At 57.5% G+C, this 57,671-nt stretch carries 43 protein-coding genes and 1 pseudogene (2 of these 44 cut by a window edge); 17 read left to right on the top strand and 27 right to left on the bottom strand.

Translation table 11 applies throughout. From position 1 onward, the window contains the following. Nucleotides 1-343: the 5' portion of a permease gene (locus tag C442_RS14705; RefSeq protein WP_008311779.1), read on the bottom strand. The gene continues 1,043 nt to the left of window position 1, outside the view; only the first 343 of its 1,386 coding nucleotides appear in the window; it begins with the start codon at nucleotides 341-343; its stop codon lies beyond the left edge, outside the window. Between the two features lie 179 nt (nucleotides 344-522). Between C442_RS14705 and C442_RS14700 the strand changes: the two genes are divergently transcribed. Beyond that, nucleotides 523-897 (top strand): SHOCT domain-containing protein, encoded by a 375-nt coding sequence (locus tag C442_RS14700; RefSeq protein WP_008311777.1) that lies wholly within the window; start codon nucleotides 523-525, stop codon nucleotides 895-897. A gap of 61 nt (nucleotides 898-958) precedes the next feature. Here C442_RS14700 and C442_RS14695 read toward each other — a convergent pair whose 3' ends face one another. Next, nucleotides 959-2,068, bottom strand: coding sequence for a guanosine monophosphate reductase (locus tag C442_RS14695; protein ID WP_008311776.1), 1,110 nt, complete (start codon nucleotides 2,066-2,068; stop codon nucleotides 959-961). Between the two features lie 160 nt (nucleotides 2,069-2,228). Between C442_RS14695 and C442_RS14690 the strand changes: the two genes are divergently transcribed. After that, nucleotides 2,229-3,491 carry an ABC transporter substrate-binding protein gene (locus C442_RS14690; RefSeq protein WP_152418472.1) on the top strand — a complete coding sequence of 421 codons (1,263 nt, stop codon included), beginning with the start codon at nucleotides 2,229-2,231 and terminating at the stop codon, nucleotides 3,489-3,491. Nucleotides 3,492-5,173: 1,682 nt separating this feature from the next. On the opposite strand, the gene C442_RS14685 is transcribed toward C442_RS14690, so the two are convergent. From C442_RS14685 to C442_RS21030, 3 genes and pseudogenes are all read right to left on the bottom strand, one after another. Beyond that, the gene (locus tag C442_RS14685; protein WP_239642309.1) at nucleotides 5,174-6,229 is read right to left on the bottom strand and encodes a two-component system sensor histidine kinase NtrB; all 1,056 of its coding nucleotides are present in this window, start codon (nucleotides 6,227-6,229) and stop codon (nucleotides 5,174-5,176) included. 6 nt (nucleotides 6,230-6,235) lie between these two features. Continuing rightward, nucleotides 6,236-6,589 (bottom strand): annotated as a pseudogene (locus tag C442_RS22655) (GAF domain-containing protein); the annotation flags it as partial. 201 nt (nucleotides 6,590-6,790) lie between these two features. Then, complete coding sequence (locus C442_RS21030; RefSeq protein WP_080504320.1) at nucleotides 6,791-7,354, bottom strand: response regulator; 564 nt, start codon at nucleotides 7,352-7,354, stop codon at nucleotides 6,791-6,793. Between the two features lie 243 nt (nucleotides 7,355-7,597). Between C442_RS21030 and C442_RS14680 the strand changes: the two genes are divergently transcribed. After that, nucleotides 7,598-11,503, top strand: a complete 3,906-nt coding sequence (locus tag C442_RS14680) for a PAS domain-containing protein (protein ID WP_008311771.1) — start codon at nucleotides 7,598-7,600, stop codon at nucleotides 11,501-11,503. Between the two features lie 70 nt (nucleotides 11,504-11,573). On the opposite strand, the gene gdhB is transcribed toward C442_RS14680, so the two are convergent. The 3 genes from gdhB to C442_RS14670 all read right to left on the bottom strand — a co-directional run bounded on the left by gdhB (nucleotide 11,574) and on the right by C442_RS14670 (nucleotide 16,009). Continuing rightward, on the bottom strand, nucleotides 11,574-12,869 hold the full coding sequence (gene gdhB, locus C442_RS14675; protein WP_008311769.1) for a glutamate dehydrogenase GdhB: 1,296 nt from the start codon (nucleotides 12,867-12,869) through the stop codon (nucleotides 11,574-11,576). Between the two features lie 2 nt (nucleotides 12,870-12,871). Beyond that, nucleotides 12,872-13,015, bottom strand: coding sequence for a rubrerythrin-like domain-containing protein (locus tag C442_RS21575; protein ID WP_005533309.1), 144 nt, complete (start codon nucleotides 13,013-13,015; stop codon nucleotides 12,872-12,874). Nucleotides 13,016-13,141: 126 nt separating this feature from the next. Further along, entirely contained in the window at nucleotides 13,142-16,009 is a 2,868-nt protein-coding gene (locus C442_RS14670) for a bacterio-opsin activator domain-containing protein (RefSeq protein WP_008311762.1), read from the bottom strand. Between the two features lie 397 nt (nucleotides 16,010-16,406). Between C442_RS14670 and C442_RS14665 the strand changes: the two genes are divergently transcribed. The 6 genes from C442_RS14665 to C442_RS14640 all read left to right on the top strand — a co-directional run bounded on the left by C442_RS14665 (nucleotide 16,407) and on the right by C442_RS14640 (nucleotide 23,673). Further along, nucleotides 16,407-16,646 carry a hypothetical protein gene (locus C442_RS14665; protein ID WP_008311760.1) on the top strand — a complete coding sequence of 80 codons (240 nt, stop codon included), beginning with the start codon at nucleotides 16,407-16,409 and terminating at the stop codon, nucleotides 16,644-16,646. Between the two features lie 120 nt (nucleotides 16,647-16,766). After that, nucleotides 16,767-18,020 (top strand): Glu/Leu/Phe/Val family dehydrogenase, encoded by a 1,254-nt coding sequence (locus tag C442_RS14660; RefSeq protein ID WP_049943018.1) that lies wholly within the window; start codon nucleotides 16,767-16,769, stop codon nucleotides 18,018-18,020. A 97-nt stretch (nucleotides 18,021-18,117) separates the two neighbouring features. Then, nucleotides 18,118-18,663 (top strand): ribbon-helix-helix protein, CopG family, encoded by a 546-nt coding sequence (locus C442_RS14655; RefSeq protein ID WP_008311757.1) that lies wholly within the window; start codon nucleotides 18,118-18,120, stop codon nucleotides 18,661-18,663. A gap of 181 nt (nucleotides 18,664-18,844) precedes the next feature. Next, the gene (locus tag C442_RS14650; RefSeq protein WP_008311755.1) at nucleotides 18,845-20,053 is read left to right on the top strand and encodes an Nramp family divalent metal transporter; all 1,209 of its coding nucleotides are present in this window, start codon (nucleotides 18,845-18,847) and stop codon (nucleotides 20,051-20,053) included. Next, a complete protein-coding gene (locus C442_RS14645; protein WP_008311753.1) occupies nucleotides 20,054-22,048 on the top strand; it encodes a hydantoinase/oxoprolinase family protein in 1,995 nt (664 codons plus the stop codon). After that, complete coding sequence (locus C442_RS14640; protein ID WP_008311752.1) at nucleotides 22,045-23,673, top strand: hydantoinase B/oxoprolinase family protein; 1,629 nt, start codon at nucleotides 22,045-22,047, stop codon at nucleotides 23,671-23,673. Before C442_RS14645 ends, C442_RS14640 begins: the two co-directional genes overlap by 4 nt. Nucleotides 23,674-23,829: 156 nt before the next feature. Here the strand turns inward: C442_RS14640 and C442_RS14635 are convergent, their stop codons facing one another. Then, on the bottom strand, nucleotides 23,830-24,390 hold the full coding sequence (locus tag C442_RS14635; protein WP_008311751.1) for a PAS domain-containing protein: 561 nt from the start codon (nucleotides 24,388-24,390) through the stop codon (nucleotides 23,830-23,832). A gap of 129 nt (nucleotides 24,391-24,519) precedes the next feature. Between C442_RS14635 and C442_RS14630 the strand changes: the two genes are divergently transcribed. Continuing rightward, nucleotides 24,520-24,924, top strand: a complete 405-nt coding sequence (locus C442_RS14630; RefSeq protein ID WP_008311749.1) for a DUF4864 domain-containing protein — start codon at nucleotides 24,520-24,522, stop codon at nucleotides 24,922-24,924. A gap of 419 nt (nucleotides 24,925-25,343) precedes the next feature. Here C442_RS14630 and arcD read toward each other — a convergent pair whose 3' ends face one another. Next, nucleotides 25,344-26,810: an arginine/ornithine antiporter ArcD gene (arcD, locus tag C442_RS14625; protein ID WP_008311748.1), complete on the bottom strand. Its 1,467-nt coding sequence runs from the start codon at nucleotides 26,808-26,810 to the stop codon at nucleotides 25,344-25,346. Between the two features lie 361 nt (nucleotides 26,811-27,171). Here arcD and C442_RS14620 point away from each other — a divergent pair, with 361 nt between their 5' ends. Next, nucleotides 27,172-27,972 (top strand): IclR family transcriptional regulator, encoded by an 801-nt coding sequence (locus C442_RS14620; protein ID WP_008311746.1) that lies wholly within the window; start codon nucleotides 27,172-27,174, stop codon nucleotides 27,970-27,972. Between the two features lie 1,990 nt (nucleotides 27,973-29,962). Here the strand turns inward: C442_RS14620 and C442_RS14610 are convergent. The 7 genes from C442_RS14610 to C442_RS14575 all read right to left on the bottom strand — a co-directional run bounded on the left by C442_RS14610 (nucleotide 29,963) and on the right by C442_RS14575 (nucleotide 37,770). Next, nucleotides 29,963-30,346: a hypothetical protein gene (locus tag C442_RS14610; RefSeq protein WP_008311743.1), complete on the bottom strand. Its 384-nt coding sequence runs from the start codon at nucleotides 30,344-30,346 to the stop codon at nucleotides 29,963-29,965. Then, entirely contained in the window at nucleotides 30,343-31,188 is an 846-nt protein-coding gene (locus tag C442_RS14605; protein ID WP_049943017.1) for a ParA family protein, read from the bottom strand. Before C442_RS14605 ends, C442_RS14610 begins: the two co-directional genes overlap by 4 nt. Nucleotides 31,189-31,288: 100 nt before the next feature. Beyond that, entirely contained in the window at nucleotides 31,289-32,524 is a 1,236-nt protein-coding gene (locus C442_RS14600; RefSeq protein WP_049943016.1) for a tyrosine-type recombinase/integrase, read from the bottom strand. Between the two features lie 546 nt (nucleotides 32,525-33,070). Continuing rightward, nucleotides 33,071-33,508 (bottom strand): chromosome partition protein, encoded by a 438-nt coding sequence (locus C442_RS14595; RefSeq protein WP_023842983.1) that lies wholly within the window; start codon nucleotides 33,506-33,508, stop codon nucleotides 33,071-33,073. Between the two features lie 282 nt (nucleotides 33,509-33,790). Further along, nucleotides 33,791-34,489, bottom strand: a complete 699-nt coding sequence (locus C442_RS14590; RefSeq protein ID WP_008311735.1) for a DUF2270 domain-containing protein — start codon at nucleotides 34,487-34,489, stop codon at nucleotides 33,791-33,793. A gap of 522 nt (nucleotides 34,490-35,011) precedes the next feature. Beyond that, nucleotides 35,012-36,661 (bottom strand): histidine kinase N-terminal 7TM domain-containing protein, encoded by a 1,650-nt coding sequence (locus C442_RS14580; RefSeq protein ID WP_239642308.1) that lies wholly within the window; start codon nucleotides 36,659-36,661, stop codon nucleotides 35,012-35,014. 167 nt (nucleotides 36,662-36,828) lie between these two features. Further along, nucleotides 36,829-37,770, bottom strand: coding sequence for a UbiA family prenyltransferase (locus tag C442_RS14575; RefSeq protein ID WP_008311732.1), 942 nt, complete (start codon nucleotides 37,768-37,770; stop codon nucleotides 36,829-36,831). A gap of 465 nt (nucleotides 37,771-38,235) precedes the next feature. Between C442_RS14575 and C442_RS14570 the strand changes: the two genes are divergently transcribed. Continuing rightward, a complete protein-coding gene (locus tag C442_RS14570; protein ID WP_008311731.1) occupies nucleotides 38,236-39,192 on the top strand; it encodes a bile acid:sodium symporter family protein in 957 nt (318 codons plus the stop codon). A gap of 216 nt (nucleotides 39,193-39,408) precedes the next feature. Here the strand turns inward: C442_RS14570 and C442_RS14565 are convergent, their stop codons facing one another. From C442_RS14565 to C442_RS14555, 3 genes are read right to left on the bottom strand one after another with little or no spacing between them, the layout of a single operon-like run. Beyond that, nucleotides 39,409-40,368, bottom strand: coding sequence for an ABC transporter ATP-binding protein (locus tag C442_RS14565; protein WP_008311730.1), 960 nt, complete (start codon nucleotides 40,366-40,368; stop codon nucleotides 39,409-39,411). Further along, complete coding sequence (locus C442_RS14560) at nucleotides 40,368-41,480, bottom strand: FecCD family ABC transporter permease (RefSeq protein WP_008311729.1); 1,113 nt, start codon at nucleotides 41,478-41,480, stop codon at nucleotides 40,368-40,370. Before C442_RS14560 ends, C442_RS14565 begins: the two co-directional genes overlap by 1 nt. 4 nt (nucleotides 41,481-41,484) lie before the next feature. Then, nucleotides 41,485-42,696 carry an ABC transporter substrate-binding protein gene (locus C442_RS14555; protein ID WP_049943015.1) on the bottom strand — a complete coding sequence of 404 codons (1,212 nt, stop codon included), beginning with the start codon at nucleotides 42,694-42,696 and terminating at the stop codon, nucleotides 41,485-41,487. A 547-nt stretch (nucleotides 42,697-43,243) separates the two neighbouring features. On the opposite strand from C442_RS14555, the gene C442_RS14550 reads away from it, so the two are divergent. After that, entirely contained in the window at nucleotides 43,244-43,900 is a 657-nt protein-coding gene (locus C442_RS14550) for a lactate utilization protein (protein WP_008311726.1), read from the top strand. A gap of 184 nt (nucleotides 43,901-44,084) precedes the next feature. On the opposite strand, the gene C442_RS14545 is transcribed toward C442_RS14550, so the two are convergent. From C442_RS14545 to C442_RS14535, 3 genes are all read right to left on the bottom strand, one after another. Further along, entirely contained in the window at nucleotides 44,085-44,681 is a 597-nt protein-coding gene (locus C442_RS14545) for a TetR/AcrR family transcriptional regulator (RefSeq protein WP_008311725.1), read from the bottom strand. 145 nt (nucleotides 44,682-44,826) lie between these two features. Further along, the gene (locus tag C442_RS14540; protein ID WP_008311723.1) at nucleotides 44,827-47,319 is read right to left on the bottom strand and encodes an efflux RND transporter permease subunit; all 2,493 of its coding nucleotides are present in this window, start codon (nucleotides 47,317-47,319) and stop codon (nucleotides 44,827-44,829) included. A gap of 27 nt (nucleotides 47,320-47,346) precedes the next feature. Beyond that, nucleotides 47,347-49,281: a COG1361 S-layer family protein gene (locus C442_RS14535; protein ID WP_049943014.1), complete on the bottom strand. Its 1,935-nt coding sequence runs from the start codon at nucleotides 49,279-49,281 to the stop codon at nucleotides 47,347-47,349. Nucleotides 49,282-49,765: 484 nt separating this feature from the next. Between C442_RS14535 and C442_RS14530 the strand changes: the two genes are divergently transcribed. Next, nucleotides 49,766-50,365 carry a TetR/AcrR family transcriptional regulator gene (locus C442_RS14530; protein ID WP_008311719.1) on the top strand — a complete coding sequence of 200 codons (600 nt, stop codon included), beginning with the start codon at nucleotides 49,766-49,768 and terminating at the stop codon, nucleotides 50,363-50,365. 28 nt (nucleotides 50,366-50,393) lie between these two features. Here the strand turns inward: C442_RS14530 and C442_RS14525 are convergent, their stop codons facing one another. Next, on the bottom strand, nucleotides 50,394-50,864 hold the full coding sequence (locus tag C442_RS14525; protein ID WP_008311717.1) for a hypothetical protein: 471 nt from the start codon (nucleotides 50,862-50,864) through the stop codon (nucleotides 50,394-50,396). Between the two features lie 496 nt (nucleotides 50,865-51,360). Here C442_RS14525 and C442_RS14520 point away from each other — a divergent pair, with 496 nt between their 5' ends. Beyond that, nucleotides 51,361-51,717 (top strand): HalOD1 output domain-containing protein, encoded by a 357-nt coding sequence (locus C442_RS14520; protein WP_008311715.1) that lies wholly within the window; start codon nucleotides 51,361-51,363, stop codon nucleotides 51,715-51,717. Between the two features lie 537 nt (nucleotides 51,718-52,254). On the opposite strand, the gene C442_RS14515 is transcribed toward C442_RS14520, so the two are convergent. Then, nucleotides 52,255-53,499, bottom strand: coding sequence for a Cdc6/Cdc18 family protein (locus C442_RS14515; RefSeq protein WP_004594978.1), 1,245 nt, complete (start codon nucleotides 53,497-53,499; stop codon nucleotides 52,255-52,257). Between the two features lie 1,103 nt (nucleotides 53,500-54,602). After that, a complete protein-coding gene (locus tag C442_RS14510) occupies nucleotides 54,603-55,208 on the bottom strand; it encodes a helix-turn-helix domain-containing protein (protein WP_442905024.1) in 606 nt (201 codons plus the stop codon). Between the two features lie 140 nt (nucleotides 55,209-55,348). Here C442_RS14510 and C442_RS14505 point away from each other — a divergent pair, with 140 nt between their 5' ends. Further along, nucleotides 55,349-56,038, top strand: a complete 690-nt coding sequence (locus C442_RS14505) for an NADH-quinone oxidoreductase subunit B (protein WP_049943012.1) — start codon at nucleotides 55,349-55,351, stop codon at nucleotides 56,036-56,038. A gap of 136 nt (nucleotides 56,039-56,174) precedes the next feature. Here C442_RS14505 and C442_RS14500 read toward each other — a convergent pair whose 3' ends face one another. Continuing rightward, a complete protein-coding gene (locus C442_RS14500) occupies nucleotides 56,175-57,140 on the bottom strand; it encodes a hypothetical protein (RefSeq protein ID WP_239642307.1) in 966 nt (321 codons plus the stop codon). Nucleotides 57,141-57,474: 334 nt separating this feature from the next. Here C442_RS14500 and C442_RS14495 point away from each other — a divergent pair, with 334 nt between their 5' ends. Next, nucleotides 57,475-57,671, top strand: partial view of a hypothetical protein gene (locus C442_RS14495; protein WP_008311702.1) — the beginning only. The gene runs 460 nt beyond the window's last position; 197 of the gene's 657 nt are visible here — the first part of the coding sequence; the start codon lies at nucleotides 57,475-57,477; its stop codon lies beyond the right edge, outside the window.

Here is a 57,671-nt window from a genome sequence, read left to right as displayed (position 1 = left end):
CCAGCAGAATCAGTATCATCAACCCGAGTTCGACGATGAGGTTCGTCGACGCGAACATGAACGCCAGGAAGTTCACCGCGTGAGCACCTTTCTTGAACAACCCCTTCCCGATGGCGACGGCCCCGAAACTGCACCCACTGCTCGCTGCCCCGAACGCGGTCGCTTTGGTGAGGCCGGCCAGATCACCGTCGCCCAGCACGTCTGCCATTCGCTCTTTCGAGACGTAGACCTGAACGAGACTCGTAATCGTGAGGCCCATGATGATCGCCCACGCGGCTGTCCAGAGGAATCCGACACCGATACGGAGGGCTTCAACCACCCCGTCGATCATCGTGGCCTGCATAACGGTACTATCGTAGGGGTCGTCTTTTGCAGTTTCCCTTAAGATATCGTTCCTATAGCCGGCTTCAGCTGTGGAAACAAAAAATATAGGGGTGCGAATTCATATGAATCTAAGGCGCAACCGCATTGAACTATGACCACGTACGTAACAGTAGAGGCGAACCCACGGAGTGAACATATATGCCTGAAACTACGGACGACACACGGCTGGTCACGATCCTGCTCCTCATCATTGGTGCCTTTGTCATCGTTCCGATGGTCTTCATGGGCTTCGGGATGATGGGGTTCGGGCCGATGATGGGCGGTATGTGGGGCAGTGGAATGTGGGGCGGCGGAACGATGCCGGGCTGGATGTTCGTCGTCGGAATCGTGATGCGACTCCTGTTCCTAGCCGCCATTATCGGCGGTGGTTACCTCGTTTACAGGGCCGTAGTCGGCAGTGAGAATGACACGGACCAAGCGTTCGAAGAACTCAAGCTCGCCTACGCCCGCGGAGAGCTGACTGACGAGGAATACGAACAGCGACGGGCGACACTCGAACGCGATACGGAGTGATTTACCGTCTCTTTTTGATGCCCTCGATAGGCAGCTAGCCTGTCCAGTCGTTGCTATCAGTTCAGTCGTCGCTGTCGACAGTTGCTTCGGTGCCGGCGTCGCGGACCTGCGTCGCTTCACTCTCCACGTTGACCCCTTCCCAGTCGTGGTCTGTGTGGAACCCCTCGCGTTCTTTCGCGCTCTGGGCGACACGGATGAACTCCGCCTTGTCGCGGGCCGCAGCGATGGTGTGCCCGCCACAGTAGGAGAGCCCGGAACGGATGCCGGCACAGAACTCCTCGGCCACGGCACCGACAGAGCCTTTGTACGGTGTCAGCGCTTCGACTCCTTCGTCGGCGCTGACGTTGTTCTGTTTGTCATCACGGTCCTCGGCCGCGGCGGTGGTCGCCATCCCTCGTGATCGCTTGTACCGCGTGCCATCGACTTCGACGACCGCACCAGGGGCCTCCTCCGTGCCGGCAAAGAGGCTCCCGAGCATCACGGTATCTGCCCCGGCCATCAAAGCCTTCACCGCGTCACCGGACGTGCGAATCCCGCCGTCCGCGCAGATAGTGACGTCGAGGTCCTCGGCGGCTGTGGCACAGTCATCGACGGCGGTTAGCTGGGGGACGCCGGCACCCGCCACTTTCCGGGTGGTGCAGTGTGATCCGGGCCCGATGCCGACTTTGACACAGTCGGCCCCGGCGGCGGCGAGGTCTTCGACGCCCGCGGGCGTCGCGACGTTGCCGGCGATGATGTCGGTGTCGGGGAATTCGTCGGCGAGGGTTTCGACGGCATCGAGCGTCCGGTCGAGGTGACCGTGGGCCACGTCGACGACGAGCGCATCGACACCGGCCCCAATCACGGAAGCGCTCCGTGCGACGTAATCTTCGTTGATGCCGACGGCCGCACCGACCTGTTCGTCCGCTGCTTTCACCTGCTTTACCTGCTCGGCCTGTTCTTCGGGCGTAAGGAACCGGTGCAGGACCCCGAACCCGCCCGAACGCGCGAGTTCGATTGCCAGGTCTGTCTCCGTGACGGTGTCCATCGCGGCGGAGACGAGCGGTGTGTTCAGTTCAACGGTCGGAGTAAGGGGTGTCGAGAGGTCGATGTCGCTCCGACTGTCGACCGGTGACCGCTTCGGGACGAGAAGAACGTCGCCGTAACTCAATCCAGTGCGTAAGTCGTTCATACCCCGCTAATCGAGCCCCTCCTAGCACAAAAGCAACTCGGATTAGAGATGCCCCACCGGGTGCGCGGCCATGACTCGTTCCGCGTGGCTCGGTTGCTGTGGTTTTTAGGCCGGGCTAAAAATCGAAGGCTATTTGTTACTTTAGGCTGGGCTAAAATCCATGGCGAAGACAGATCCGGACGAAACGTGGCCGACGCGGAGAGAGTGCGTAAAGTACGGGGCCACGCTGCTGACCGCTGGCTCGCTCGCGGGTTGTTCTGGGGTTTCGAGTGAGGCCACCGAGTCGGGGGAAACCAAGGCAGGACCCGACCGGTCTTTTTCAGGGACGATGGCACCGGTCGGCGAACTCAGACTCGAGTCGAGCCCGGAAACTATCGTCGGCGGGTGGGGATTCGAGGAGGACATCCTGACTGCACTGGGGGAGGCCGACAAACTCATCGCCGCCGAAGGGAACCAGTTCTGGTTTACCGGGTTTTACGACCAGCTTCCCGGCGTAGACGTACCTGATCCCGACTCACTGGAGTTGGTCCGGACAGACGACTGGTCGCTCCGAACGGAGGTGCTCTACGAACTCGACCCGGACCTGTTCGCTACTGACCCGAACCGGTTCATTTCGTACTACGGTGCTGACGAGGGCGATATCTCCGAAATCAACGATTCGATTGGGCCGTTCTTTGGGAACGCCAGCCGCCGCAAGCGCGGCGACGACTGGCCCACCTGGCCCGGTGGTGAGTCCTATCCCTACTACGATATCCCCGAATTCGTCAGCAGGTACGGGGCACTGCTCGGAAAGTCCGAGACAGCCGCTGCTATCAACACTCTCTACGAGCAGGCCCTACAGGAGATGCGGTCGCGCGTTCCGCCGGTGTCCGACCGTCCGACCGTCGGATTGCTCAACGCACAGATAAACCCCGGCAACGAGGGGTTCTTCCGTGCCTACAACCCCAGAACTGAGATCGACAAGGCATACGGGAAAAAACAGTACAGAGATCTCGGCGTTGTCGACGCGTTCGAGGGCGAGTACGGTGGTCAGTCCGGGATTCAGGTCGACTACGAGGCGCTCCTCGACATCGATCCCGACGTGCTGGTGTTCCACTTCGGCATCAATTACCGCGACTGGAACGGCGAGGATGCGCTGAGAAAGACGGTCGAGGGGATGCGCGACAGTTCGCTAGGGCAGGAACTCACCGCCGTCCAGGAGGACGAACTGTACGTCGGCGGGTCAGCCTATCAGGGCCCGATCATCAATCTCTTCCAGACGGAGATGCTTGGAAAACAGCTCTATCCCGACGAGTTCGGGGAGTGGCCGGGCGAGATCACCGCCGGCGAGCTCCCGGCCATTCCCGAGGGCGAACAGCTGTTCGACCGCGATGAACTCGCCGACATCCTCGCCGAATCGAGCGGAGGTACCGACTCACAGTGACGGAGTAACGTGTTGCACCGTTGCTGTCGCTGCTCAAAAACAGTAATCGTGGGTACGCAACTGACGAGCGGGACGTTCCTGTTGAGGCTGTCACCACCTGCTCAGCGGTGCTGAAACAGTGCGCTGACTGACGCGGCACACGCTTCTGCGAGCAGTTACCTACCATCGGTAGCGGCCACGACAGAGATAGCAGTTTCACGCTTTCGTACGCAAGTACGGCCAAACGGGTTTTGGGCTCCTGCGGGAAAGCTGACGGCGGGTGGCAATGGGCACCTTGTGTGCCACCCACTGCAGTCAGAGGCACGGTGGGTTCTGGACCCGAGGTATGGGTTGGGGGAAGTGGCTCAAAGGAGGAAGGGCCCAAAACGGGGACCAGAACCCGTGTCGGTGTAATGCGCCGTTCAGCATATTTTTGTGGTAACTCCTAACAGAGTGGGAATTCCACGCAATACAGTCGTCCACGGGACGCACAACTCAGTCAATCACACGAAAGAATGGTACGTTGCTATGGGGGTGGGAGAAATGGGGTGCAACGTACCATTGGAAGTCGTCGGTTTCGACAACGGATTCCAGCCCGAAGCAATCGTGTGGGCGAATCCAACGCGATTGGACAGGGCCCAGAACCCACCTAGCACCGATACGAGTGTATATAAAGCGTTTGTGAAATCCCCACGCAGTCTGTTGGTTTTATCGCAAGCCACTCATTTCTCACTAACTATTCAACCACGCGCGAGACACATCTGCGTTCCAGCAGCAAAGGAATGGTGGGCAGCCGGGGGGAGTGGCGTGCAACGGCACCATTTGGAGTCGTCAACCACGACGACGGGTTCTAGACCCGGACCGTTTGACGAACGTGATCGGATTCAATGGGGGAGCGGATGCGGGGACCAGAACCCTATCGAATGGCATGTACTTGGTATAAAAAATCGTTGTGACGTTTTATCCCATTTCATTAGCTCTGCGATGACTGAGCTTCCGCAATCGCGGCATCGAGAGGTGGACGATACCCCACACACAGCCAGGGAGGAGCCGTTACAATCACCGATAGCGACCGGCGGTTGCTGGCTGTGGCGTTGCGGAGGACCACGGCACTGGCCGTGTTAACGGAGATCACACGACGGAAACTACCCACTGCCCATGTGTCGTGGGGTCAAGTACAGATCGGACCCGACAGGTAACCCACTGCTAGTCGGGCTGGCATTCATACTGTCGGCTGTAAGTCTGTGAAGCATTTCGCCACCTCGGGGTGGCGAATATCTTGAAATAGTTACAATCGACAGTATCAGGGACACTCACTGCCATCGACGAGCGAGTTCGTATGCAGCAGTAGTCGGCACTGTGATCGTAAGCACTACGAATATGATTTCCTCGACTGTCGGACCGGATTGAGCGATTGCGCTATAGAACACTAATGCGGCGGTAGCGAGGACACCGACTACGGTCGCGACGTACTCGGGGTGTATCCAGCTTTGTCGGGAGGGACTGGAGGACATATGCGATTGGATACTTGCATCTGTGCTAATTCCTGTGGTTTTCCAGATTCCAAATAACCCGAAGGCAAATCGTCTCAGCATCATTGGGCGTGAAGTAATAAACCAGATCCAGCTTTACCGAGGCAAGAGACATAGTCGATGGGAGTCGTCCAGACTGCAAGGAGCCCGGTGCCGATTCGAAACAGTGAGTCATTCGATGATTTCGAGGCCAGTAATCTCAAATCGTGTCCCACCCATCGAGCTCTCGGTTACGCGAATATCCCAGCCATGTGCGTCAGCGACTCGTCTGACGATGTTGAGGCCCAGACCAGTCCCCGATTCGGAAGTCGAGTAGCCAGCCTCAAACACCTTTTCGCGGTCCTCGACGGGGATTCCGGGGCCGTCGTCTTCGATGTAGAATCCGTTGGTGTCATCGAAGATACCGCCGACAACGACAGTGACATCCAGGCCAGCGTGATTGATCGTATTCCTGAACAGATTTTCCAGCAGGTGCTGGAATTGGTCGGTATCCGCTTTTATCAGTGGCTGGGTATCGGCCTCGCAATCGCAGTGCAGTTCGGCCTCATCTGCCGGATCAGATACAAGCTGCCACGCCGCCTCTGCGGCGGCTTCGATGGCAACAGGTTCCAGTGACCCGATTTCCCGTTGCTCCCGCGCTAGCCAGAGGAGGTCCTCTACAATGCGTTCCATCCGTTCAGTCGCTGTCTCGATCACAGCAAGGTGATCGCTCGAATGCGTTTCCTGAACGAGATCCAGCCGACCTCGGATGACGTTTAGCGGGTTCCGCAGGTCGTGGCTGACAGTAGCGGCAAACTGCTCTAGCTGTTCTTTTTGATCCTGCAGTTCCCGTTCACGCTTTTTCCGTTCGGATATATTTCGACCGGTACCGACAAGCCCTATCAGGTTACCGTCCTGATCAGTCAAGCGGTCACCGGTGAACTCGTGGGGAATACGCTTCCCCGATCCAGTAAGGAAGTCCGCTTCGATGGTTGAGTGCCCCGTTGTGAGCGCCTCCTCGATTGCCTCGGCGACTGCGTCCCGTTCGTCTTCCGGAAAAAGACTGCTCGCGTCGAGATTCGTGATTTGCTCGTCAGTGTGTCCGGACACCGTTGCGAATTGTTCATTACAGCGCTGGATTTTGCCCGCAGAATCGAGCACGTAGAATATGTCGGTAAGTGAATCGAGTGCCTGGTCGATAAAGGTCCGCTCTGCACGCAGTTCGTCTCGAATCTTCAGCGAGTGCATGGCGTGCGAGATGCTATCCCCGAGTTCGTCGAGTAACGCCTGTTCGTCCTCACTAAAGGCAAACGAACGGGACGAATAGACGCACAGGAGACCGTACAGAGTGCTATTGTATTCCAGCGGAACCGCAGCGGTGCTTCGATAGCCGCGGTCGAGTGCCTCCTCTCGCCAGACCTCGAACGCCGGATCATCTTGAATATTCTGTGACGTCGCAATACGTCGTTCTCGAACGGCCGTGCCCGCGGGACCTCGTCCGGTGGGGGAGTCGTCCGCAGTGACAACAATAGTATCGAGGGACTCGTCCTCGACGCCGGCCCAGGCCTGTGGCTCGATTCGGTCTGTGTCAGGATCCCGCTCGCCGATCCATGCGAAACGGTAGGGTCATTTGTCTTTAGATAATACTCATAGTAATACTATCAGACCGTGATTTTCGGTCGAATTTCACTCGTAGACCCCATCAACACGCCGAAAACACAACCTTGCAGCGTTCTGTATCGGCTGATTCCACGAGGCACAGCGTCTCGGCTGACAGATTCGGCCTTGCAAATACTACTAGTTATGATTCTAATTTTGAATATTATCCGTGGTGTTCGCTAAAGACGAATGACGGTAGGGTTCGGAGTCGCTAATGATCTCACAGACACGGGTTTTGATTTCCGATAGCGAACTCGCTCGGATGAGCGCCTGGTCGATGCTACTGACGAGCGCGCGAACCCGCTCAAGTTCAGCAGCACGCTGATTGGTGCGGTACTGTTCGACGGCGTTTTCGATACGGTTTGCGAGGAGTTCGTATCGTTCCGTACCGTGCCCTTTCCGGAGATAATCGGTTGCACCGGCGGCGATGGCGTCGCTAGCGACCGCTTCGCTTCCCTCCCCGGTGAAGAGGATAAACGGGAGATCAGGGAACTCCTCACGGACAGCTTTGAGGAGTTCAATACCGTCTTTCCCGGGCATTCGGTAGTCGCTGATAAGACAGTCAACGCGAGTTGTAGCAAGGCAGTCGAGCGCTTCAGCAGCACTTGCGGCAGTTATAACGTTGAGTTTACTGGATTGCTGTTCGAGTATTTCGGTTGCTACATCTAAAAAATTCGGTTCATCATCGACATGCAGCACAGCAATACTCGACATCTCTGGCACAATATCGAATCTACCTAATTTCGGTTCATAAAGTTGCGGACCCAAATCTCAGAATATATACTCCGATACCGGCGGTGCCCGATTTGTGAGTGCCCGATGAACGAATACATGGCATCTGTGCCACCTAAAATCTGATTGGGATCTGCATCAGAAAGCCGGCTGGATCGGACTCAGGATATCACAGATAAGAACTGGTGCGCTCGATTCTTAAAAGCGCGCTGCGTAGGTGTAATAATGGCTTATACAGGTAGTGAGACGTCCGATTGTATTCACGTTCTGTATGTAAACGACGATAGTGACTTTGCTGAGTTGGCGGAGACGAAACTCGTGAATATCTCATCGGGCTTTGAAGTCACAGCTGTCGGGGCTGTGGAGGCTGCGCTCGACTTGCTTGTGACTTCGACTGTCGATTGTGTAGTCACGTCGTACTCGCTGCCGGACGGGACGGGAATTGATCTCTTAGATCGGCTCCAAGCTGAACAATACGAAATACCGACAATACTATTCACTGGCCGGGGAAGCGAGCGAATCGCGAGCGAGGCAACGCAGGCGGGCGTCTCCGATTACATTCCGATCCATGCGGGCGAGAACAGTTTCGAGTTGCTCGGGCGCCGCATACAGACGCTCGTCGAGGCCGCTCGTAAACAAGCGGTCGCCGAACGACTGTCCGACCGCTTCCAGCGAACGCTGGAACGGGCAACTGACGGGATCTACGCCGTCGGCGACGAGTGGCGTATCGAATACATAAACGAGAAGATGGCCAGGCGTGTCGACCGCGACCCCGATGCTATCATCGGTGCCAGTATCTGGGAAGAGTTCCCCTCGATTGTTGGGACGGAACTCGAAGACAAATACCGAACCGCGATGGAGACCGGGGAACCGGTGTCGTTCGAACAGTACCTTGGCGAGCCGTTCGATTACTGGGTCGAAGTGCGAGTGTTCCCGGACGATGACGGTCTCACCGTCTTTTCACGCGAAACAACGGCCGAGCGGGAGCGAGAGTTGGAACTGGAGCGCAGTGAGACAATCCTCGAAAACATCCACGACGCCGTGTTCGTCCTCGACGATGCGGGGACGATCGAATTCGCGAATGCGGCTTCGAAACGGCTGCTCACCGGGGACCAGTCAACGCAGATCGCAGGGCAGCAGTTGGAGACAGTTGTGGGCAACCGTATTTCTACGTCTGATACAGAGCAGTTTACATCTGCGGTCCGCTCGACGCTCAATGACATAGAAGGCGACGGAGGCGTCACGGGATTGTACGACGCGGACCTGCAACTCGATATCACGACCGGGGGCGACAAGCGGACGTTTGACGTCCGCGTTACGCCGTTCCGGAGCAACGAGAGCCGTCAAGTGCTCGTCGTTGCTCGGGACATCACGGAACAAAGCGACGTCAAGCGACAGTTGGAGCGCGAGCGTGACGCGCTCCGGGAACTCCAGACCGTCATGGCAAAGAGTGATGTCTCGGCCGAGACGCGCCTCCAGGAACTGCTCGAACTGGGGTGTCGAACGCTCGGTCTCGAAATCGGAATCGTCTCACGCGTTCAGGGCGACGATTATACAGTCAAGGCATTGCACGCGCCGGATGCCGAAATCGAATCCGGGGATCAGTTCGATGTCGGATCGACGTACTGCGAGGCAGTTATCGGGACAGACTCGGTCTGTTCGTTCGCAGACGCAGTTGCCGATGGGAGAGAAACCCACCCGGCATATCGTGAGTTCGAGTTAGAGTCGTACATCGGCGTGCCACTCGTCGTCAACGGGACCCGGTACGGGACGGTCAATTTTTCGAGTCCGACGACGCGAGTCGAGCCCTTCGGAGCGCTAGAGCGAACGTTCGTGAAACTGCTCTCAGAGCTCGTGAGTGCCGAGATTTCGCGGGGGCGGGACCACGCCGACCTCCAGCGCCAGGAGTTCCTGTTCGAACACGTGCAGGACATCGCAGACATCGGAGTCTGGGAGTACTTCCCGTCGGCTGGCACCCTCGACTGGTCTGACGGGGTCCGTCGGATTCACGGTGTTGACGACGATTACGACCCGGTGCTCGACGACGCGATCGAGTTCTACCATCCTGACGACAGGGAGACGATTACGCGGGCTGTCGAGCGGGCAATTGCGGACCGAGAACCGTACGATCTCGATCTCCGAATCGTCCGGACTGGCGGTGACGTGCGCGATGTGCGGGCGTGGGGAGAGCGCGTCGACGACACAGAGGACGACGAACCGTTGCTTCGGGGCGTATTTCAGGATATCACGGAGCGAAAAGCCGAGGAGCGCGCACACCGAGAGCTTGCCGAAGAGTACGAGGCACTGCTCAACACCTCCGGTGACGCCATATTCATGCTCGATGTCGATACAGCCGGTGACGAGCTAGCGTTCGAGTTTGCTCGACTCAGTCCCGGCTACGAGTCACAGACCGGACTCACTACCGACGAAGTTCGTGGCCAGACACCACGGGAAGTATTCGGTGCCGAGCGCGGGGCCGAACTCGCAGCGAACTACACTCGCTGTGTCGAACAGCGTGAGCCAATCTCGTATCAGGAAGAGTTGGACATCGCTGACGACGCACGGTTCTGGGATACGAGCCTCGCGCCGGTCATCCTCGAAGACGAAATCGTCCGAATCGTCGGCATCGCCCGCAACGTAACCGAACAGGTCGAGCGGGAACGCGAACTCGAAACGACGAACCAGCGACTCGAATCACTCATCGAGGCGACGCCACTCACCGTCATGGAAATCGACACGGACGGAACTGTCATCCGCTGGAACGACGGGGCCGAGAACATGTTCGGCTGGTCACGGGAGGAGGTGCTCGGCGAGTTCAATCCGATGGTCCCGGACGAGCAGCAGGCTGAATTCGAGTCCCACCGACAGCGCGCACTGAGCGGCGAGCCGATTCGCGGCAAGGAGATACGCCGGGAAACGAAAGGTGGTGAGGTACTGGATCTACTCCTGTCGGTTGCCCCCATCACTGCTCCGGATGGGGAGATAACGAGCATACTGGCCGTTCTGGAGGATATCACTGACCAGAAGCAGTTAGAGTCGAAGCTCCGATCACTGCAGGCGACTGCGCAGCGGCTCAGTGGCGCACAGTCGAGTGCTGAAATCGGCGACATCGCTGTCGAGGCTGCCGTCGATATTCTCGGGTTCGAGCTCACCGGGATCTGGGAGTCTGCCAACCAAGCCGACGAGCTCGTCCCGCTGACGGCGAGTGCGGCCACGAGAGAACTGCTCGGTGAGCTCCCGCGGCTGGAGGCCGGAGAGGCGCTTGCGTGGGAGGCGTTCGAGGCGTCGGAGTTGCGTAAATACGACGATCTCCAGTCCGAAGTAACACTCGGCAAGGCCGACGCACAACTCAGGAGCGGCCTGTTCGTGCCTCTGGGCGAGTTTGGGCTTATCGGCGTCGGAACGACCCAGGAACAGACGTTCTCTGATACAGACGTGGACCTGTTCCAGATACTGGGTGCGACTGTCGAGGCGGCATTCACACGCGCAAGCCGGGAAACCGAACTGCAGCGGCAGAACGAGCGGCTCGACGAATTTGCCAGTGTCGTCGCCCACGACCTCCGGAACCCGCTGTCCATCGCCATCGGGTTTCTCGACATCGTCGAGGAGACAGGCGACCTCAGTTACCTAGAGCGTATCGAGGCGGCACACGACCGCATGGAGCAGTTGATCGACGACCTCCTGACGCTGGCACGCGGCGAGAGCACAGTTACGGACACGAAGCAAATCGATCTCAAAACCGTGACCACGGAGGCGTGGGGATACGTCGACACCGCTGACGCAACGCTGACAGTTGCTGAAGCGGTCCCGACAGTGGCTGGTGACGCCGGCCGGTTGACACAACTGTTCGAGAACCTCTTCAGGAACGCTATCGAGCATGGTGGGGACGCCGTCACCGTCACCGTCACCGTCGGGCAGTTAGACGGCAGTGACGGGTTCTACGTCGCGGACGACGGCGACGGGATTCCGCCGGCAAAGCGTGAGGAAGTACTGGAACACGGCGTGACGTCTACCAAAGGAGGCACTGGCTTCGGACTCTCTATCGTAGAGGACATCGCCAAAGCGCACGGCTGGACCGTCCGTGTGACGGAGAGCACTGCTGGCGGGGCACAGTTCGAGTTCCGCTACTGAGGGAAGCGGTGGTCGTGGTTTCTCGGCATCGACAGTGGTGGAACCCGTGATGGAACCGACAGAACCAGTGCTACGGCCAGAGCCCACGCGCTTCGTGGGCCTCCGCGATACGGGACAGGGCGACGATGTACGCCGCATCGCGCCACGTAATGTCGCGGTTTTCGAACTCCGTCCGGACGGCGTCCCAGGCCGCCCGCATCTCTTCGTCGAGTTCGTCGTTCACGCGCTCGAGTGACCACGACCGACGGTTGATGTCCTGTAGCCACTCGAAGTAGCTCACCGTGACGCCACCGGCGTTCGCCAGGATATCCGGAATCACCATGACATCTCGGTCAGCGAGGATGGAGTCAGCGGTGGACGTGGTCGGGCCGTTTGCCCCTTCCACGACGAAATCCGCGGCGATGTCGTCCGCGTTGGCCTCGGTGATGACGTTCCCGAGTGCGGCCGGGATGAGGACGTCGACGTCCAGCGTCAGCAGCTCGTCGTTGGAAATCACGGTGTCGGCGTACTCGGTGACTGCTTCCGGTTCCTCGTCGTGTGACGGTACTGACGCCGTATCGATTCCGGCGGGGTCGTACATTGCTCCGTTCACGTCGCTGATCGCGACGACAGTCGCGCCCCGTTCGTCGAGTAACCGTGCTGCGTTCGCACCGACACTGCCGTAGCCCTGTACTGCGACCGTGGTCTCTGACAGCGGCTGGTCGTAGTACTCACAGACCAACTGTGTGATAATCGCGACGCTCCGACCGGGCGCGTCTTCACGCCCTTCGCTCCCACCGACAATCGGGGGCTTCCCAGTGACAACACCGGGAATTGTCTCGCCTTCCTGCATGGAGTAGGCGTCCATCAGCCAGGCCATCGTCTGTGGGTCCGTTCCCATGTCCGGGGCGGGAATGTCCAGATTCGGGCCGATGACTTTGCGGAGTTCCTGTGCGAACCGGCGGGTGAGCCGTTCTTTTTCGTCTCGGCTCAGCGTTTTCGGATTGACCGCGATACCGCCTTTCGCGCCGCCGAAGGGGAGGTCCATCACCGCGCATTTCCAGGTCATCCAGATCCCGAGGCCGACGCATTCGTCCCTCGTCACGTCGGGGTGATAGCGAAGCCCGCCTTTGTACGGTCCCCTGACGCTATCGTGCTGGGCTCGATATCCAGTGAACACGTCGACTGTGCCATCGTCGCGCTCAATCGGAACGGTGACTTCGTGGACGTTTCGCGGGTGGTTCAGTCGCTCGACGATGTTCGGGTCGATATCGAGGTGGTCCGCGGCTCGGTGGAGTTGTAGACGGGCTGTTTCGAGCGCTGATTCTGGCTCGGGCGGCGTCGGCGAGTCTTCCGAAGGAGAAGCGGAGCTCAGTTCCGATCCCATCGTTATTCCAGCGGTGTCAGTCGGTTTCGCATTTCACCGCCACAGTCCTGACAGTTCTCCGGTTGGCTCTCTGCAGTGATGACTTTGCCACACGCAAAGCACTCGTACGGTGTCTCCTCGTCGTGGTCTTGCTCTACATCTCTCATGTGTATTCACGAGTGACGGTGTCCGACCGTCAGTACTCGATTAAGGAATAGAAGGACATCAAAGGAATATTCAGAGGTTAAACAAAGAAGCAGGAGTTGATTAGGTTGTTTATTATTGAACCCCGTTCACGACTCCAGACCCGAGACACTCCGGTCTTCGAACAATGTGGTGAACAGCTTCCGCTGGACAGTCCGAACGTGCTGGTAGAACGCCGGCGGAGAGATTTCAAGCATCGTCGCGATGTCCTCGCCGGACTTCGTGCGCGGTGACTCGAAGTAGCCGCTGTAATAGGCGGTCTGAATCACTTCTAGCTGGCGCTCCGTGAGGTCCATGAGGAACTCCGAACTCCGGTCCTGCTCGATACCCCGTTCGAGCGTCTCCTTGCGCTTGAGTTCGACACCGGAGAACGTGCTGTCGACCAACTGCGCGATGTTTCGAACGTCGACGCTCTGTGGCACATCGACGACGAGTGTCGTCCCGTCCGGATCGGCGGTCGCTTCCCGGAAGATAGCACCGTGGTCGGCCAGTTCTAAGGCGAGGAACGGCTGTGACAACTCCAGCCGCAGGACGCCGCGCTCGGTGTCGTCGTCACTGATCTGTGTCACGTCGTCAATCGACGTCATCTCCGCCGCAGCCGCCGCGACCGTTTCCACGTCAGCGTCTTCGACCGTGACGAACACGCTGTTACCAGCCGGCGCGTGCTGGATGCCGCCCTCGTAGGAGAGGGTACACCCCGCCGACCGGGCGAGTCGCGACAGGAGGAACCGCTCGTCATCGATGCCAAACTCGACGCGGGTCACCGACGTCGTGAGCAACGCGTGTTTCCGTTCGATGGCGCTGAGTGCCGAGGCGATCGTCTCGCCGAGTTCGCGCAACACTGTGCGCGTTGTCTCGTCGAACGCGTCTTTCGTGTCCGCGTAGATGGTGAGAATGCCGTGCCTGAGATCGTTGTACACCAGCGGGATGCTCAACACCGAGAGGAAGTCGCGCGTGAGCGCGTCCGACCGCCACGGCGCGTTCCGGAGGTCGGCGGCGACGTTAGGGATCATCGTCACTTCACCGGTCGCAGCCGTCTGGCCGGCGGGCTCGGTCTCGGAGTCCGCGACGGCGATTGATTGACTGTCGAGATACCCCTGTTCGTTGCCGGCCCACGCTCGCGGTTCGACGGTATTACCGCCCGGATCGACGCTCCCGATCCACGCGAACTTGAATCGGTCCGTGTCAGTCAGCCGTTCGCAGACAGTGTGGTTGATCTCTTCCTGAGTTTCGGCGCTGACGATCGTCTGGTCTATCTCCCGAATCGTGTTGTTGATGTGATTCAGGGCGGTCAGTTGCTCGTTTTGCCGCTGGAGTTCGCGGTCCTGTTCCCGGAGCTGAGACTCTCGGACGACCCGGTCGAGGGCAGCCTCGGCGGTCGCTGCGAGCAGGTCGGTGAGTTCCTGTGTGACGTCGTCGAACACCCCGACGGCTGGCGAGCCGCTGACGAACACGCCGTGGTTGCCCAGCGGAATGAACATGACGCTCCGGAGGTCGGTCGCCCGGTTTTCCAGTCGGTCCGACGTGTGGACGTCGTCGAACACGAGTGTCTCATCGTTGACGAAGCTGTGGCTCGGAAGCGTGTCGTCGTTCGTGCGGACGGCCGGCAGCGGCCCGTGGTGGTCGGTCATCGCCTGTGACTGTGTGACAGGCTGGAGTTCGTTCGTCTCGACGTCGTGCAGGTAGATGGCACTCGCGGAGACGTCGAACACACTGAGCACGTCGTCGACGATGTGGTGGGCGATCTCCTGATCGGTCTCCGTGTAGAGGAACTTCCGTGCGGTTTCCTGCAGCGTCGCCAGCGCTTCCTCGCGCTGTTTCCGTTTCGTGATGTCCCGGCAGCTGTACAGCAGTGTCCCGCCCTGAATCGCGACTTCGCGGACGTTGACCAGCAGCGTGTGCTCGTGGCCGGCTTTGTCGGTGACGGTACACTCGATGTTCTTGAGCACACCCTTTTCGGCGAGTTCAGCACGGTCGAACAGGTCCTCGCCGAGGAGCGTGTCGATAGTTTCCTGCTCGCGGATCTCGTCGTCGGTGTAGCCGAAGATGAAGTGGACGTTCGGGCAGACGTAGGTGTACTCCCCGTCCTCGTTCGTCATGAGGACGGTGTCGGTCATGTTGCTGAGCGTGACCCGGTGGAGTTCCTCGGACTGGCGGAGGTCACGGTCGAGGGTGACCTGCTCCGTGATGTCTATCCCTTCGATCACGATCGAGGTGACGTCGCCGAAGTCGTTCTCGACCGGCCGAACCGAAAGCTCGATAACGCGGTCCGTGGCCGTGGTCGGCCGGTGAACGACTGCGTTACCGAACTGCCCGTCGCGTGCGGCCTCCACGAGCTGCCGGATGTCGCGTTCGGTCGCCTCGGACTGTGCCCACCACGGCAGCGTCCAGAACAGATCACCAATGACCCCGTCAACTGCCTCGTCGATCATCGCCCGTCCCGTCTGATTCACACGGGCGAGCGAGCCATCCGGGTCGAGGACCCAGGTGGCCGTCTGTGTGTCGTGAAAGACGGCGTCGAACTGCCGCGCCCGTTCGCGCTGTGTGATCGCTCGCCGAGCGGACTGGAGCGCGTTCCCAGTTCGCTCAACTAACTCGTCTATTCGCAGGCCGTCTGCTCCGGTCAGTGGGACGTAGTCGGAAACGCCGGCCTGGATTGCCTCGCTCGCCAGGGCCTCGCTGCCGTCCGTGGTTCCGAGGACAACCGGGAGGTCCGGAGCCGAATCCCGGAGCTGTCGGACCAGATCAGTGCCACTCCCGTCGTCGAGTGTCTCGCCCGTGACGAGACAGTCGACCGAGCGCTCCCGAACGGTATCCAGGGCGTCCGATGTCGTCGCAACGGTGCGAACAGCGGCCTCGGTGCTGGCGCTGAGAGCCGCTGTGAACGGCTCGGTCCAGGCCGTCGAACCGACAACGAGAACCCGGGCCGTATCGAGGGGCGTCTCGCTGACGCTCATCTGCGTCTCCCGGGCACAAAGCTATCACTGTGACCGGTGGCGCCACGCGTGGCCGCTCGTTCGAGTTGTCGCCACCCGTCGGGAACGGGGTGTTTCGGTTGCCGTGTTCTGTATGGTGGGTTCAATAGTAAACACCTGGTGTCTGGTGGACTTCGTTGCTAAACAATTTAGTATTTGCTTATTCCCGCGGTCGTTCCGATAGAGTGCCATCGGTCGACGGCCGGTACTCGGGGAGACACATGACGGACATCACACAGACGCTGACACGGTCGGTCCCTGCCCGTCGTTCGGGCAGTCGCGAGACAATAGCTCCCGCCGATTCAGCTCAGCTATGATGGATGTACAACGTCGCTTGACGGAGAAGAGAGCTATCAGGCACGTCGAAGCGCCGACGTCGATGCCAGTGTTCCGTTCCGTGACGCGGGTCTGGCACTTCCCCAGCGGAGACGTCCTGCTCGAACGTGCCGAACGTCGTGACTGTCTGATCCCGGACGTCGACCGGGTCGACGTTCCAGTACGTGGAACGGAACAGGTTGCGGATGCTGTGGCACTCGATACGAACACCGCTGTTCGGGTGACGGACAATACAGGAAACGTAGTTGTGTCAGAATTTGATAAGAATGTGAAGATAGGATAAGAGATTCGGATTCAAGCGCGGTTGTAAGCCCCTCTTTTAGTTCCTACTATATCGAATGATATAGTAATTTTCCTGGTAGAAATAGATAGCTTTTGGTATCTCGATGAATCCCGTGGATATATGTCTGATGTAAATCCGTACCAGAGTCTACGGACACAGATAGATGCAGCAGCACAATATTTAGACATTTCAGAGGGACAGCTGGAACGGCTGAAAACTCCCGAGCGGATACTGGAAACGAACCTGTCTGTCGAGATGGACGACGGGTCGGTCGAGGTGTTCCGTGCGTACCGGTCACAGTTCAACGGTGACCGCGGCCCGTACAAGGGCGGAATCCGCTATCACCCGCAGGTGGACCGGGACGAGGTCAAGGCGCTCTCCGGGTGGATGGTCTACAAGACGGCGACGGGCGATATCCCGCTCGGCGGCGGGAAAGGCGGCATCGTCATCGACCCGAGCAACTATTCCGAGAGCGAACTCGAACGGGTCACGCGCTCGTTCGCGAAGGAACTGACGCCACTGATTGGGGCCGACCGCGACGTGCCCGCACCTGACGTCAACACGGGCCAGCGCGAGATGAACTGGATCAAGGACACCTACGAGACACTCGAAAACACGACCGAACCCGGCGTCATCACCGGGAAGGACCTCGCAAGCGGTGGCAGCGAAGGCCGCGTCGAAGCGACCGGGCGTTCGACGGTCGTCGCAGCGCGTGAAGCCTTCGAGTATCTCGACAAGGACCTCGAAGGCGCGACGGTCGCGGTCCAGGGCTACGGGAACGCCGGCTGGATCGCGGCGAAACTCATTCACCAGATGGGTGCCAACGTCGTCGCCGTGTCCGATTCGAGCGGGGCTATCTACAGCGAAGCGTCGTTCGACCCCGTCGCAGTCAAGGACTACAAACGCGAAACCGGGAGCGTCGTCGGCTATCCGGACGCAGCGGAGGAACTCACGAACGAGGAACTGCTCACGCTCGACGTCGACCTGTTGATCCCGGCCGCACTCGAGAACGCCATCGACGAGTCCCTGGCACATGACATCTCCGCCGATGTCATCTCTGAGGCCGCCAACGGCCCGATTACCCCCGCAGCGGACGACGTTCTCAGCGACCGCGAGACGCTGGTCATTCCAGATATCCTCGCGAACGCAGGCGGCGTCATCGTGTCGTACTTCGAGTGGGTCCAGAACCGACAGCGCTTCTACTGGTCCGAAGAGCGCGTGAACGAGGAACTGGATTCGATCATCGTCGAGCAGTTCGGGAACCTCGTCGACGCCTACGAGGAACGGAACCTCCCGTCGCTCCGGACCGCCGCGTACGTCGTCGCACTCCAGCGGGTCATGAACGCCGGCGAGCAGAGCGGCACCTGGCCATAAAGTCTCAGACACGGCCAGTCACGCGTCGCTGACGGGTCCGAGAGCGCTCTGTCACCAAACGACACGATATTAAGGCCGTCCAGCGACGAGGGGCACTATGCCAACCGACCGCGTCACCGTCTCTCTCGACGAGGAGACCAAGGAGACGTTAGAGGGGCTGACCGACCGAACTGGGGAAAGTCAAAGCCAACTGATCCGCGAGGCAATCGCGTTCTACGCGGCGAACTTCGACTCGGCGCACGCGAGCGACAGCGACCACCTCCAGACGTACTACGAGATGCTCTCGACGGGCGAACATGTGCTTCTGGACATCGACTTGCTGCACGCACTCCTGAGCCAGTTTAGTGATCCAGCACAACGTGACGAGGGGGTTCTCGAAATGATCGATCAGGTAGCCCAATACCACGCCCAGGAGTACGCCGAGCGGTTCGATTCGCTCGAAGACGTTCTCGAATGGCTCTCGCTGTGTGGGTTCCTGACCGTTCGACGGGACGAAAAAGGGAGTTTCCACGTTGTTTTCCCATCCGAGTCGGTGCGATGGTTGATGATCCGGTTCATCCGCGGTAGCATCACCGACCTCCCGTTCGAAATCGAAATCGAAGAGAGCGTTTCGAAAGTACTGTTGCGAGAGCGGGAACCGTGAATACCCCCCGCCCGGGACGCAAACCGACTCGAATCCGGTGGTGGAGTGTTGCATACTTGTTCACACATCTAGTGACGCGTACACAGAGTTCATACGACCGATGTTCCGGTCACACACAGGTCTTAACAATGTTTTTGATTACCTGCTGGGACCGTGACAGTGGCTATCAAAACCAACAATCATGAGCATTACAAAACGACTCAAAGCCGTCGGCCCGGGAGCGATGGTCGCCGCCGCGTTCATCGGCCCAGGCACGGTCACGACTGCGAGCGTCACCGGGGCGGAGTTCGGCTACGCGCTTCTGTGGACAATGGTCTTCTCGATCGTTGCGACGATCGTTCTCCAGGAGATGAGTGCCCGACTGGGCCTCGTCTCGGGCGAAGGACTCGGTGAAGCACTCCGGGAGCGGTTCGACAATCAGATCGTCGAATACGTGAGTATGTTCCTCGTTGTCGGCGCGATCGGCGTCGGGACCGCCGCCTACGAGGCCGGAAACATCCTCGGCGGTGCCGCAGGGCTCGCGACAATCACGGGTATCGACTCGACGGTGTGGGGCGTCGTGATGGGACTCGTCGCCGGACTCCTGCTCTACACTGGGCGCTATAAGCTGATCGAACGAGCGCTCATTGGGCTGGTCGCCGTGATGGCGGTCTCGTTCGTGGCGTCGGCGATCCTCATCGGTCCCGATCCCGGTGCGATTGCGATGGGGTTCGTCCCCGGTATCCCCTCGGGGTCGCTGTACCTCATCACCGGCCTCATCGGCACGACCATCGTCGGGTACAACCTGTTCCTGCACGCGAGTAACGTTCAGGAGCGGTGGAGCGGTCCCGAGGATATCGGCCACTCGCGTATCGACACGGTGCTGTCTATCGTCGCAGGCGGCGTCATCACGATTACGATCATGGTGACCGCGGCCGCAGCGTTCGAGCCCGGAACGCAGATCAGCGATATCGGCCGGATGGCCGAACAGCTCCGACCCATCGCCGGGCCGTACGCCGAACTGTTCTTCAGCATCGGCATCTTCGCCGCTGGGTTCACGAGCGCAACGACAGCACCGCTTGCGGGCGCGTGGGCGACCACAGGTGCGTTAGGCTGGGATTCAGATATGCAGAGCACACAGTTCCGTGCCGTCTGGGGGACCATCCTCGGTGTCGGAGTGCTTTCGGTGTTGCTGGGTGGCAGTCCCGTCCAGATCATCGTGTTCGCACAGGTGGTCAACGGGATTTTATTGCCGATCGTCGCGGTGTTCCTGATATACGCGATGAACCAGCGGGACCTCCTCGGTGAGTACACGAACGGGTCGATAGCGAACGCCCTCGGCGCTATCGTGACGCTCATCGTCGTGTGGCTCGGGGTTCGGACGCTGCTCAGCGTCGCGGGGGTACTGTAGATGGGAGATCGGAGAATCGGTGTCGACGTCGGTGGAACCTTCACCGACGTGACGCTGTCGCTCGACGGCACGCTCGTGACCGCGAAAGTCCCGAGCACCGAAGACCAGAGCGAGGGCGTAATCGCCGGGATCGAGAAGGCCTGCGAAGCGGCCGACATCGACCCGGAGAGCGTGACCGAGTTCTCTCACGCGATGACCGTCTCGGTCAACGCACTCCTCGAAGAGGACGGCGCAAAGACCGCGCTCGTCACGACCGAAGGGTTCCGGGACGTGCTGGAAATCGGCCGTCAGGACCGCCCGTCGCTGTACGACCTGTCCGCGGAAAAGCCGACACCGCTGGTTCCCAGACGCCGACGCTTCGAAGTGTCCGAACGGACGACCACCGACGGTATCGAACAGCCCGTCGACGAGGCCGAAGTCCGGGCAATCGCCGCGCAGTTACGCGAGATAGATGTCGAATCCGTCGCCGTCTCGCTGCTGCACGCGTACGCGCACCCCGAAAACGAACAGCACGTCGCAGACATCCTGCGGGACGAACTCGACGTTCCGGTCTCGGCTTCCCACGAAGTCCTCGCCGAGTTCCGCGAGTACGAACGAACCTCGACGACGGCCGTCGACGCGTACGTACGGCCGGCGATCGACCACTACGTCAGTCACCTCACCGACCGTACTCGGGAGCTTGGAGTCCCACAGCCCCGTATCATGCAGGCCAACGGCGGCATCACCGACGCCGATACCGTCAGGCGGAACGCCGTGACGACGGTTCTCTCGGGCCCTGCCGCCGGCGTCGTGGGGGCAGGGTCGATGGCGGCCGACGAACAGGACGGGCTGGTCACGTTCGATATGGGCGGGACCTCTAGCGACGTGAGTCTCGTCCGCGACGGCGAGGCCGAACGGACCACGGAGGGCGTCATCAACGAGCGGCCGATCAAGACGCCGATGGTCGACGTCGAGACAGTCGGCGCAGGTGGCGGGTCCACCGCCTGGGTCGACGCCGGGGGCGCACTCCGCATCGGGCCACGCTCCGCCGGAGCGAACCCCGGCCCGGCCTGCTACGGGAAGGGCGGCACTGAGCCGACCGTCACCGACGCGAACCTCGTGCTGGGCTACATCGGAGAAAGCACCAGTCTGGGTGGCGAACTGTCGCTCGATGCGGATGCGGCGTACAACGCGCTTGCGAACCTCGCCGACGAGGCGGGTCTCGACAGCCCACTGGAAGCCGCCCGTGGCGTCTATCGCGTCGCGAACGCGAACATGACCAGGGCGATCCGCTCTGTGACCGTCGAGCGCGGGTACGACCCGCGGAAGTTCGGGCTCGCTGCGTTCGGGGGTGCCGGGCCGATGCACGCGGCGTCCATCGCGGACAGCCTCGATATCGACCGGGTCGTGATTCCGCGCGCCTCAGGCGTGCTGTCGGCATACGGCCTGCTCGCAGCCGACGAGAAGCGCGACGCGGTGCGGACGTATCAGCGGTCACTCGACGCGGTCGACCCCGACGATGTCGACGCCGTCTACGAAGAATTATCCGAAGAACTGCTGGCTGAAGTCAGCGACCGCGAGGCGGCGACAGTGCGACACTCCGCTGACCTCCGGTACGCCGGCCAGAGCTTCGAACTCACCGTGGACGTCGACCGGCCGTTCGACAACGCAGACGCCCGCGAGCGCTTCGGAGCAGCCCACGAGTCCGCGTACGGCTATCGAGCGGGCGAGTCCGTCGAACTGGTGAACTGTCGCGTGACGACGACCGTCGAACGGAACGCGCCGCCGGTCGAGTACGATGCCGGTGGCGACCCACGGAAGGGGTCCCGCGAGGCGGTGTTCGCCGGCGATGTCCGCGAAACCCCGGTTTACGAGCGAACGAAACTGCCACCACAGGACGAAATCGACGGCCCCGCGATTGTCGAGGGCGATGAGAGCACAATCGTCATCCCACCGGCCTGGAACGTCCGGGTTCGCGATGACGGGACGCTGACAGCAGAGGTGAGCGACGAATGAACGACGAAGCTACCACACCGAGTGACGAACAGGAGGTGATCGACCCCGTAACGCTGGAGATCCTCAGGAACCAACTGGAGAGCGTTGCAACCGAGATGGGACATGTGCTCATCCGCGGGGCGTACTCCCCGAACATCAAGGAGCGACAGGACTGTTCGACGGCGCTCTTTGACGCGTCCGGTCGGATGATCGCACAGGCGGAACACATCCCGGTACACCTCGGTGCGATGCCCGACGCGGTGGATATCGTTCTCCAGAAGGACCCGAAGCCGGGCGACGTCTTCATCGTCAACGACCCGTTCGCCGGTGGGACACACCTCCCGGACATCACGCTGGTCTCGACGATAGCACCCAGCGACGAGGTGATCGGGTACGCCGTCTCGCGAGCCCATCACGCCGACGTGGGCGGGAGTTCACCGGGGAGCATGCCACCGGGCGCACAGGAGATTTACGAGGAAGGCCTCCGATTGCCGGCGGTTCGACTCGTCGACGGCGGCGAGCCCAACGAGGCGGTTCACGACCTCATCCGTGCCAACGTCCGGACGCCGGACGAGCGCGAGGCGGACCTCCGAGCCCAGCGCGCCGCGAACGCCCGGGCCGAGGAACGCATCGGTGAACTACTGGCAGAACACGGGCCGACCCTGCTCGACGCGTTCGATGCCGTCATCGAGTACTCCCGCGAGCGGGTCGAGGCTGAACTCGACGCGCTCCCGGACGGGACGTATCGAGCGCAGGATATCCTCGAAGGCGACGGCGTGACCGACGATGACATCCCGATCGAGGTGGCCGTTACCATCGATGGGGCCTCGATAGCTGTCGACTTCGCCGGGACTGCCGAGCAGGTGACAGGCAACCTGAACGCGCCGCTCTCGGTCGCGAAGAGCGCGGTCTACTTCGTCGTTCGAGCGATCACCGACCCGGAGATTCCGCCGAACCACGGCTGTTACGAGCCGGTGTCCGTGTCCGCACCCGAAGGGTCAGTGCTCAACCCGGACGCGCCAGCGGCGGTCGTCGGTGGCAACGTCGAGACGAGCCAGCGCGTCATGGATGTCACGCTGGCGGCGCTCGCCACGGCCGTCCCCGACAGGGTTCCCGCCGGTGGGCAGGGAACGATGAACAACCTCATCATCGGCGACCGAACCGGCGATTTCACGTATTACGAGACGATCGGCGGCGGGTTCGGTGCCCGGCCCCATAAGGACGGGATGGACGGCGTGCAGGTCGGAATGACGAACACGCTCAACACGCCCGTCGAAGCGATGGAGACCGAGTATCCGCTCCGGGTCGAGCGGTACGCGCTGCGTCCGTCGAGCGGCGGCGACGGCCGATACCGTGGCGGCCTGGGCCTCGAACGAACCGTCACCGTCGAGACAGACGCCACCGTGTCCCTACTGACGGAGCGCCGGCGGACGGCCCCCGCTGGAATCGACGGCGGCGAAGACGGCGCGACAGGGGAGAATCTGGTCGACGGCGAGCCGGTCCCTGCGAAGGCCTCCGTTGACGTCAAGGCTGGGACGACTGTCTCCGTCCGAACGCCTGGTGGCGGCGGGCACGGTGAGCCGGCAGAGCGGGACCCGGAAGCCAGGGACCGTGACCGACGCGACGGAAAGGTAGACGACGAGTGACGCTGGTTCGGTCGCTCCCTACCAGAACGCGACCGACCCGTGAAGTGGGTATTGCGCGTGCCACACTCATATGCGGGCGACACTGGTGTACCTCCCACAGTGCAAGCTGACCGTCCACTCGGTCTGAAACGCGTCGTGAAGGGGTGCCACCGACGGTTAGCTATCTGCCGTGCCGATTGCTTTCTGTACACCGAGCCAGTTCGTGATGGAGCCGTCGGGACCGGTGAGTGGCACTATCGTCACTCGGTTTTTGAAGCGTGTGCCATCCGCCCGGTAGTTCCATAGTTCGACGGTCCGCTGTTCCCAGATGTCGATCCCCTCCTGAAGTGTCGCGACCGACTCTGGGTCCGTTGCCGGCCCTTGCAGGAGGCGGAGATTCTCGCCGCGGAGTGCGGTCAGCGAGTAGCCCGACATTTCTCTGAACGTCTGTGTCGCATATCTGAGCGGATTATCTTGGTATGCAGGCCCGGTGAGTGTCAGGCCCATCGGTGCCGTCCCAAGTCGCACCATTTTCGCGATAATCTCTCGCTCGAAGGGCGTCACAGAGCCGAGCTTGAGCGTATCGAGGTTCTGAAGAATGTCTGCCGGCGACTCGTCGGCAGGGTGTGGATCGACAGTCCGGAGCTGGTGTGTTTCGACAAGGCCCGGAAGCCGCTGGCGAAACCGCTCCTCGTCGAGCAACATGGTTTCGATAAGTACGTCCCTCAGTTCGGCCATGATCGCAGTCGCCAGTTCTAGCTGCCGGGAACACAAACTCCCGTCGATATCCGGGTTTGTAGCCGATCAGCCGTGCCATTCATGCTGGTATAGCCCCTGTTTCAGAGACACACGGCACCTACGATATCAATGTCTGAAGACGAGCATCCGGTGACTGGCCTTCCAACGTCCAGCGAGACATACAGCCCTGGTGATGCTGTTGCCCTCCAGGTCGATGCGCTAAAAACGAACGACGACCCGTTTGAGAACGCGGGTATTATGACGGCGTACAACTTCGCCTCCCCAGCCAACCGCCGCTCGACTGGGCCACTGGACCGATTTATAGCCATGGTCGAGTCACCGCAGTACCGCCCGATAATCGACTTCGGAGAGGCTGTGCGAGGCTCTGTCGAGCGAAACGAAAACTACGCTGAACAGCGGGTGACGATTACGGGGCCGGATGGACGAACGACCACGTACGAGTTCGGTCTATCAGTGCAGTCCGTCGGCGAGTTCCGGGGCTGCTGGCAGACCGACCGTGTGGGAGTGGTCTGAGCTCACCTAACGAGAGGACCTAGCGTTACAGAACATCGTGAACTGCGCTTCAGTGGTTAATCGCCCCCCAATTCCGGGTGTTCAGCCGTTTCGATGTGACAGTCGTACGCCCCCATGCAGGGATTTTCGCATCCATGTCTCCCAGCGTTGGCAAGAGTATGCACCCAGAGTTGGGCTGAATAACCTTGTATCGATGGTTATTTTCTATAGTTTTGTAGTATACGTATATAAATAGCTATTTTTATATTTGTGTCCGGGCTTTTAAAGGTTTTTCCACCTATTTCGGTTTAGATATTCGAGGACGTCGGGCCTTGTCACCAATGAGTGAGTATATCTGGTTCGGTGGACTCGAATGGTGCCTGTGATTCCGAATCACAGTGAGGTCCGGGGTACTTACCCGCTATCGCCGAGCGGTGCGCTCAGTCACTATCTGCCGGCGCAGCCATATTACTCGGTGTCTGGCTGTCAGCCTCGGTTTCGGTATACGTGATTTGCCAGCCGGTAACTCCCATGAGAATGAGGATAAGCGGCGAAAGGAAGCCCAGGAAGTAGTAGGGTGCGTACTGGAACGTACTGACGCCAAGCGTTCCGGCCATGAACACCGCGCCGCTATTCCACGGAATGAGCGCGCTCGTGACGGTGCCAGAGGACTCAATTGCCCGGGAGAGATTTTCGGTCTTGAGGCCCTTCTCTTCGTAGAGGCTCCCGAGCGTCACGCCGGGAACAACGATACTGATATACTGTTCTGCCGCAAGGACATTCATCGAGACTGATGACAGGACCGTGATTCCGGTGAGGCTACCGACGCTGTCACTGAGCTGGCCGAGGTGATGTGCCAGGACAGCGATAATCCCAGTGCATTCGAACAGGCCACCCAGTGCGAGTGCGGCGATGGCAATTGTTACGGCCCATGCACCGCCGACCATCCCACCGCTTGCGAGGAGGCCGTTCACGAGCTCCATCCCTGTTTCCGGGCTTGTTCCGCTCTGTGCGACGGTCCAGACCGATGTGAACGAGTTCCCCTGAAGCACGGCCGATGTAATCGCACCGGCAAAGACACCAGCACCAAGAGCTGGAATCGCGGAGATACCGTATATCGCCAGCCCAAATGTGACGAGAAGCGGGAAGAAAGCGAGCGGAGAGATCGTGAACGAGCCCGTGAGCGCCGTCTGTATCTCGGCGATGCGGTCCACGGGAATCGCTCCTGACGCGCGGATGCCGAGACCGGCGTACAGGACGACGGCAATAGAGAAGGCCAGGAAAGTCCCTGCCCGCATGGCATTGATATGGTCGTACAGGTCAGTGTTTGTCACCGCCGAAGCGAGGTTTGTCGTGTCCGAGAGTGGTGACTGTTTGTCTCCCGTGTATGCACCTGTGAGGATTGCGCCCGCGGTCATCGGTTCAGGGAGTCCGAGTCCCGATCCGATGCCTATGAAGGCAACACCGAGCGTCCCCGCTGCGGTCCATGATGAGCCGATGGCAAACGTTATCGCTGCAGTAATGATCGCCGTGAGCGGCAGGAACACTATCGGGTGCAGCAGGTCAAGCCCGTAGTACATGAGCGTCGGAATCGTTCCGGCCTGTATCCAGGTCGAGATGAGAGCGTAGACGATAAACAGGATAAACACGACCTGAATGCCCATTAGCAGCGTATGTGTAATCCCGGAGTACATCTCGTCCCAGGATATATCGAACCGGTAGTAACTGAACAGCCCAGTGAATGCAATGCCCCAGAGGAGTGGGAACTGCGGGTCAAGTCCATAGATGCCGATACCAATGCCCAGCGCGGTTAGCATCCCGATAATCGGTATCAGCGCCTCTCCCAGAGAGGGTCGGTCTTCGGGATCAATATCGTCGTACAGCTTGATGTCGAATTCGGAGCTCATTCTTATTGGGTCGGTTACTTATTGTCTGTACCGTTTTCTTCCCAGCAGTGGGCGTGTGCATTCAGTTTTCCGACTTGTATGCTTTGAAGCGACTTCTCAGTCGGTATACGGCTAGCTTGGCGACTATGCCGACTTGTCCAACAGCGCATATCGTTTGCTCCATTGACAGCGTCATTAATAAAAGTTCATGTAGAGAGCGGTCGCGAAACTGTTTCTGGGTCAGATTGTGCTGGACTGCGGAGTCCACCTTACTGAGCGATCATACCGGTCGGATCAGTATGTGCTGTCGAAAGCGGTCGCACCGACAAACGGTACGTTCGATATACCAAAATCATATAACCTGATAAACGAGACTCAACATATGACTGAACGCGAACCGCCGACTGCAACTCGACAGATCAAGTCGATTCAGACTGCGAGCGATATCCTGCGCGAGATTCAGTCTCAGTCTGAAGTGACACTTGCGGACCTCTGTGATGACGTAGACGTTGCCAAAAGTACATTGCATACGTATCTACAGACACTTGTTGCAGAGGGTTTTATTGACAAATCAGACGGCGTATATCGGTTGGGACTGCGGTTCGTCCCACTCGGTGAAAGCGTCCGGAATCGGGTTGACCTCTATCAAATCGGAAAGGAGGAAGTAGAACGGTTAGCCGAAGAGACCAGTGAATGGGTCCACCTCACAGTTGCGTACCGGAACAGGGAGGTAACACTGTACGAGCATAATGGAGGAGAAACTGTAGCCATGGATTATCAACGGCGGACCAGAGAGTCCCCACAATATCTCCACTGTACTGCGACGGGAAAAGCGCTGCTGGCACATTTCGATGAAGCCCAAGTCACTGATATACTGGCCAGTGAAGAACTCGTTCAGCAGACAGAAAAAACGATTACTGATCCAGACGAACTGCGCGAGAGACTCGCAGAAATTCGAAGGAAGGGGTACGCGATAAACGATGAGGAGGAAATCCGGGGTATGCGCTCCGTGGGCGCTCCGATACAGGACGTGGACGGAGCAGTTTGTGGTGCGATCAGTGTAACCGCACCGAAAATGCGGCTGTCCGGTGAATACCTCAACAGTGACCTTCCGGAGCTAGTGATGGAGGCAGCAAACATCATCGAGGTCAATTTAGAGTCTGCGGCCGCCCGGAGTAAATAGTGTTCACATATATCGAAGGCTACTATCGCTGCTGCACTACGTTGTGGAGATATGGTTTAGCCTAGAAATGGCACAAAAAGGCCATTAATACGGAACTGTAGTTCAGATGCGCTCTATCTGAATACTCGAGCGGTGACGGGCATCCAGTCCTTCTCAGGGACACCCTGTGATACGCTCCCTTCTGTAGCAATCTGAATGGCTGGATAGCTTGACGCTCGTGTCGAGTTCGCCTATCAGATTCCGTTGTTAGAGTGGCTAATGCATCGGTTTGAGGCCCCTTCGGTCAGCGGTTCATCTCCGCTTGTGAACTATACGCCCAGTTTCAATCGCTGTTGTACCGTCTTGGAGCGTTTTAGTCGGCTTGAATTCCAGTCTTATTTGTTTATTCCGAACTAAGTCTGCTTGCTGACGCCAGAGGCGCTATATCGCCGTCGACAAACTTTGTCTCCTCTGTGTGTACGCTTCGGTCACGCATCAACTAATGCAGCGGGAGAGCAAGGCAACTGAAATCTCATTCGGTATAGTCAAAGTATCGCCAGGGAGGGGCAACCAGATCTGCTGCATGGTCTGTATATTCACTTTCATTCCCAGCCAGCGGGTCAGACGGTCATGACCTGATTGGTCAACCGCTACTCACACGTCGAGATCGTCATCGTTGTCAGCAGTCCCGATCCTACTCATCAACAGCAACACCTCTGACTCAGGATAGCCGATGTATGCGGTCAAATTGATAGATGTGACTGTGATGCGTGGCCAAGCAGTCGGAACGGTCAGAGGTACCCGTTCCTGAAGACAATAACACGGGTACAATCGTTATATATTCTCACGCGACAGGCGGAATTCGATTTGCGGGGTTCGATACCCTTGTTATTAGTTAACACCCATTAACAATATCTTAGATATCCGAACACCAATTCAAGAGTGGATTAGCAGATCGAAGGTCAAAGTTCGCGATTATATAAATACTTTGAAGAGCGTAGAAAGGCTTTTTCAAACTTGATGGAGAGAATTTACTTGAGTATCTAGATCAGCCCTTTTCTATAGATAGAACATCGCTTCTTAAACAATATCTGTTTAATCTGTTTAGAGTAATCGGAAAGACGACGGTGAATCACCAATCTAGAGTCACGTCCGGTCCACATCGTCGGTGATGCTATCGGACTGGCGAACCGCCTGACTGGCTTCGGAATGGTACATGCGGCACGGTCCGGCCGAGCGGCTGTGAGCGCCTTCGTACAGCAGAAGTCGTATAGACGCAGGTCGTTGGGCCAGAACTTCTGGACGAAAGCTGTCACTGGTGTGGTCTCACCTATTCATGACAGCATCGGACTGGAGGGAATAGCCAGTCTATCGAAGGGGGACATCGAGTATCAGGAGAGCTTCGAACCGCACCAGCTCGGAGATATTGTAAGCGCTGTTCGGGCCTTTATTTGGCGTATTGAGCCAGTTATTGGCGCATCTGGGTGGCCACACCTGTTCGATTCGGAAACCGCTAGTGCCGGTTTGACCTATCGGTGGTGACTCTCGAAAGCACTCGACACCCGCCACCGGCAGATCTGTAATCGTCTTCGGGGAGAGGGTGAACCGTCCAACAGGTATCGGCCACAGCGATTGTTGTCGTCGGAACAGTCGAGATATCTCGAAGAGAGAACTATACGTATTAGCTCGTCTCAGCACGTACAGCGGCTAATCGAGCTCGTCAGCTATTCGACCTATCGACACCCCATAGCCATTCCGCATGGCTAATCGAATTGGCCATACTGTATACCCACATAATATGGCTGGTCGGTATAGCTATACGGTATAGCCCATCCACATATTCAAAAGAGATAGTTGGACGAGATAGCTATATGTGGTAGCGGATGAAGGTAGGCAGTTGACACAGTTAACAGTTCCAGTTTCGTTCGGCTAGGTATCGGGAGAGGACTGCAAGCACAAAAAGACAAAACCACGGGCGGATCGCGAGGGCGCGCTCAATACTGTTGTGTACTTAGCGGGACGTGGCCGATTGCTCCCAGTCGTACCCCCACTCACGGAGCTTTTCGGCGACAAGGTCCGGATTGTCCATAGCAACGACGAGAGCGGCTTCCAGCGCGTCGGTCTTGTATACATCCTCACCGACCGCGTCTTCTAGATGACGGAGGAAAGTGGATTCGCGCTCCTCGACCTCGGGGCGTATGAAGATCGGCCGTTGCTTGCGGTCTTGCTTGACTGAGTCACGCCGGAATTTGTATGGGATGTCCGGTTGGGCCGCCGTTTCTACGTCGGCGGGTTCAGTTTCAACATCCATCACCTCATCCTGCTGCTCGTCCGGTTCTGGCTCTGGATCCGAATCGGTCTCCGCAAACGGATCGTCGCCGGAGCCGGATTTCATGCTGTTGCCTCCTGTTCGCGAGTCTGTCGGAGATGCGCAGCTAGCTCTTCGAACTGCTCCAGCGTTTCGATTTCGTAGTCACGTTCCCGACTCCGGTGGTCTTCAATGTATTTGAACGCCGAACACTGTTTGCGCCAACAGCCTTCAAGCAAGGACGTCCGCTCCCGGAACACGACAGGTATATCGTACGACTCCGCACGAAGCCGTTTGAGCATCTCCTCTTGATCGTTGGTCCCCTTGAACCGATTCGGTACAGCAGCTAATACGCCCACATTGATATCTAGCGTGTCTTCAAGCCCGGTCACGAGGTCTGCGAGGCCCTCGACAGACTGTTGGCCTTTGCCGCTGGGTTCAAACGGGATAACGAGGTTCCGCGTCGCGTGCAATGCGTTGTACAGTTTCACGTCCGCGGTCGCAGGCGGGTCGATGATGACAGTGTCGTACTCGGACGGAACGCCCGCGTCCTTTAGCACACGTAGGAGCTGGACGTTCGGGTTCCAGTTCTCACCGAAGTCCGCCGCTTCCTCCTCACGACGCCGCAGATGTTTCGAAAGGACCTCCAGAGAGTTGTGTGCGGGAAGGACATCGACACCCTCTGAGGCCTCAATGAGGTCAGCGAACGGGCCGCGTGGCCGTTCGACGAGGTGTCGTACTAAACTGTCGGCCTCCGAGTCCGTTCGGCGGTCCGCGACGTCGAACAGGAACGAGAGGCTCCCCTCCTGTGGATCCATATCGATAGCCAGTACGTCGTGACCAGCACGGGCGTCGGCGACGGCGAGGTTCGCCGCCATCGTTGTCTTGCCGACACCGCCGGCCTCGCTGTACACGGTGTAGGTCAGCATACCGTATCGCATTCACCGCACAGATATAAAGATTAGTCAGACGGTATAGCTATACGGTATAGCCGGCTGGTATCTCTAAAGCGGTCTTGCAAAACGCGGACTACTCAAAGAACAGCCCTGCGAGCGTCTCGCGCATCTCCGCCCGCCGGTGAGACCGGGCTTCAGACTCCGAGAGGTAGTTATCGAGTACGACTTGTGCAGACGCCGAGCCCTGCTCCGCTGCGACGTCTTCGAACCGTTCCGCAACCCGCCTGACAGCAGCACCGTACGTAGTGTACCAGAATCGACGGCCGGTTTTTGGCGTTGGCGTGTCGCCGTCGACAGTGACATCTGCGGCCTCAGCCACTGATTTGAACCGTCGTCGGACGGTTTCGGCGGTTAGATGGCCAGTGGCTGCGGACGGAGAAGGCAAGAGGTAGCCACTCCACTCTGGATCGGAAAGCGTCTCTATACGGCGTTCTACCGTCTCCAGACCAGCCAAGAGAGCCACGGTCCCAGGACCGTTTTTCCGCTCGCCGTCACCGAACTCTATGTACGGATGCGAGTCATCGTCCGGATCGAGGTTGAGCTGTCGAATATGTAGCGATGCGACTTCACTCGGGCGAAGCCCCCAACCGCAGCACGCGACCACGATGAATCGATCCCGTAGCTCACTCGCTGCTCCATACAAGCGTTGGACGGCGCTTCTATCGAGTGCTTTGTTGTCCCAGGACGGGGTTCTATCCCATCCAAACCGGATTTCGAGGTCAGCGAGTGGATTGTACGCGGCGTTTCCGAACATCACCAGGTGTTTGTAGAACTGCCGCGTGTCCTGAACGTATTTACGCCGTGACGCAAGCGTCGTCAGGGCATCGTCCAGTTGGTCCAGCGCATCAAACGTCGCCGCCACCCGATCCATCTCTGCAACGCGTTCGTCGGGATTCTCCAGCGGTACGAGCAAATCTTTTGTATCGTGGATATTGGTATATACTTTCGCGTAGCGTCGTAGAATCGACCGCCGTGTATCGATTGTGGCGTCAGCACGCCCACGTCGAGTCGAAAGTTCGTCGAGGTACCCCTCGATGGCCCGCTGGGTGTTGACAGAGAGGAAGTCAAATGATCCCGATGTCGTCGTGGCTTCTGGGACTCCGATCTCGTCGTAGAACTGCCCCGGGGACAGGTCAAATCGCCGTTGGAGATGCTTTACGAATCCCGGGAACTGTCCGTTCAGCCAGGTGTACGTGGGGGCTTCAGCGGTCGGGTCCAGCCCGTCGGTTTCCATCGTCGGTACGACGGTTTCGTGATAGAAAGACTCACAGTCGGCTAAGTCCATCGTTGAGTAGCGAGTTTCAGTCATTGGATTTTGGGTGTGAACTGCAGTAACTGACGAACTGTTCTAGCTGGTTCGTCTGAATCACCGAGTTTTCGTATGTAGCGTATTTCCATCGTACGACTAATAGTTTGTCTTGTATTGTTTTCTCATGCAGAAACCCATAACAAGACAAATACAAACGGTCGCATTACCACAGCACATAAATCATATAACGCTATATCAAATTCTGTGCTGTACAGGCTCGGTAGAAGTGGTCCACTGCAGTTTTTATCCGGTTAGGGCTCATCTCCACTCAAATTCCGTATATTCTGTAGCGGAGTCAAGCACAGATTTCTCGTCTGTGCTGAGACCAGCCCCTTCACCGCTCTTCCAAGAGCACCAATGAGCAGGTAAGACCGACTACAGGATAGGATATTCCGGGCCTGCGGTAGCTCCCGTAACCGTCATCGCCGGCCATCTGTGAAGAATTTCACCACACGGGATGGATATCGTGCAATGGCCGAGCCAACAGTATAGAACAGATCCAGCGGTTCTGAAATGTGGCTTACTCAAGGGCCAATCTCTCAGTTGTCACTCATCGGGACCGAACTCCTGGCAACCAAATCGGTCAATGTTCTCTGGCTGTGCACAGAGATAATCGAGCCGTTTTTCCATTTCGGACCGTGACATGCCCGCTTGGTTTTCACGGGACTCCGCGAGCCGGGCTTGGCTGGCATTTAACATTTTTTCTTTCCTTTCTAGTTCCGAAAGAAGTGTGTCTACGTCCTCGTTGCGTGTTTCTAACTGTTTGTTGAGGTTTTCAGCACGGGATTTTTCCGCCTTTCGGTCTTCCCGGGTCTCGTTCAGTTGTTCACGCAATTCCTCGTTTTCAGCGTGGAGGGCTTCGTTCTCTGTTTGTATGTCCTGTGCAGAATCCTGAAATGCAACTGTTGTCCCGACTGTCCCACTGGTGGCCACCACAGTAGCGACGAGTAGCCAGGAACTGATATTGCGTGCAAGCGTGGTCACCGGTGATACTCCTCTGCTGTAGCCTGAGTATTGTACTGGCGCCTGTCCCGGTGCAACAGTACCGAAGGTTGAGTCATCATGTCCCTGCCTGATTGGTATGTGCTACTAATCGTAGTTCCCAGTTGGTTGCATTTGGATAGCGATGAATCTCCAATAGTGCATCGACACTGGTGTAGAACCTAGACGAACTGACCGATTATTTCGTGTCCGTGATCGGCGTTACCCACAGCATACACCACTGTCACATAATTTCCGTGGGACTTCGGTGAATTCCAGAATACCCTATTGGCGGAGATCTTCGGACCGAAGCTCTCCTTTTGCGTGCCATGTTCTGGGGCGGACGGCGACGACGATTGCAGCGGCGTATAGTAGTCCGACAGTGCCGATGACGACGACGCCGGGAAGCATACCGATAGCAGCGCTATCTGTCCACGAACCGGAACTGAACACGGTAATTCGTATGAGCCATGCGGTTAGTAAGACAGTGAAAAGCGGCAGGTACACTCGTCGGAGTCGGTGCGCGATAGCTTCTTCGGTGCTGATTTTGATCGTCGGCTGTCGGTAATCGGCACTCAGTGACTTGCGCCAGTCCGGATCGGCCACGCCTGCAGCGGGGTCTAACCCGTAGGCGAAGACGTTTGCCTGTAGTGTTCTGACTCGGCTTCGCCAGATGTCGTAACCTCGATATCGCCTGGCCTCGATGAACAGAAACACTGCAAGCGTGGCCGTTCCGATCAAGAGGATGTAATGAGGAATGTCCGGCCGCGAAAAGGCCCATGTGAGGATCGCAGAGATTACCAACACTGCCCAGTTGGTTGTCCGGTCGAGGCGCTCGCGCCAGAACTTCATCCGGTGGATCTCGCCGCGGTAAAGATGGGCCATGGCTGAACTCGGACCCATATCCTCCTCTAGCAGGCCCTCACCGACTTCCCGATGTGTCGAGTCGCCCGCGTCGACGTCCTTGTTTGAGACCCGTGTCATGAGTGGAAGATGAGCGGCTGGAGATTCGACTCGGTCGTGTGCTGAGCGGCTATCGCCGAGTCGACACTATTGTCGGAGTCGCTCCTGTCGTAGTCAGGGGGTATATCTGCAGTAGCCACCTGTTGAGGTCCCGTAATCATCGTGTTACTCCGTTGTGCGGACGTAGTGCTTGAGAACGTCCGTGCCCGTTTTTTCCCCGACGATAGCTCGTCAATGGTTTGTTTCGCCTTGACGACCGGCATCGGACAGTTCTCCCCTGTGACACCCAGCATCTGAGTAGGTCGTGGTTGGCCATAGTATTGTTCTCTACTATCAATACTGTAGCCACATATAAAAGCACAACGGTAGTGTCTCAGAAGGCGATAGGCCATATACAAGCATTCATGGAGGGTAAATCGGGATAGGTTTTGGAGTTTTAGAGGGTTTAAATTGCGTAATAATGGACTAAATCCTGAATACTATGGGACGGTACTCACTCAGGCACAGAGGGAGAATCGTCCACCTTCTCAACGTCTCGGTGACTTATCCTGATGAGAGAATCGGAATCCGTAGGGAGACAGTCGTTCCCGTCGTCTCACTCGACTCGATATCGACTGTCCCACCTGCGATATCAGTTCCCCACACAACCAGTGCCAGCCCGAATCCGCTCCCGTGCTTTAGCGGCGTTTCCGAGCCATGTTCTACGAGAGCGAGCTCGTTGGAGTCAATACCGGGCCCGTTGTCCCGGACAGTGACCTGAACGTATTCGCCGTCCCGTTCGACCTTGATTGACACAACAGGGTCGGGAGAGGTATTGTGTTGAGCGGCGTTTTGAATGATATTCAGACAGACGACATCAAACAGGCAATCCACCGCGAAATCTGTCTGCTCGGGAGCATACTCGAACGTGACCTCGGGATACGCTTCGCTGGTCGAATCGAGACACTCGTCGAGAATAGAGTTCAGGCTGAGAGTATCTCGTTCCTCTCGGCTTTGTTCAAAGATATCGATAACCGAACGGACTTTTTCCCCGAGTTCATTGATTTCGACGGCGTGTTCTTGCAGGGTTGCGGCCTTCGACTCACTATTGTGCGTGGCTAGATACGCAGCGTTACCGAGGATGACTTGCACGTTCGTTCGGATGTTGTGCCGGAAGACCCGGTGGAGAACCTCTAGCCGTTGCTGGTCACGGAGAAGGTTACTCACATCGTGTAAAGTAATGACCCGGCCGATAGTCCGATCATGGATATCTGTTACGAGACTTTCGGAGACGTCGTACGACTGGGACGCCCCCTGGGGACGGTAAATCGTTTGCCCGGCCTGTGTTGCGCTACCGAGCGCCGATAGATCCGGACTGATTTGTTCAAGTGGTCGGCCGAGGGCTTCGTTCGGCGTCGTCTGCAGGGCAGTGGTAGCCTGGTCGTTCATATCGACGATATGGTCGTGCGTATCCAACACGAGAGCCCCTTGCTGCATCTGCTGAAACAGCGAATTGCGAGCATGGCGTATCGGCGTCGGATTTGCACCGAAGAGCTGGAACCTGGTGAGTGCGCCTAGATACGCGAGACCGGACACGGCAAAGGCAATCGGTGTCGGATCGACACCGGCAGATGGGAGTGACCCCCTCAAAAAGAGGACGTTCGTCACCCAGGGTGCCAGCAGACCGAGAAGGAGCGCTAAGCTCTGGCCGCGGAACGGGTCCACTTGACTCGTAACGAGTTTCAACAGCGGAAGTGCCCCGAGAAGGCCCAGCAAATACGTATAGCCGGCTATAATCCAAAACCAGACACCCGGCGTTCTGTTCAACGTCGCAATTCCGTGTTCCTGGATGATGACCGAATTAGTGTACAGTAACTGGTGGGAGTGGCTCGTGAGTCCCAGAAAGACGGTAATTGCAGGGACGATCGAATAGAGCAGGATGTGCTTGCGGGCCGTATACTCGGTATAGCCGGCATATTCGAGCGAAAAAAGCAGCCACGCTATCGGAATGATTGCAACACCGATCCAAGAGACATCGACCCAGAAAACCTTCGAGCTCAGCGTCGCTGCATCAATCCGGAAGATCAGCGTGGCCGACCACCAGCACTGGCCTGCCAAAAGCAGAATAAGTGGGTCAGCGCCGGGTTCTGGGCGCTCTTTCCAGGCAAGGAGGCCGCCCGTAACGCCGACCGCAATCGTGGCGACCAACACCATCTTCATCAGCGTCAGTGAGAACACAACTATGTTGAAGATTAATCGGGCGCCATCGTTATAACCTATTTGCCTTCGAAAGTATCTAAGATTGACAGAACCGCCATCAGAGGGCCGAATACTGGCGGAAGAGAAGGTACTTTACAAATAAGGTAATTTATATGATAGTGCTACTGGCCGAGCAGTGGGAAGACCACAACAACAAACGCTGGTAAGCGAGTACACTCTGCTGCGACCGCAAGTGCACTGTCGTTTTCGGTTCGGTTAAGACAGAAGATGACGCCATTCAGGAAGAGCAAACTAAGTAAGAGAACGAGTGCTTCCCTGAGATTGATGATATTTGCAACAAACGCAACACCGAGCAGAACCGCTGTCAGACCCGTGATTCCGTAGAGGATATACTTAGTCCAGCGAACACCGACCACAACCGGGAGCGTCCGGACACCGATTTCGCTGTCACCCTCCTTATCGCGCACATTCGGAATTTCTGTATTGACGAACGTCGCCAATACGAAAAACAGGAACACGACACCGACCGCCGGAGAAGCGGGCGCACCAACGTACGTTATCGGCAGACACACAATGACGAGCGCCCAGACTACAGCGACGAGAGTTGAATTGAGAAGGAAGACCTCTTTCAGTCGCTGGGTACCGCTCGGAAGGGTAGGGATCCAGTCACAGGCGTAGAGAATCCAGCACACACCCGGTAACAGCGATAGACCAAAGCTGATGGGCCCACCCAATGCAGACAGGGCCACAGCAAGGCCGTATGCGATAGCCGCCAGAACGTAGAAGCCGTTCTGATATCGGCGCACGAAGGCAGTCCGTGCGGGGGACGTTTTCGCATCAGTTTCTAAGTCTGCCAACCGGTCGTTGCCATACACTGCGAACGTGAGCAATCCTGCCACAATCGGAGCCGGCGTTAGTGGGAGCGCCAGTAGTTCACTCACAAGGACTGCTTCCGCCATCGCAATAACTGCGAGATACACGGAACTGTAGAGAAATATATTCCTGACTGGTCTCGTCAGCGTAGCTAGTTTTGTAATCAAAGAGCGGTTCCTCACGGACTCTATGTCAGGCTGCTTGCCTGGGTTTTGTGCATCAGTCGGCATAGCTGCAGTAGAATATCGGCGAACTATACAGTAAAGTCCTACCCTATATTAAATATCTTCAAAAGTCGAAGTAAGTTTGGTTTGGCTTCGTCGTGGATGAGAGTATAGTCAAACGTGCGGAACATCTTCGTATCTATCCAAGCGCTGTCTGAGCAAGCGACCATGGAATAGATTGAGTGGAGACGGGTTGGGGGATACTATCAATGGCCAGGTGGATACCACTCCGTGAGCAGTTCACTACGGGAGGCCCTGTTCGCTCTCGGACAGACTCACTGTGCGTCGATATCAATCTCGACCCAACAATAGCGATAGTAGCCATTGATTTTCAATTGGTACTATAGTCCAGAGAACCAGCGGCCGTCCCACATTGTGTGTTCGTCGTCCGACAGTACAGCGATCCAAAGTAAGCTTTTTTTACATTGTTCATCATCCAGAGATGTGACTTCGACATCGACGCTTCGAGCGGTGAGTCGGGCTGCGAGCAAGTACTTCGTTGTCTGGGTAATCCTTCTGGCAGGGATCGCTCTCGTCAGGCCGGACCCGTTCGTCCCAGTGTTGGACTACGTGTCCCCGCTGCTCGGGCTAATCATGCTCGGGATGGGGTTGACGCTCCAACCGGCGGACTTTCGCCGGCTAATCGAAGAACCGGTCGATATCGGTATCGGCGCTGTCACGCAGTGGCTGGTGATGCCTGCCGCTGCGTACGGGCTGTATGTCCTCCTTGATCTTCCGGACGCTGTCGGAATCGGTCTCATTCTGGTCGGTGCCGCTCCCGGTGGGACCGCGTCGAACGTGATGGCGTATCTCGGTCGGGGTGACGTGGCGCTGTCCGTCGCGATCACGACGCTTACCACCCTTGCAGCGCCGATCGTGATGCCGGCCTGGGTAGTGTTTACCCTCGGCGAACAGATCAACGTCACCTTTGCGGAGATGTTCCGGAGCATCATTCAGATCGTCATCATTCCGGTGTTGCTCGGGTTCACAATCCGGTACTTGCTGGACCGCTATTCGCCCAAAGCCGCTGAAATCGGCACCGACGTGTTCCCACTTATCAGTGTCGCCGCGATTGTTGCGATTGTCGCTGGCGTTGTTGGCGCGAACGTGGACAACATCCTCACGGCTGGTCTGCTTGTGCTCGTGGCGGTCGTCGCCCACAACGCGATCGGGCTTGGCTCGGGATACGGTGTCGGGCGGGCAACTGGAATGTCGAAAGACCGCGTTCGGACCTGTGCGTTCGAAGTGGGGCTGCAAAACAGCGGTTTAGCCGTCGCGCTGGCGACAACGCTGTTCGAGCCTGCAGCCGCACTCATTCCGGCGCTGTTCAGCGTCTGGCACAACATCACCGGGCCGGCGCTGGCAAGCTTCTTTAGCTGGCAGGACGACGGACAGAAATCCGTCGAGGCTGTGCCAAGCGACGACTGAGGCTCGCTCCCCACGGTAACCCGATTTTCGGTGTTATCAAATCCGCTCATCCAGTGGTGAGCGACCAGGCCGTACGGACATGGAGGAGCCAGGAAGCGGGGGACCCCTTCGGCTATCTCAACAAACAGAGTAATCGTATCCCCCGAACCATCTGACGACAAGATCAGTGATGTCGATTCTGACGCAGTCTGGATGTCTGGGTGGTGCTGCCACCGGTCACGGTTCCCGATCAGTATCCGGAACGTCCTCGGGAACAGGACCTACAGTGGTGTGTGCCGCCTGCGCGTCGGTGACCGGGTCAATCGGAATTACCTGAAGCCCGTACTCGGTTTCCAGAACCGCCGCTTCGATCTCGAAGACGTCAGCAAGCAACTGTTTCGTGACCACCTCCTCTGGCGGGCCGCGGGCGTACATCGAGCCGTCCTTGAGTGCGACGATGTTGTCGGCGTACCGCGCTGCCTGTGCGATATCGTGGAGCACGAGGACGACCGTTATCTGACTCTCATCCCGGAGCGTTTCCACTATCTGCATCACTTCCAGCTGGTGCTGTGGGTCGAGGAACGTCGTCGGCTCGTCCAACAGCAACACGTCCGTGTCCTGAGCGATTGCCATCGCAATCCAGACGAGTTGCTTCTGGCCACCGCTCAGGCTGTCGACATCGCGGTCACGGAGGTTCTCAATGCCGGCAAGTTGAATCGCGTCGTCGACGGCGGCTCGGTCCTCGTCGGACGGCGACTCGAAGAACCCAGTATGTGGGTACCGTCCGCGCTCGACCAGATCACCCACCGAGATACCGGTCGGAACGACGTTCTCCTGGGAGAGCAGGCCGAGTTTGCGTGCGAGTTCCTTGGACCCGAACTCGTCGATCGTCTGGCCATCGACAAAGACGGTTCCGTCGTCGGGCGAAATCTTGTCCGCCATCGCTTTCAGGAGCGTGCTCTTCCCGCTCCCGTTCGGGCCGATGAGCGCGGTCACTTCGTCCGGTGGGACGGCGATCGACTCGCCGTCGATGACAGGCTCGTCCCGTCCAGAGTACCCGACAACGAGATCGGTCCCGTCGATTTCTGCGGCTGACTCCGATGTCGTTTCACTGGCGCTATCGACGGCTCGTGTTCCGGCCTCGGACCCGTGTTCGACTGTCTCTCCGTCCATCTGTGAGGGCCGACCGTCAGCCATCAGACTTCACCCAGGTCGGTTTTCTTCCGCATCAGGTAGAGGAAGTACGGGCCGCCCACGATGCCGGTGATGACGCCCACCGGCAACTGGACGGGGCTCAAGGCGAGCCGTGCACCCACGTCTGCACTGACCAGCAGCGCCGGTCCGAGGAACAGACACCCCGCAAGCAGCAGCTTCGAATCGCTACCGACGAGATTACGGACCATATGGGGAACAATGAGCCCAACGAACCCGATGAGGCCGGCGACAGCGATTGCAGCCGCCGTCGAGAGAACGCCGATCCCCGCGATAGCGAACCGGACTTTCTCGACCGGCATCCCCAGTGAGTCCGCTCGGTCCTCGCCGAGTGCCAGTACATCCAGTTCCTGCGTAACGGCGAACGCGAGCGCCATCGCAAGGACGGTGAACGGCAACGCGATTCGTACCTCAGCCCACCCAGCGTTCATCAGAGTCCCGGAGAGCCACGCCTGCGCGGACATCGCAACGCCGAGGTCGTCGATGAAGAAAAACAGCGCCCGCTGGACGGACCCGAAGACGGTGCCTACCACAACACCTGCAAGCACCAGTCGGACGGGACTGGTGCCGTTCTTCCACGCGATAGCATACACGAGCAGGAACGCGAGTCCGCCACCGGCAGCCGCGAGTATCGGTAGGAACGGCACCAGTCCGGAGAGGAGTGTTAGCGTGAGCAACACGACTAATCCAGCCCCGTCGCTGACACCGAGGATGTACGGGCTCGCGAGTTCGTTGCGCGTGATTATCTGAAAGAGCGCTCCCGATACTGCGAGGTTCGCGCCGACCAGGACGCCGACGAGGATACGGGGCAGCCTGAGGTTCCAGACGATGAGTTGCTGGCGGGTCAACCACTCCGGGACCGCTGCACCGAGAAACGCCCACCGCCAGACTTCGAGGCTGGACAATACCGCCGGGTCGAAGACCGTCTGCCACGCCTCGACCAGCGTGAACGGGTACGCGCCGAAGCTCACCTGCAGTATCGTTGACCCGAGCAGGACGGCGAGGCTGCCGGCGATAATGAGGGCGAGCTTTGAGACCTCGTACCTGTCGGTCGTTCCTGCGCGTAGGTTCGTGAGCCGGTCGAATACCTTCGCCATCGCGTTAGACGTTTCCGTTGATGATGTCACTGACCGCCCGGCGGTCGAACAGTTTCTCTTCGTCGGGGACGTCGCGGACAGGACCTGGCCACTCGCCGAAGCGATCGGGCCAGACTTGCTTGGCGGCGGCCTCCGTGGCGAAAAGATCGACGATAGGACCCTGGTATTGGCCGCCGATGCGGATGATGTTACCTTCCTGAACGGCGGTGAGGTCCTGACCGTTCGGGTTGTTCTCGAACGGCTCGACGACGTTGTTCACGAACTCTTCGTGAGTTGCGGTTGTGAGCCGGCCCACGGCAGCGATGTAATCTGGATCGTGGGTGAGGAGTTCCTCGTAACCGACGGTACCACCGCCGGGGATCTCAGCATCGTAACCGTCCCTGAGCCCGAGCCGCGAGAGGGGCTTGGTCTGGTTGTGGTATTTGTGGATATCAGAGAGATAGAATTGGCCGGAAGCCGGGTCTACGCCGCGCCACACCGCGATGACGGAGGGGCGTTCGTCCTCAGGGGGGAGATCAGACCTGATGTTCGCCATGAACTCGTCGTGCAGCGACTCCCAGGCCCGATACCGGGCCTGGCGCTGGAAGACCGCCGCCATCTTCTCGAAAACGTCGTAGAGTTCGTGGTAGGTTTCCTGCTCGTACCCAAAGGGATGTTCGGGGCCGAAGCGGATCGAGGACGCGACGAACGGACCGGTGGCCTCCTCGATTTCCTGAATATCGGAGTCCGCCCAGTCGGTGAAACGTCGTAATCCCCGAGGGTCGATAAGATTGACAGCGGGGCCAGCAGCGTAGAAGTTCTCCTTGTCGTAGCCGGACTCGGAGCTGGCCGCCAGCGCCATGATGTCGTCCTCGTTGAACGTAACGTCGGGGAGGATGTCGTAGAACTTCCGTGGCGCCCGTGCCATGTCGGTCGCGGCGGTAGGCTGGATGCCGAGCGCCATCCCGATATCGAGGTAGACGCTGGGAATGACCGAGTACGACTCGGGAACTTCTTCGAACGTGAACTCGCCGTGTGGCTCAATTTCGACAGTGTCCGGCGTTGAATTTTCCGGAGTCGATTGCTCGGTACCTGCCGTGGCTTCGGCCTGGTCTGTTTGGGAAATCGCGGCCCCATCCCCGGTGGTTCCTCCATCATCGGAGCTCCCACTGGAACAACCGGCGAGGGAAGCCACCAATCCGACACTACCTGCAAGTACTTCGCGTCTACGTGTCATCGCTTTTCAGGTGGACCTAAAACAGATTAGTGATTCCTCCCTTTCGACGTAACACGGTGTGTACGATGTTCAGGCCGTGAAATATCGAGCCGCTATGCGTCGTCCGTACTCTGCTCAGGCGTCACCGGCGATTGGAAACGCTGAACGAGTGCTCGCACTGCGGGCAGTGATAGCTTGTCGTATATCCGGTGCTCGAAACGTCCCAGTCGCCCCCGATCATACCACTCTCAAAATCACAGTCCGGACAGAACAGTACCATTTTCGAGGGTGTCCCGATAGCGTCTGTAGTTTCCTTACGAGCCATTTGCATTGATAGCGTAACATGATGAATGGAGGGCAATATATGCTACCCCCCGGTTTTCAGCATTTGATATCGCAGTCAGCAATCAGAGACCTCGTGCTGTTTCCGGACAAAGTACAGCCATGTGTCACACCCTGTCAGGTGATCGAGGTATCACCGATGTAACTACCAGACATCGGTGTCCGCGAGCACTTTTGTACTAGCTACGCCTTCATGTTGACGCTGATACACCTACCGCGAAACAATATGTCTCAACAGAAATCAGAGTACGCGGACGACGCCGATATTGACGAATCACTGGACGAACTGGCCTCGGAAGAGACCATTGAGCAGACCGTCGAGAACCTCGAGGCAAACGGGTTCGATGTCATCGTCGTTGACTCGACTGATGATGCGCTCGCAGAACTTCAGTCACTCATCCCTACAGAGGCGTCTGTGATGAACGGCCACTCGACGACGCTCGAAGAGATCGGGTTCGTCGAGTACCTGAGTGACGGGGACCACGAGTGGGAGAGCCTCCCCGACGAGATCTGGAGTATCGACGACGACGCAGAGCGGCAGGCCGCCCGCCGGAAGTCGCAAACGGCCGACTACTTCCTCGGTGGCATCAACGGCATTTCCCAGACCGGCGAACTCGTCGCGGCAGACCGCTCGGGGAGCCGTATCGGTGCGTATCCGTTCGCTGCCAGTAACGTCGTCATCGTCAGTGGCGTGAACAAGATCGTGCCGACACTCGAAGACGCGCTCGACCGACTGGAAAACGTCGCGTACCCACTCGAAAACGAGCGCGCGAAGGAGGCCTACGGCGTCGACTCCGCGATTGCCAAACAGCTCATCCTCCGCCAGGAGCTCGAAGAGGATCGCACTACCGTTGTCCTCATCCGCGAGCACCTCGGCTACTGACTGCAGTACAACAGAGGGTGGTAATCGGTTCCGCCGCCTTGCGTTGCCGATCTAAGCACAGTATCGGAGAACTAGCGGCCCGGGGTACGTTTCTGTGCTCCGCACTCCGCCGGAAAGAGCTATTGACCGGCTTGGTCCAAACCGTGTGAGAGCGGAAATTCGGCGACGACCATGGCGACAGGCGCTACGAAATCAAATGCGAATCGATATACGAAAAAAGGGAGGCTTTCGCTGCTCCTGTTGCGGCTTCGCGATTGGTCGTGAGGCGGCTATACATCGTTCCTTTAATCATTGCTAGAATGTGCTCGGCCATGTGTGTCGGATCCACGTCGCGAAACACGTCAGCCTCTATCCCTCGACGAACAGTGTTCTCGATGATTGCAGTAAGTCGAATATCAATCTCGGTGAACTGTTCGCGAAACACCTCCTGATCCAGCGCTTGCGGGGAGAGCGTAACTAAAACGCTGTGAAGCTGCCGTTTCTCCTCGGTTAGCTGGCACGGGAGGAGTGTCGTAATGATGTGATTGAGGTCCTCTTTCGGGTGGTCACCGATGCTCGTGTTGATTGTCGCCTCGAATCGGTCAAGAGTGAATCTGAGAAACCGAATTAGCAGGTCGTCTTTCGAGTCGTAATAGTGGTATATCGTCGATTTGGCCTTGTCGAGTTCGTCTGCAATAAGCGAGATGGAGAGTTCAGCGTATCCACTGTTTACCAGCGCTCGATGGGTTGCGTGCATGATCTCCTTTTCAGTTGTACCCAGAGCGTCACTATCTGTAGTCATACAGACAGTCCTCCGCTCCGGTTGTGGATAGGTTGACAGTACAGTGCCAATTCCTCAGGCTCTGCTTCGGAGCGTTTCCGGTCAAGCCGCCCACTTTGATCATCATGCGCCACAGGTGGGCGGAAACCGAAACGAGCGGGCCGCATTAATTCACACTCCGTGTCGAGCGCGATGAGAGCAGTGTCTCAAGCGTTCCACGACCGTGGTCCCAGATGACGATTGACGTCGGGAGGACCAGTATGGACGCCACGAACGAATAGAGAACGCTGACTGCAATTAACAATCCAAACTGGCCCAAGATCGGGACAACCGCGAGGACGAGCACGCCGGTTCCAGATGTGGTGGTGACCATACTTCCCGCCAGCGCACCACCTGTTCCTCGAACACTAATGTCGAGTGCTTCAAGCAAGCCGGTATCGCCACGATACTCCTCGGAGAACCGATGCACGAGGTGAGCGGAGTAATCGATACCAAGCCCGATTCCGATTGATAACGTCGTTCCGGTGAGGACGTTGAACGGGATATCCAGATACCGCATTGTCGCGGCCAAGGCGGCAATAGTGAGCAGTATCGGCACGAGGTTCGCAGCGCCCAGCCCGGGACGCCGTTCAAGTAGCCAGTAGGCGAAAAACAGGAACGCTGCGGACGCGAGAATTGCGAGAGCCAGGCTTATGTACGCGGATTCAGCGATTACGTCCGAGACCGCTTTCAACACTACAACACTGCCGGTTGCGGTCGCTTCCATTCGGAACTCATCCGCAACGGCTCTCGTATCGTCCGTCACTTCCTGTTGACTCGCATCGGACTCAACGGAGTACACGATGCGCGTTCGCGCGTAGTCATCAGTCATGTACGACTCCGCCCGGTCGCCGTACGGCGAATCATACAGCGCGTTGTAGATGGTCGGGAGATTCTGGTCGGGGACACCGTTACCGTTTTGATCGTTCTGTTCGACGAGCTGGCGGAACTCGGGTGAAGCACGCTTGTACCGGTTAATCACCGTAAGTATGCTTGTGGTATCTGCACTCCCGCCGGCTGTAACGAAGGAGTCGGGTGGGTCCTGATTCGCCCGGTGGATCTCCTCGAGCGCCGTTCCGTCCTGTAACGACCCTTCGACGTATATCGTTACGGTGTCACTCTCACCGCTCTCGAACGTGTCTTCAAGGTAATTTATCTGCTTCGTGACTGTGTACTCGCTCGGAGCCACAGCTTCCGGCAGAACCTCGACGTATCCGGGGTTCTCTTCCGGTGGGAGGAAATCTTCAGTGGTGAACCGGGTATCAATCCCAGTTCCATACGCCCCCATGGCCGCCGTAGACACCAGGACGAGGGCAAAGAATATGTACGGGGCACGGCGGGCGATTGTCACGCCGACAGTTAGCGACTTGCCGACTGCGGAGTCCTCAGAGCCGATCGGTGCGATACTGAATTCGGGGAGGTCGTATCGCACACGCTGCCGGTCCATGAAGTGCTTGAACGACGGGAGGAAGATACCGAAAATGAGGAAGGTGAATATGATCCCGACGCTGGCCACGAACCCGAGGTCACGGATCGGACCGAGCTGGCTGGTCCCGTTTGCGGCGAATCCCAGCACTGTCGTTCCTGTCACGATGAAGAACGCTGGGAGCAACTGGTCAGTTGCGGTCCGCATCGCGGGTGTTGGTTCGACGTCCTCGATCCGTTCTTCGCGGTATCGGTTCACAGCGTGAATCCCGAAGTCAATCCCGATGGCAAGGAGCAACGGCGGGACCGTGATCAGCATCTGCGTGAAGGGGATACTGGCCCATCCCATGAATCCGAATGTCCAGATAATCGCCATCGCAAGGGAGACGAGGCCAATCAGCAGATCAAACGGGTCCCTGTATGCGATAATGAGGAAGAACAGTATCAGGACAACGGCAGCTGGGACGACGAGTCCCAACGAGTCGGAGATGACACTGCTCAGCTCCGCAGAGATGAGTCCACTGCCGAAGACAGAGATATCACCGTCAACCGAGCTGACAATGAACTCCGCTTCCTGCTGAATGGGCGTCAGTGGTGATGACCCTTCTGTCCCAGCACTGCTTGAAACACCTGAAACCTCGTGTGTGACAGTCGTCAGTGTTGCAGATGCCGACGGCTCCTCTCGGTTTAGATCGTTGCTGAGTAGCCCTGCAACTGCCGGCTGGCGCTCAAGTGTGGTTCGGGTCGCGGACTTAATCTCCGTCTGTGAGGCTGCTTCTACGGTATCGATCTGTTCGGGCAGTGTCTCTGCGTCCGGGTTCAGCGTCTGGGCGACGGCCTGTGCGACGCTTGTCGTGCCGACAACGTCCTGTGATTCGCGCTGCGTAAGCCGGTTCTGTGCTTTCAGCATATTGAGAATAGCTGGCTTCGACAGGACGTTCTGATCCTTCTGGATAAGCGTCGTAGAGCCAGTACCTTCGCCGAACGGTTCACGCTCGAAGTTGTCGTTGACCTCGTCGAACGCCTCCTGTGCGGGAACGCCGTCAGTGAACTGTGATGTCCCTGAGTCGGTCGCAGTCATGCCGAACCCCGCCGACAGAATGAGCGTTGTGACGATGAACACAGCGACGACTGTCTTGTCACGGTTGACAATCCAATCGTCTAATACGTCGATGTATTTCTGATACTCTAGCATTGTGACATAGATGTTAGCTTCAGACGGTTACTGCCGCCTGTACCAGACGACGCCGCCAACAACGGCAAGGAGTCCAATGCCACCAACCAGCCACAGTGGCGTCCCACCGTCCCCGGATTGGTCCGTGACTTCTATCGGGAGACTGTAGGTATCCGAAACCCGTTTTTCGCCGTCAGGCGTCTCATACTGGAAGTCCAGATTGAGCGGATAGGTCTTGTCTAGCGCGTCGCTTCCCGCCGAGAGTTGGACTGAGACCGTTTCTGACGCTCCGGGGGCCAGTTCAGCGATGAACGTTTCATCATCACTGCTACTGAGCGGATCATTGACGAACGCCTTCCCCTCAATGCTGGTCAGTGTTTTGTTCTTTGTGTTGGTTATTGTAAACGTAATTGACCGGTCTTGGCCCACACCGAGCGTTGAATTTTCCACTTCGATGTCGAATTCGTCCTGACTGCCAGCCACTTGTGAGCGAACTTCGAGTGTATCTGCTTCAACCCTGTCGCCGTTATCGTCGCGGTAGCTCACTCCGAAGTCAAACTGCCGAGCGCCTGCCTCCGCGCTGTTGGACACGTCAACGCCGAAGTTGAAGTTGGCCGTTTCGCCTGCATCGAGATCTCCAACAGCGTACTGTGATTCTTTTGGCGACAGTGTCGACTGTTGGCTTTCCCATGCGATAACGACGTTCTCGACGTCACGCGTTCCAGTGTTTGTGAGGGTTGCACTCAGTGACCCGTCCTCTCCGGCCTGGAGCGACGTTTCGACGTTAGACACGTCGAAGTTCTGCTCAGGCGCAGGACTGAGGCTTAGCCGGACATCGTCATAGGTACTGGTATCGCCCTCTTGATCCTCATACTGTACGTTAGCCGACAGCGCGTAGCTTCGTTCCTCAGCATCGGGACTCGCTGTTGTATCGACGCGAACAGTCCGAACTTCTCCGGGTTCCCATTCCCCCACATAGGCGGTTGTTGAGGAGCTCTTTCCAAACGTTATATCCGCGTTCTCTGAGACAAACGTAACAGAGGAGTCATTCACGGTCAACGGGCCTGTGTTGCGGAGTTGAACCTCGTACGTTCCTGTGTTACTAACGGCGACAGAACTGCTTGAATTGACAACCGAGAACTGCTGTTCCGGGTCAGGTGAGACTGCGACGGACTGTCCCACGGATTGTGTCCGGAGGCCATCCTCGTTATCAAATGCAACCGACAGCTTAAATCCGTACGACTCCGGTTCCGCGGCTTCGGCAGAACTCACACGGTAGTTGAACGTCCGGACTTCTCCCGGTTCCCACTCATCAACGAATCGTGAGGTGGCATCGCCGCCACTGACAGCGAGGTCCTGATTCTGTGATTGGAGCGTTACCGCGGCATCCCGTGCGGCGCTCTCTCCGGTATTTTCGACGCTAACTGCCACCGTACCTGTTGAGGCAACGCGTGCATTGGAGTCAATATCAGTCACATTGAAGGTGGCATCATCGGTGACGTCGATTTCAATATCAACGGAACGAGTTTTTCTGTCTTCGTCTCGTGCCCCTGTTCCCTCGGAAATGTAGCTTGTGTGTTTGTAATTGAGCCTCAGTTGTGCGTCGTACGTACCGGAACTAGCGTCTTCGTCCACGCTGATATCGAACGGCACTGTCGTCTTCGGCCCCGCCTGTAGCGTGCCGAGGCTTCGTTTCGAGTTTTTCACTGAAATGGGAGCGTCACCAGAACCGAGTGACACAGTAAGCCCCTTTGCCGTTGTTACCTCGTTGTTCAACGCCGGATTTCGAGTGGAGCCGCTATCGAGTTCCCCGCTGTTGACCAGTGAAATTTCTATGGTCTTTTGTTCACCCGGAGCGACGGTATCATCTTCAAGCGTTGCCGCAATATCGGGGCTCCCAACGACCGCAGCGGTTGCCGTTCCGCTGGTGACGGTAATCCCGATTACAGCCAAAAGTAGCAGTTTAGACTTTGTAGAAACCATGTTAATTGAGCGCCCATCCAAGCTCCGTCTCGTCGTTATCGATCAACCGTCTCGGAATTCTTCGTTTGTGAGTAGCCATTTCGTGGTGTTGACTAAACGTTCAATCACATATAGTGCTTTCGTATCTTTCGGGGCCAGAGAGAAACTGGTGTCCAGTCAAAGCTACCGCTACCTCGCTATCCACCGATGTCAACACAGGTTCTACAGATCTTATGGGACATTAGAGGGTGAGACAGCAGAGGAATGTATGTACGAGTACAGTGAACGTGAAGACAGTCCAGTGCGCTCCGTTGAGACAGCGGACCACAATACGCTTAAGTTTATTGAATGTATAATCAATCATATAGTTATCTGTAACCGTACCCGCTACTCAGTTCAATGATAGAAAATATCACCCAGATTGGTCTAGTACTCTACAGAGAGAGTGGAGAAACCGTGAGCCATTTGAACCGTAGCAGACAAGCAGGAAACGGTCGAGGTAAAGATGACTAACGAGATATCCTTTTTCCAGAACCCAGATGGAACCCGCGAGGAGATACTTGAAGCTACATTCTATGCGTTACGTCAGCACGGGTACGCGGATCTTACTATTTCAAAGATAGGTGACGAGTTTGGGAAGAGCCAATCGCTCATATACCATCATTACGACAATAAGGACGAGTTGTTGGTAGACCTCCTAGATTATATGCTGGAACAGGTCGAGAATCAGGTCCCGCTGCCCAACCAGTCCCCTGAAGAGTATATCGAGATAATCGTTGACGAAATATTTGGCACCAGCAGCAACAGTGATGTCGAGTTTTCGCAGGCTGTAATTGAACTGCGAGCGCAAGCGGCACACGACGACGATTACAACCGCCTCTTTCGCAGAAGTGATGACTTTATTCGAAAACAAATCGCCCGTGTCATCCGGGCGGGTGTTGATGCAGGCGCATTTGATGTCGAAGACCCATCTCAGACAGCCGCGCTGTTCCACACGGTTTTAGTCGGCATTCAGGCGGAACGGATTACCAGTGACGAGGAGACTATCGACGACGTGAGAGCCGAGTTTCGGCGGTATGTCGAGAACTGTTTACTTTCTGAATAGCCGGTCAAAGTCAGGTCCTGCTGAGAGATTAGCTGCCCCCGTCAGCCGTCATGCCGCCGCCGGGCATCGACTGGCATTCTCCTTCGGGTTTCCGGATCGGCTCGACCGAACCCCACGAGTGGAAGTCCCACCGCATTGACTCGGCTTCGATGCGTCGCGGATACCCGGAGTCCGCGAGGATGTAGTATGTGACCGGCTCCTGAGAGCCGTCCTGAGAGAGTTCATACACCAACACTTCCTCGCCATCGATGGTATCCCGGCCGACCGGCGTGATGTCTGGGTTTTCCTCCGGCTGGTCGGAGAACTGACCCGGATCAACCTCGTCACGGTCCATCCCCTGTTGCATCGTTCCCCGGAGACACTGCCCTCCAGTAACGGTGTACGTGCTGTTCCCGATACGGTACATTTCCATCTGTTGTCCCTGCTGGTCAAACGACCAGTACATATCCCCTTGATAGAAACGACCAGTCATCTCGACGGTCTGCCCCCCGGACTGCATTGTAGCTGTCATCGCGTACGATTCCGGAAACCGCGTGACCTGTCCGAACTGTGCTGACCTGTCGTCGGCTCCGCTGACCGGCGATGCATCCGTGCCGGTTGTCCCACCTGCTTCAGGAGACGGTTCGCCTCCGCCGCCACTCTCTGTTTCGTCTGATCCACTATTTTGATCGCTGCTGCAACCGGCGAGTACGGTCAATCCCGAACACACGGCTCCGAGTAACTGCCGTCTGGGTAGTTGATGCATGGAGGCGGATACCCTCAACGGGCAAATACTACCGACCATTTCATGACTATTGTTATCATATACATACTACTCTGCTCCCGAATGAATTCATCGTATGCGTATAGACTGGTCAATGCAGTGTGAAATAGCTATACCGCATAGCTCAGCAAAATAGCTACTTGCTTGTTCAAGATTGGAGTGAAGAGAGTTGTGATTATGCCCGAATATTCATACATGTATTATATGTACGTTCCAGTTGTTTACTAGATAGATGACTGACGACAGCCAGAGCGACGAGGCTGATGGGGATGAGAGACGATTTGCGGGAGCGAGTGGCACTCTAACTGAAGTTCAGTACGATCCAACCAGCGACCAGGAGCTTGCTACGGTCATTGTTCAGGCCGTTGCCGATCAGTCGGGAACAGAACCATATCGTGAGTCGCCGTTGCACGACTACATCGATGTCGATGCCATTGAGACACTACTATTCGGTACACAGCCAGACCAGTCAATCGGCTCAGCGAGCCAGAACATCACCTTTCGATACCGCAACATTATCGTCACAGTTCGCGCTGACGGTGTGATCCAGCTGTCGGCCACTAACGCCAGCCGTGCAAGAAAGAACTAATCGCGGGGGTACAGGACATCTCGTCTGGGTTGGTAGCCTCCTTGCATATGCACTCCACTGCCGATATATCCCAAAAGGTCCACCGCCTGAATTGCATACTTCTTACCACCGGAGGCCCAGACCACGACAGTCTACAATAATCGGTCCGATTGGGCTGTGCCGGGAGGGGATTACGAGATAGGTTAAATGAGAGATTCGTTCCCAGTGATGGACGAGAGAGTCCCCGATTTTCGAACAAGCTATCGTTTGACCCGGAAAACTAGTATCCAGTATGGCTCTCCTGAAAGAGGGGGGTAGCTGCAAACATATTCTACAAATTTGATTCTCAAAAGATATATCGGTAGCTTCCGCGGTAGTTATTATGGCATCAAAGGTAGCGTCGGTACCATTAGACACCACCGTGTCCGTAGTTCTACACGCTCTTGAAGTGAAGACGGAAGCTTCCAATCACCGGCGGCAACACCACCATGTCCGCTGTTCTATCTCCTGAAAACCGCTACGTATCAATCGGTTTCGACACCACCATGTCCGCCGTTCCTAAGTGGACTGGAAGTCCGAAAGCGTCGCTTCGCTATCAACGAGGTTAGTGACGGATTTGTGGATTCCAACATCGTCGACAGTCTTCTCAAGCGCTGCGAGAATCATCTCCGGGTCCATTTCGAGAGAGTACTCGCGATAGGTTCCCCCACGTCGTCCCTCGTTCCGCTCGATTGCCGAGATGATACCTAACATCGACAGCTCGCCGAGGTGATCACGCATCCGGCGTGGGACAAGCGGATCGATCCCTGCCTTTTCGGCGAAGTTCGTGTATCGAGGTCTGATATCCCGTGTCCGGGCTGGCGTCTTCCCTTCCTGGTCGAGCGTAACCATTGCGTACACGACCAGATGACCGTGTTGGGTCAGTCCCGAAATACCTTCCTGAATCCGGCCTCGTTCCAGAACGTCGCGGGCCTCTCTAACGAGGTCTTCCGAAATCGTATCCGTATCCTTGTCGCGGGCCAGGTCGCCCGTTTTCATGAGCAAGTCGAGGGACTGCCGCGCGTCACCGGCGTCTTTCGCTCCGTACGCAGCGCACAGCTCGATGACGCCGTCTTCGAGGACGCCGTCGTGAAACGCTACGTCAGCCCGCTGTTGCAGGATCTGGATCAGCTCCTTCGCGTCGTATGCGGGGAACTGGATCTCCTCTTCACAAAGGGAACTCTTGACTTTCGGGGAGAGGTCATCGCGAAAAGAGAAATCGTTCGAGATACCGATGATACCGATCTTCGCTGAACTTAGGTTGTCGTTCGCTCGCGCACGCGGGAGTTGATAGAGAATACTATCGTCTTCGATGTGGTCGACTTCGTCGAGCACGATGTAGATAGTCCCGCCACAGGAGTCGAGTTCGGTCCACAGCATGTCATACACCGTTGCACGAGGATACCCTGTCGTACTGATCTGGCTCGTTTCGTCCCTGAATTCGTTGACGAGCCGGGTCGCAATTTGATAACTACTGGAGAGGCCATCACAGTTTAGCATCTTCACTGTGAGATCGATATCCTCGTATTTCGCTGCGTCTTCTTCGAGATGGTCAATTAGATACCGCGTACCAGCAGTCTTGCCGACCCCCGTTTTCCCGTACAAGAAGATGTTGTTGGGCTGTTCACCGTTGATTACGGGTTGGAGAGCCGCTCGATACCGGTTTAGTTCAGTGTCACGCCCGACGAGGTTCTCAGGCTGATAGTCTTCCCGGAGGGCATCCCGGTCCAAGTAGATCTCGGTGTCGCGTTCGAACATCCCCATAGTCGTTGCCTGATGTATTGGAAGGAACATACATAAAACCACCCCTGTCCGCAGTGTCCGGAGTGTCCGCTGTTCTGCTGCTTATAAAAGAATGGTGGGACCCTCCCACCCCACTATGTCCGCAGTAACTAGAAAACGGTAGGTGGGGGTGACACAGAGAACTATTCAATAAGGAAAAGTTTATATTGGTATGCTGAGAGCTGGACCGTAGTGCAGTTTAATAGCTATAGAGAAAGACGCTATAGCAATACTTGACGCTATCTCTAGCCTAGATAAGATCTAGGTAGTATGCAGACACAATCTAGTTGAGACTAGGTGACATCTAAGCTGTCTAGATTCTATCTAGATAAAGTTCAGATAGTATCCAGACCGTTCTAAATTGACTACCCTTCGAATCAAATGTGGCTGTTTCCTTCCCCCCTCCCCCTCTCTTTCGAAGAACAGCGGACAAAGTGGGGTGGGAGTGTTCTCTCCCATTGCTCGCCTAATTTACGGTCTTCAGACCCTCTGTGAACAATTTATCGCGTTTCTATTGTTCAAGCACACACCGCCGTGTCCGCTGTTCTCGTGTCTACCCCACCAGAACAGCGGACATCGTGGTGTGGTCCAAGCGAAATAACACCACGATGTCCGCAGTAATCGACGCATGATTTCTCAACTGCCCCAATAGAACAGCGGACATCGTGGTGTCTATTCACGATTATGCACCAGACCTCCCCGTCAGACGCCACAATGTCCGCAGTAATATGGCGTTAGAAACTCTCTAACGAAGTGTTACTGCAGACACTGTGGTGTTCTCTGTCTCATCCTGCCCGCTCAACGATTCGGGTTCTGCTTCTGGTCCGGGATTCACTGTTCGCGCCGCACTGGTCACGTTAGTCGTCGCAACGCTCCTGCCCATCTGCCGCGACAGTTACTGTACTCAACCGATCACTGAATACTACTTGCACACTGTTCAGCGACAGCCCAGTCTGCCAGCTATCGCGATAACCAACAATCCACCCGCTGGGTTCTGCTGTTCCCTTCCATCTTGTTCTGCTGTTTCCTCCTATTCGAGCGGTTCAAACACAGTCGTGGTGCATCGATACCTTCTACGCTAGCTGTCATCTGAATACGCGTTCAACAAGCCGTGCCTGCGCCTTTCTGAGATGATTCGATGCGGTACTCGGAGCACAACCGAGCTCCTCGGCGACGTCCTCGACGCTCCCATTTCGCGGGACGTCGTAGTAACCGACTTCCCGTCCTGCGGCGAGTGCTTCGCGCTGACGTGAAGTGAGGCCGATGTCGAATGTTCCAGGGCTGGCATCGTATTCGCCGATCTTCCGGACGTTTACCGTGATTCCGTCGGGAAGTGCATCCCGGACCTGTTCGAGAGTGGCGGGTTCGCCGACGACATCGAACAACACGACTCCGTGCGGTCGGTAGGCAACCGGTGGGACCACCATTAGCGTCGGCTGTTCGAACGCCGCGTAGAACTGTCGTGATTGTTCAGTCTCCCGGCCACGGACGAACGCGTAGAACGCCTGGTCCCGAACGGGTGTAATATCGTAGCTTTCCATGGTTTCGACCGCAGAAAGCGCCGATTCGTAGGGTTCGCGATCGCCGACGATATAAAACAACGTATAGGCGATCTCGTCCTCGACCCCGACTTTCCACGTAACGAGCCACTCGCGTTTGATTGCATCGCTTTCGGTCATAAAGCGGTGCATCGGACGCTGATACTCCGGTGCATACTGGATCTCTAAGCGGAGATATCTCACGGACGAGCTCTGGTGGCGGCTCCCATATAAAGACACTAGTGTGTACGACAGTTCACGTATCCGCTCCCAATATCTATCCGTAGCTGTTCATGAGCAGTGATCGGCGGAATATGGACGACGCACAGTCTGATGAGCGGATATGCTGCGGCAGAAACACGGATACCCGATTTAATTCGACACTTCGGGAGGTGCTCGGTTCGTCCCCGTTCATTCTCACGAAATTCGACGCGTTCATGAACTGGGTCCGGGGCTCCTCGATGTTTGTACTGCAGTTCGGCATCGCCTGTTGCACCATCGAGATGATGGGCACTCTCGCTACGAAACACGACCTCGACCGCTTTGCTGCCGGAGTCCCTCGGGCATCACCGCGGCAGGCAGATCTGATTATCGTCCCGGGGACCATCGTTTCGAAGTTCGCGCCGCGGATGAAGCGCGTGTACGACCAGATGCCCGAGCCGAAGTTCGTCGTCTCGATGGGGTCGTGTACCATTTCCGGTGGGCCGTTTCAGGAAGGATACAACGTCATCAAAGGTGCGGAGCAAGTCATTCCGGTCGACATTCACGTCCCGGGGTGTCCGCCACGCCCCGAAGCGCTGATCTACGGCGTCGCGAAACTGCAGGAGCGCATCGCCGAGGGCGAGTCCTCGCCGGTGACGGTCAAGCCGTACGAACTGGAGCAGTTTGACGCCCTCGAACGGGACGAGCTCGTGGACAAACTCGCCAGCGAGATCGACGAGGACGACCTCGTCATGCGGTACGACTGGACTGGCTCGACCTGACCTACTGCGTCGTTACGGGGACTTGACCGTACGATTCGGACTACGTACCTGAGGTGGGGCTTCGGCCCCGATGTAATTGCCGCTCCGGTTCGGTGTGGCTGAAACCCAATAGTGTCTTGGAAGACCAGTTCGGATTTTACGACGCAGCTTCAGTGTAGTTCACTTCGAACGATGTCGTTTCATTCTCACCGTGGTTACCGACGGTCAGCGAATCGGTACCGTCAATCCGCTCAACTGCGACCCTCGTCCAGGTACGCTCGACGGTTTCCGATTCGAGATCGATTCGAACGACGACCGTGCGACCGCCGCCTGGCCGTGTGAGTTCGAGTTTGACCTGGCTGTCGTCCGTTGCTTCGACGACGGTCGCGTCCAGCGTGTCCGGATCGTCGAACTCCGTCTGGATGGCGTAGCTGGTGCGTTCGTTCGATTCGATGAGCCGGTCGATGGAGTCCCGTTCGCTTTCGTTGAGAGCGCCGATCGTATCTGTAATGTTCAGATTGAGGCCTTCGAGCTCCGAGTGGCTCGAACGGACAGCTACCGACTGACTGTTGAGGGCGACTTCACCTTCGACAGCTGGGAGGCAATTGTCTACGGGACGGGCGTGGATGCCGACGGTGTCTAACGGTTCGTCCCGGGCGACCGTCTCGTAGTACTGGTTGACCTGAACTTCGATGTGATCATACGCGCCGAGCCCCGCGTATCCTGATATTTCCTTCCAGACCAGTGACGCGAACTGCTCGCGGCCGATTTCGTCGAACGGCTCGCCGCTGTGCTGTTCGACAAGTGTCACGGTGACACCGCGGACCTGTATGTCAGTCCGAGTTCGGTTCGGGGTGTCAATACGGAACCCGCCACCACAGGTCTGGTCGCCCTGATCGAACGTGACCGTGCCACTATCGTTGGAAACCGTTGTCACCTCGAACGCCGTCGAATTCGTAACTGTGATGCTACCGGTCGTTTCATTGGATTCGGTCTCAGAGGGGGACGATTCGGATGGGGCATTTCCGGCACTCCCATCGGCTACGACGGCTGCGCCGCTGGCAGTGAGCAGGAGTGCCGATACCGCAACCGCGTACGCTGCGAGTCGGTAGTCACGATGCATCTGCATCACTCCGTTGGCGGGGAAGTTTTCGTTTCATTGTATTGGGGGTGATCGGACAGGACGCACGAGTGCGGTCGGTAGCACAGTACAGTAGAGCCGGGCCCGTAGCGGCGGGCCGAGTTCGCAGTGGCGGGCCGAGCATATGCTGTGGGCCGGTGTGCTCGCTGTGAGCGCTGGCCCGATCACGGCATCAGGAGATTATACGAAAACCATTGTAAAGCCCCGTTGGAAACGGGAGTGAAACGGATCTGAAACGCGTTTCAGAGATTGTTCCATTCGTTTCAGTTTACTGAAAACCAGCACTTTCATACGAAAACGTCCGGTCACGACGGACATGGAGTCGGTTAGACGGTCCCGTCTGGTGTTCGTCCTCTCGCTCACCGTCCTCAGTGTGAGTATCGCCGTCTTCGCAACCGCGACTGGTATCGCCGCGACGGCGACAGCTGATACCGGATACGAGTTCGCTATTGAAGACGATGCACTTGTCGAAACGAGCGGCAGAACCACTGAGGTTCTGGTATCGGATGTCAG

Origin of the sequence: Haloarcula amylolytica JCM 13557, from assembly GCF_000336615.1 — an archaeon.
Lineage (GTDB): Archaea > Halobacteriota > Halobacteria > Halobacteriales > Haloarculaceae > Haloarcula > Haloarcula amylolytica.
The sequence above is the reverse complement of the archived record's forward strand: the minus strand, read 5'-3'. Positions and strand labels throughout refer to the sequence as shown.

Excerpts from the sequence above, each read along its gene's own strand:
- C442_RS14700 (WP_008311777.1), top strand. The coding sequence starts at position 523 with ATGCCTGAAACTACGGACGACACACGGCTGGTCACGATCCTGCTCCTC.
- C442_RS14695 (WP_008311776.1), bottom strand. The coding sequence starts at position 2,068 with ATGAACGACTTACGCACTGGATTGAGTTACGGCGACGTTCTTCTCGTC.
- C442_RS14690 (WP_152418472.1), top strand. The coding sequence starts at position 2,229 with ATGGCGAAGACAGATCCGGACGAAACGTGGCCGACGCGGAGAGAGTGC.
- C442_RS14685 (WP_239642309.1), bottom strand. The coding sequence starts at position 6,229 with ATGCACTCGCTGAAGATTCGAGACGAACTGCGTGCAGAGCGGACCTTT.
- C442_RS21030 (WP_080504320.1), bottom strand. The coding sequence starts at position 7,354 with ATGTCGAGTATTGCTGTGCTGCATGTCGATGATGAACCGAATTTTTTA.
- C442_RS14680 (WP_008311771.1), top strand. The coding sequence starts at position 7,598 with ATGGCTTATACAGGTAGTGAGACGTCCGATTGTATTCACGTTCTGTAT.
- gdhB (WP_008311769.1), bottom strand. The coding sequence starts at position 12,869 with ATGGGATCGGAACTGAGCTCCGCTTCTCCTTCGGAAGACTCGCCGACG.
- C442_RS21575 (WP_005533309.1), bottom strand. The coding sequence starts at position 13,015 with ATGAGAGATGTAGAGCAAGACCACGACGAGGAGACACCGTACGAGTGC.
- C442_RS14670 (WP_008311762.1), bottom strand. The coding sequence starts at position 16,009 with ATGAGCGTCAGCGAGACGCCCCTCGATACGGCCCGGGTTCTCGTTGTC.
- C442_RS14665 (WP_008311760.1), top strand. The coding sequence starts at position 16,407 with ATGCCAGTGTTCCGTTCCGTGACGCGGGTCTGGCACTTCCCCAGCGGA.
- C442_RS14660 (WP_049943018.1), top strand. The coding sequence starts at position 16,767 with ATGTCTGATGTAAATCCGTACCAGAGTCTACGGACACAGATAGATGCA.
- C442_RS14655 (WP_008311757.1), top strand. The coding sequence starts at position 18,118 with ATGCCAACCGACCGCGTCACCGTCTCTCTCGACGAGGAGACCAAGGAG.
- C442_RS14650 (WP_008311755.1), top strand. The coding sequence starts at position 18,845 with ATGAGCATTACAAAACGACTCAAAGCCGTCGGCCCGGGAGCGATGGTC.
- C442_RS14645 (WP_008311753.1), top strand. The coding sequence starts at position 20,054 with ATGGGAGATCGGAGAATCGGTGTCGACGTCGGTGGAACCTTCACCGAC.
- C442_RS14640 (WP_008311752.1), top strand. The coding sequence starts at position 22,045 with ATGAACGACGAAGCTACCACACCGAGTGACGAACAGGAGGTGATCGAC.
- C442_RS14635 (WP_008311751.1), bottom strand. The coding sequence starts at position 24,390 with ATGGCCGAACTGAGGGACGTACTTATCGAAACCATGTTGCTCGACGAG.
- C442_RS14630 (WP_008311749.1), top strand. The coding sequence starts at position 24,520 with ATGTCTGAAGACGAGCATCCGGTGACTGGCCTTCCAACGTCCAGCGAG.
- arcD (WP_008311748.1), bottom strand. The coding sequence starts at position 26,810 with ATGAGCTCCGAATTCGACATCAAGCTGTACGACGATATTGATCCCGAA.
- C442_RS14620 (WP_008311746.1), top strand. The coding sequence starts at position 27,172 with ATGACTGAACGCGAACCGCCGACTGCAACTCGACAGATCAAGTCGATT.
- C442_RS14610 (WP_008311743.1), bottom strand. The coding sequence starts at position 30,346 with ATGAAATCCGGCTCCGGCGACGATCCGTTTGCGGAGACCGATTCGGAT.
- C442_RS14605 (WP_049943017.1), bottom strand. The coding sequence starts at position 31,188 with ATGCTGACCTACACCGTGTACAGCGAGGCCGGCGGTGTCGGCAAGACA.
- C442_RS14600 (WP_049943016.1), bottom strand. The coding sequence starts at position 32,524 with ATGACTGAAACTCGCTACTCAACGATGGACTTAGCCGACTGTGAGTCT.
- C442_RS14590 (WP_008311735.1), bottom strand. The coding sequence starts at position 34,489 with ATGACACGGGTCTCAAACAAGGACGTCGACGCGGGCGACTCGACACAT.
- C442_RS14580 (WP_239642308.1), bottom strand. The coding sequence starts at position 36,661 with ATGGTGTTGGTCGCCACGATTGCGGTCGGCGTTACGGGCGGCCTCCTT.
- C442_RS14575 (WP_008311732.1), bottom strand. The coding sequence starts at position 37,770 with ATGCCGACTGATGCACAAAACCCAGGCAAGCAGCCTGACATAGAGTCC.
- C442_RS14565 (WP_008311730.1), bottom strand. The coding sequence starts at position 40,368 with ATGGCTGACGGTCGGCCCTCACAGATGGACGGAGAGACAGTCGAACAC.
- C442_RS14560 (WP_008311729.1), bottom strand. The coding sequence starts at position 41,480 with ATGGCGAAGGTATTCGACCGGCTCACGAACCTACGCGCAGGAACGACC.
- C442_RS14555 (WP_049943015.1), bottom strand. The coding sequence starts at position 42,696 with ATGACACGTAGACGCGAAGTACTTGCAGGTAGTGTCGGATTGGTGGCT.
- C442_RS14550 (WP_008311726.1), top strand. The coding sequence starts at position 43,244 with ATGTCTCAACAGAAATCAGAGTACGCGGACGACGCCGATATTGACGAA.
- C442_RS14545 (WP_008311725.1), bottom strand. The coding sequence starts at position 44,681 with ATGACTACAGATAGTGACGCTCTGGGTACAACTGAAAAGGAGATCATG.
- C442_RS14540 (WP_008311723.1), bottom strand. The coding sequence starts at position 47,319 with ATGCTAGAGTATCAGAAATACATCGACGTATTAGACGATTGGATTGTC.
- C442_RS14535 (WP_049943014.1), bottom strand. The coding sequence starts at position 49,281 with ATGGTTTCTACAAAGTCTAAACTGCTACTTTTGGCTGTAATCGGGATT.
- C442_RS14530 (WP_008311719.1), top strand. The coding sequence starts at position 49,766 with ATGACTAACGAGATATCCTTTTTCCAGAACCCAGATGGAACCCGCGAG.
- C442_RS14525 (WP_008311717.1), bottom strand. The coding sequence starts at position 50,864 with ATGCAGTCCGGGGGGCAGACCGTCGAGATGACTGGTCGTTTCTATCAA.
- C442_RS14520 (WP_008311715.1), top strand. The coding sequence starts at position 51,361 with ATGACTGACGACAGCCAGAGCGACGAGGCTGATGGGGATGAGAGACGA.
- C442_RS14515 (WP_004594978.1), bottom strand. The coding sequence starts at position 53,499 with ATGGGGATGTTCGAACGCGACACCGAGATCTACTTGGACCGGGATGCC.
- C442_RS14510 (WP_442905024.1), bottom strand. The coding sequence starts at position 55,208 with ATGCACCGCTTTATGACCGAAAGCGATGCAATCAAACGCGAGTGGCTC.
- C442_RS14505 (WP_049943012.1), top strand. The coding sequence starts at position 55,349 with ATGAGCAGTGATCGGCGGAATATGGACGACGCACAGTCTGATGAGCGG.
- C442_RS14500 (WP_239642307.1), bottom strand. The coding sequence starts at position 57,140 with ATGCATCGTGACTACCGACTCGCAGCGTACGCGGTTGCGGTATCGGCA.